The 57671-nt window shown below is 48.3% G+C and carries 48 protein-coding genes, 1 pseudogene and 1 riboswitch (2 of these 50 running past the window's edge); of the genes and pseudogenes, 8 read left to right on the plus strand and 41 right to left on the minus strand.

What is annotated here, in order from left to right:
* Both WKT10_RS04835 and WKT10_RS04840 read right to left on the minus strand, forming a co-directional pair.
* Positions 1 to 1712, minus strand: the 5' portion of a protein-coding gene (locus tag WKT10_RS04835) for a helicase-related protein (protein WP_340275847.1). Its footprint begins 280 nt before the window's first position; only the first 1712 of its 1992 coding nucleotides appear in the window; its start codon is at positions 1710 to 1712; its stop codon lies beyond the left edge, outside the window.
* Positions 1713 to 1735: 23 nt separating this feature from the next.
* Positions 1736 to 2131, minus strand: a complete 396-nt coding sequence (locus WKT10_RS04840; protein WP_066550426.1) for a DUF6483 family protein — start codon at positions 2129 to 2131, stop codon at positions 1736 to 1738.
* Between the two features lie 196 nt (positions 2132 to 2327).
* On the opposite strand from WKT10_RS04840, the gene WKT10_RS04845 reads away from it, so the two are divergent.
* On the plus strand, positions 2328 to 3419 hold the full coding sequence (locus WKT10_RS04845) for a DUF3810 domain-containing protein (protein ID WP_445292993.1): 1092 nt from the start codon (positions 2328 to 2330) through the stop codon (positions 3417 to 3419).
* Here WKT10_RS04845 and WKT10_RS04850 read toward each other — a convergent pair.
* The 12 genes from WKT10_RS04850 to WKT10_RS04905 form a co-directional block, all read right to left on the minus strand.
* Complete coding sequence (locus WKT10_RS04850) at positions 3391 to 4602, minus strand: cation:proton antiporter (protein WP_337434476.1); 1212 nt, start codon at positions 4600 to 4602, stop codon at positions 3391 to 3393. The two genes, WKT10_RS04845 and WKT10_RS04850, sit on opposite strands and share 29 nt — an antisense overlap.
* A gap of 37 nt (positions 4603 to 4639) precedes the next feature.
* Positions 4640 to 5851 carry a MalY/PatB family protein gene (locus WKT10_RS04855; protein ID WP_066550435.1) on the minus strand — a complete coding sequence of 404 codons (1212 nt, stop codon included), beginning with the start codon at positions 5849 to 5851 and terminating at the stop codon, positions 4640 to 4642.
* Positions 5848 to 6714: a TatD family hydrolase gene (locus tag WKT10_RS04860; RefSeq protein ID WP_340275853.1), complete on the minus strand. Its 867-nt coding sequence runs from the start codon at positions 6712 to 6714 to the stop codon at positions 5848 to 5850. Before WKT10_RS04860 ends, WKT10_RS04855 begins: the two co-directional genes overlap by 4 nt.
* Positions 6711 to 7445: an ABC transporter ATP-binding protein gene (locus tag WKT10_RS04865; protein WP_340275855.1), complete on the minus strand. Its 735-nt coding sequence runs from the start codon at positions 7443 to 7445 to the stop codon at positions 6711 to 6713. Before WKT10_RS04865 ends, WKT10_RS04860 begins: the two co-directional genes overlap by 4 nt.
* Before the next feature lie 69 nt (positions 7446 to 7514).
* Positions 7515 to 8534 carry an ABC transporter substrate-binding protein gene (locus tag WKT10_RS04870; protein WP_340275857.1) on the minus strand — a complete coding sequence of 340 codons (1020 nt, stop codon included), beginning with the start codon at positions 8532 to 8534 and terminating at the stop codon, positions 7515 to 7517.
* A gap of 3 nt (positions 8535 to 8537) precedes the next feature.
* Positions 8538 to 9296, minus strand: coding sequence for an ABC transporter permease (locus tag WKT10_RS04875; RefSeq protein WP_340276026.1), 759 nt, complete (start codon positions 9294 to 9296; stop codon positions 8538 to 8540).
* A gap of 63 nt (positions 9297 to 9359) precedes the next feature.
* Positions 9360 to 9463, minus strand: a riboswitch (TPP riboswitch).
* The gene (locus WKT10_RS04880; protein WP_337934238.1) at positions 9460 to 11013 is read right to left on the minus strand and encodes a metallophosphoesterase; all 1554 of its coding nucleotides are present in this window, start codon (positions 11011 to 11013) and stop codon (positions 9460 to 9462) included. Its footprint overlaps the riboswitch before it by 4 nt.
* Before the next feature lie 34 nt (positions 11014 to 11047).
* Positions 11048 to 11854, minus strand: a complete 807-nt coding sequence (locus WKT10_RS04885) for an HAD family hydrolase (RefSeq protein ID WP_337934239.1) — start codon at positions 11852 to 11854, stop codon at positions 11048 to 11050.
* Positions 11832 to 12416 carry a xanthine phosphoribosyltransferase gene (locus tag WKT10_RS04890; RefSeq protein WP_066550462.1) on the minus strand — a complete coding sequence of 195 codons (585 nt, stop codon included), beginning with the start codon at positions 12414 to 12416 and terminating at the stop codon, positions 11832 to 11834. Before WKT10_RS04890 ends, WKT10_RS04885 begins: the two co-directional genes overlap by 23 nt.
* Before the next feature lie 64 nt (positions 12417 to 12480).
* Positions 12481 to 13572, minus strand: coding sequence for a trigger factor (gene tig / locus WKT10_RS04895; RefSeq protein ID WP_340275860.1), 1092 nt, complete (start codon positions 13570 to 13572; stop codon positions 12481 to 12483).
* Between the two features lie 93 nt (positions 13573 to 13665).
* Positions 13666 to 15060 carry an aminopeptidase gene (locus WKT10_RS04900; RefSeq protein ID WP_296034593.1) on the minus strand — a complete coding sequence of 465 codons (1395 nt, stop codon included), beginning with the start codon at positions 15058 to 15060 and terminating at the stop codon, positions 13666 to 13668.
* 26 nt (positions 15061 to 15086) lie between these two features.
* Positions 15087 to 15998: a leucine-rich repeat protein gene (locus tag WKT10_RS04905; RefSeq protein WP_340275862.1), complete on the minus strand. Its 912-nt coding sequence runs from the start codon at positions 15996 to 15998 to the stop codon at positions 15087 to 15089.
* 188 nt (positions 15999 to 16186) lie between these two features.
* On the opposite strand from WKT10_RS04905, the gene WKT10_RS04910 reads away from it, so the two are divergent.
* On the plus strand, positions 16187 to 17743 hold the full coding sequence (locus tag WKT10_RS04910; RefSeq protein WP_066550475.1) for an ABC-F family ATP-binding cassette domain-containing protein: 1557 nt from the start codon (positions 16187 to 16189) through the stop codon (positions 17741 to 17743).
* 131 nt (positions 17744 to 17874) lie between these two features.
* Here WKT10_RS04910 and WKT10_RS04915 read toward each other — a convergent pair whose 3' ends face one another.
* Positions 17875 to 18603, minus strand: coding sequence for a YoaK family protein (locus WKT10_RS04915; protein ID WP_340275864.1), 729 nt, complete (start codon positions 18601 to 18603; stop codon positions 17875 to 17877).
* Positions 18604 to 18695: 92 nt separating this feature from the next.
* Positions 18696 to 19451 carry an RluA family pseudouridine synthase gene (locus tag WKT10_RS04920; RefSeq protein WP_317438097.1) on the minus strand — a complete coding sequence of 252 codons (756 nt, stop codon included), beginning with the start codon at positions 19449 to 19451 and terminating at the stop codon, positions 18696 to 18698.
* A 168-nt stretch (positions 19452 to 19619) separates the two neighbouring features.
* Between WKT10_RS04920 and trhA the strand changes: the two genes are divergently transcribed.
* Positions 19620 to 20291, plus strand: a complete 672-nt coding sequence (gene trhA / locus WKT10_RS04925) for a PAQR family membrane homeostasis protein TrhA (RefSeq protein WP_066550482.1) — start codon at positions 19620 to 19622, stop codon at positions 20289 to 20291.
* On the opposite strand, the gene WKT10_RS04930 is transcribed toward trhA, so the two are convergent.
* From WKT10_RS04930 to WKT10_RS05020, 19 genes are all read right to left on the minus strand, one after another.
* On the minus strand, positions 20239 to 20529 hold the full coding sequence (locus WKT10_RS04930) for a GIY-YIG nuclease family protein (RefSeq protein ID WP_081422994.1): 291 nt from the start codon (positions 20527 to 20529) through the stop codon (positions 20239 to 20241). The genes trhA and WKT10_RS04930 overlap by 53 nt on opposite strands.
* Positions 20530 to 20691: 162 nt before the next feature.
* Positions 20692 to 21606 (minus strand): ABC transporter permease, encoded by a 915-nt coding sequence (locus WKT10_RS04935; protein ID WP_066550485.1) that lies wholly within the window; start codon positions 21604 to 21606, stop codon positions 20692 to 20694.
* Positions 21578 to 22546, minus strand: a complete 969-nt coding sequence (locus WKT10_RS04940) for an ABC transporter ATP-binding protein (RefSeq protein WP_317438096.1) — start codon at positions 22544 to 22546, stop codon at positions 21578 to 21580. The genes WKT10_RS04935 and WKT10_RS04940 overlap by 29 nt, the downstream gene beginning before the upstream one ends.
* Positions 22546 to 25113 (minus strand): hypothetical protein, encoded by a 2568-nt coding sequence (locus WKT10_RS04945; RefSeq protein ID WP_337434464.1) that lies wholly within the window; start codon positions 25111 to 25113, stop codon positions 22546 to 22548. The genes WKT10_RS04940 and WKT10_RS04945 overlap by 1 nt, the downstream gene beginning before the upstream one ends.
* Before the next feature lie 35 nt (positions 25114 to 25148).
* Positions 25149 to 26267, minus strand: a complete 1119-nt coding sequence (locus WKT10_RS04950; RefSeq protein WP_066550492.1) for a sensor histidine kinase — start codon at positions 26265 to 26267, stop codon at positions 25149 to 25151.
* 1 nt (position 26268) lies between these two features.
* Positions 26269 to 26973 carry a response regulator transcription factor gene (locus WKT10_RS04955; RefSeq protein ID WP_066550494.1) on the minus strand — a complete coding sequence of 235 codons (705 nt, stop codon included), beginning with the start codon at positions 26971 to 26973 and terminating at the stop codon, positions 26269 to 26271.
* A gap of 167 nt (positions 26974 to 27140) precedes the next feature.
* The gene (locus WKT10_RS04960) at positions 27141 to 29309 is read right to left on the minus strand and encodes an RNA degradosome polyphosphate kinase (protein ID WP_340275869.1); all 2169 of its coding nucleotides are present in this window, start codon (positions 29307 to 29309) and stop codon (positions 27141 to 27143) included.
* 1 nt (position 29310) lies between these two features.
* The gene (locus tag WKT10_RS04965) at positions 29311 to 30876 is read right to left on the minus strand and encodes a Ppx/GppA phosphatase family protein (RefSeq protein ID WP_340275871.1); all 1566 of its coding nucleotides are present in this window, start codon (positions 30874 to 30876) and stop codon (positions 29311 to 29313) included.
* Positions 30877 to 31001: 125 nt separating this feature from the next.
* Entirely contained in the window at positions 31002 to 32276 is a 1275-nt protein-coding gene (locus WKT10_RS04970) for an ATP-binding protein (RefSeq protein ID WP_340275873.1), read from the minus strand.
* An 82-nt stretch (positions 32277 to 32358) separates the two neighbouring features.
* Positions 32359 to 33495, minus strand: coding sequence for a prephenate dehydratase (gene pheA, locus WKT10_RS04975; RefSeq protein WP_066550504.1), 1137 nt, complete (start codon positions 33493 to 33495; stop codon positions 32359 to 32361).
* Positions 33492 to 34232, minus strand: coding sequence for a lysophospholipid acyltransferase family protein (locus tag WKT10_RS04980; protein WP_066550507.1), 741 nt, complete (start codon positions 34230 to 34232; stop codon positions 33492 to 33494). Before WKT10_RS04980 ends, pheA begins: the two co-directional genes overlap by 4 nt.
* A gap of 115 nt (positions 34233 to 34347) precedes the next feature.
* Entirely contained in the window at positions 34348 to 34839 is a 492-nt protein-coding gene (locus WKT10_RS04985) for a putative ABC transporter permease (protein ID WP_340275876.1), read from the minus strand.
* A 38-nt stretch (positions 34840 to 34877) separates the two neighbouring features.
* Positions 34878 to 36410, minus strand: a complete 1533-nt coding sequence (gene cls / locus WKT10_RS04990; protein WP_066550513.1) for a cardiolipin synthase — start codon at positions 36408 to 36410, stop codon at positions 34878 to 34880.
* Positions 36411 to 36625: 215 nt separating this feature from the next.
* Positions 36626 to 36805: a DUF4250 domain-containing protein gene (locus WKT10_RS04995; RefSeq protein WP_066550516.1), complete on the minus strand. Its 180-nt coding sequence runs from the start codon at positions 36803 to 36805 to the stop codon at positions 36626 to 36628.
* Positions 36806 to 36825: 20 nt separating this feature from the next.
* Complete coding sequence (clpB, locus tag WKT10_RS05000) at positions 36826 to 39417, minus strand: ATP-dependent chaperone ClpB (protein WP_066550519.1); 2592 nt, start codon at positions 39415 to 39417, stop codon at positions 36826 to 36828.
* 173 nt (positions 39418 to 39590) lie between these two features.
* Positions 39591 to 40439 (minus strand): hypothetical protein, encoded by an 849-nt coding sequence (locus WKT10_RS05005; protein WP_066550526.1) that lies wholly within the window; start codon positions 40437 to 40439, stop codon positions 39591 to 39593.
* A gap of 121 nt (positions 40440 to 40560) precedes the next feature.
* Entirely contained in the window at positions 40561 to 41556 is a 996-nt protein-coding gene (locus WKT10_RS05010) for a hypothetical protein (protein WP_340275879.1), read from the minus strand.
* A 267-nt stretch (positions 41557 to 41823) separates the two neighbouring features.
* On the minus strand, positions 41824 to 43206 hold the full coding sequence (locus WKT10_RS05015) for a polysaccharide deacetylase family protein (protein ID WP_340275881.1): 1383 nt from the start codon (positions 43204 to 43206) through the stop codon (positions 41824 to 41826).
* Between the two features lie 80 nt (positions 43207 to 43286).
* Positions 43287 to 43826, minus strand: a complete 540-nt coding sequence (locus WKT10_RS05020) for an HD domain-containing protein (protein WP_066550535.1) — start codon at positions 43824 to 43826, stop codon at positions 43287 to 43289.
* A gap of 239 nt (positions 43827 to 44065) precedes the next feature.
* Between WKT10_RS05020 and WKT10_RS05025 the strand changes: the two genes are divergently transcribed.
* On the plus strand, positions 44066 to 45298 hold the full coding sequence (locus WKT10_RS05025; protein WP_340275883.1) for a hypothetical protein: 1233 nt from the start codon (positions 44066 to 44068) through the stop codon (positions 45296 to 45298).
* Positions 45299 to 45507: 209 nt separating this feature from the next.
* On the opposite strand, the pseudogene WKT10_RS05030 reads toward WKT10_RS05025, so the two are convergent.
* The 5 genes and pseudogenes from WKT10_RS05030 to WKT10_RS05050 all read right to left on the minus strand — a co-directional run.
* Positions 45508 to 45666, minus strand: a pseudogene (locus WKT10_RS05030) (transposase); the annotation flags it as partial.
* A gap of 67 nt (positions 45667 to 45733) precedes the next feature.
* A complete protein-coding gene (locus tag WKT10_RS05035) occupies positions 45734 to 46792 on the minus strand; it encodes a PDDEXK nuclease domain-containing protein (protein WP_066550544.1) in 1059 nt (352 codons plus the stop codon).
* A gap of 39 nt (positions 46793 to 46831) precedes the next feature.
* Entirely contained in the window at positions 46832 to 48202 is a 1371-nt protein-coding gene (rlmD, locus tag WKT10_RS05040) for a 23S rRNA (uracil(1939)-C(5))-methyltransferase RlmD (protein ID WP_340275885.1), read from the minus strand.
* Between the two features lie 5 nt (positions 48203 to 48207).
* Positions 48208 to 49152 carry a 3'-5' exoribonuclease YhaM family protein gene (locus WKT10_RS05045; RefSeq protein ID WP_066550998.1) on the minus strand — a complete coding sequence of 315 codons (945 nt, stop codon included), beginning with the start codon at positions 49150 to 49152 and terminating at the stop codon, positions 48208 to 48210.
* 64 nt (positions 49153 to 49216) lie between these two features.
* Positions 49217 to 50539 carry a S1C family serine protease gene (locus WKT10_RS05050; protein ID WP_340275887.1) on the minus strand — a complete coding sequence of 441 codons (1323 nt, stop codon included), beginning with the start codon at positions 50537 to 50539 and terminating at the stop codon, positions 49217 to 49219.
* A gap of 170 nt (positions 50540 to 50709) precedes the next feature.
* On the opposite strand from WKT10_RS05050, the gene WKT10_RS05055 reads away from it, so the two are divergent.
* The 4 genes from WKT10_RS05055 (at position 50710) to WKT10_RS05070 (ending at position 56473) form a co-directional block, all read left to right on the plus strand.
* Positions 50710 to 53217 (plus strand): endonuclease MutS2, encoded by a 2508-nt coding sequence (locus tag WKT10_RS05055; protein WP_340275889.1) that lies wholly within the window; start codon positions 50710 to 50712, stop codon positions 53215 to 53217.
* 23 nt (positions 53218 to 53240) lie between these two features.
* On the plus strand, positions 53241 to 53951 hold the full coding sequence (locus WKT10_RS05060; protein WP_337934255.1) for a response regulator transcription factor: 711 nt from the start codon (positions 53241 to 53243) through the stop codon (positions 53949 to 53951).
* Between the two features lie 4 nt (positions 53952 to 53955).
* Positions 53956 to 55362: a sensor histidine kinase gene (locus WKT10_RS05065; protein ID WP_317438082.1), complete on the plus strand. Its 1407-nt coding sequence runs from the start codon at positions 53956 to 53958 to the stop codon at positions 55360 to 55362.
* Positions 55363 to 55462: 100 nt separating this feature from the next.
* The gene (locus WKT10_RS05070) at positions 55463 to 56473 is read left to right on the plus strand and encodes a hypothetical protein (RefSeq protein ID WP_340275892.1); all 1011 of its coding nucleotides are present in this window, start codon (positions 55463 to 55465) and stop codon (positions 56471 to 56473) included.
* Between the two features lie 88 nt (positions 56474 to 56561).
* Here WKT10_RS05070 and WKT10_RS05075 read toward each other — a convergent pair whose 3' ends face one another.
* Positions 56562 to 57671 carry the final stretch of a S8 family peptidase gene (locus tag WKT10_RS05075; protein ID WP_340275894.1) on the minus strand. It continues 1158 nt past the right edge of the window, so only the last 1110 of its 2268 coding nucleotides appear in the window; the start codon falls outside the window, past its right edge — the gene reads right to left on this strand; the stop codon is at positions 56562 to 56564.

The following is a 57671-nucleotide window of genomic DNA, read 5'->3' on the forward strand; positions in this document are numbered from 1 at the left end:
TCGTAAAGATCCGTTCCCGGACTGTAGGGAAATTCTAGTTCATCCACTTCTCTGTATTCCCGGCAGTAATCCTTCCACAGATCCATCACCAGACGGTTATCAATGTCTACTGAGCAGGTAATAAGCTTATAGATCTCCTGTTTGGTAAATTCTTCCAGATGATCTCCGTGGATCCGCTCAAAGCTCATGTAGAGAGATAACAGCTCATCCACCTCCATTTTTTCATAAATAGCAGGCGCCTCCATACCGGCCCAGATCTTTACCAAAGTGTCAATCTCTGCAGGCAGGTTCAAAAGCTGCTCAGGAAAACCCACATAGGCTTTCATAATGGGAAGAGGGCGGGCGGATAAGCCGTCCTCAATGGTTTCTATATCGTCAATGGCCGTCACAAAGCCCTCGTCATAAAGGCCAAAGCGGCCCGCCCGTCCTGCGATCTGACGGATTTCCTCCGGCAGAAGACTGCGTCTGGTCGTGCCGTCAAATTTTCTTGTTTCCACAAACACGATCCGGCGGATGGGAAGATTTAATCCCATCCCAATGGCGTCTGTGCTTACCACCACCTCCGTCTCACGCTCCAGAAAACGGCGCACCTGCTCCCTCCGGGTAGCAGGCGGCAGGCTTCCGTAGATCACACTGCAGCGCACCCCCTGATTTTCCAGATGGGCGGCCAGAGCCAGAACGGACTTCTTTGAAAATACGATCAGAGCGTCTCCCTTTTTCAGATCCCGCTTCAGGGAGTAGGGCTTCTTCTCAAGGGTAAGGCGCGTACTTCTTTTGTGGCGCACGATCTGAAAGGAATCCCCGCAGCGCTTGATCATCTGCACCATGATATCTTCTGCCTCAGGAGCCATGCACAGGTGGATCTCCTCCGCACGCAGCCCCAGCACAGCACGGGTCCAGTTATGGCCCCGGTAAGGATCTGCTGCCATCTGACATTCATCTACCACGGCTACGTCAAAGTATTCGTGATCATTTAACATTTCCACCGTACAGGCCTGACAGACCGCTCCGGGAACCTCCAGCGTCTCCTCTCCGGTAATCATGGAGCAGGGTACATGTTCACTGTTTAAACGGTCGTAAACCTCCAGCGCCAAAAGGCGAAGGGGACCGAAATAGGCTCCGTGCTCTGCCTGTTTTAACCGCTCCAGTGCGTCATGTGTTTTTCCGCTGTTAGTAGGGCCGATATGAAGGATAAAACGGCGCTTCATGGCCCGTGTCTCCGGGTATTCATCCTCCGGACGGCGCTTGACCGACTCCCTAATCCCCTTTTTAATGGTTTTGGGGATATAGAAAAGCTGATAAGCCCGTTCCAGTGAATTCGTTAGAAGATATCTGCGGATCCCCTGCATTTTTAATACGTGCTCCAGCTCCTCCTGCGTAAGTTCCGGCAGAAATTCCAGATCCTTTTTTGCCAGATGCTCACAGAATTTCTCCATACACCGGCAATTCTCCTCCCACCGGGTAAGCTGAGGACCGGGCTTTATGCGTCCCTCTTTATGCATCAGGAACGCACAGACTTTTGCCAGCATGGCGTGTATATCGCTTAATTCGTTTGGTTTTATAATTTTTTCCAGACACGCATCATTTAACCGGGACAGACGATTTCGCAGCTCTGCCCCTGTCATGGCCCGGCAGCGTCTGTTGGACGGACCAAAAAACAGTTCCTTATAGCAGTCGGCCAGACAGACGGCGCATTCATTTCTTATTTCCATTAACCGCTCTCTTTCAGACATGCTTATACCATAGTAGTGTCTACGAAATTCTCAAAACCGGAGATGCCAAACTGAGCGCTGACACTGTTAATCCCTTCTGCAATTTCCTCTCTGGAAAAATTGGCGGTATAAAGAGCATCATCATCCAGCTGGTTTAAATACATATAAAATGCCAGAGCCATTTCCAAATACGCCCTGTCACTGGTATCCAGACATTCATACAGCTCATTCTCAGCCCCGTTAATGTCTCCTGCATCTGCCAGATCCTTTAAACGGCGGTAAGCCCGATCCACGGGCGTGTAAGCCGCCTCTGAGAGAGGAAGGTCATAATCAATTTCATTTTTTCCCAGTGCCAGTCCGGCAATGGCCCGCACAAGGTCGGTAATCGTACGCATTACATAATCATCCTGATATGCCATAGTTGTTCACTCCTGATTGTTTGCTGCCCATTCCAGTCCCAGAGAGCAGACCTTTGGGGACTTATTTTCTACTAAGTATAGGGGATACCGCCAGCTGAGTCAAGATGCTTCATTCCCCCTTTGCCTTTCCCTCCCCTTGACTCCCATTTTCCCAGCAATTATAATGGAAAAAATACGAAAGAGAACAAATGTGTATATGAAACTAAATGATAGGAATACAACCCCATTTTCCTTTATAAAAAAAACGGACAAAAAAATGACATCAAGTCTCATTCTGGCCGTTTTATCTGTTCTGCTCCTGGGCTGTGCCAGAACATTTCCTGTATTTGCCCAGTGGTACTCCGTAACCATTTATGCCGGTCTTAAAAATACCATCGCACGGTTTTCCGGCCTTTTTCCATTTTCACTGTCTGAGGCAGGACTTTACCTTCTTCTGGCTTTCTGCCTGTATTGGATACTCCACAGCTTAAAACGCCCTCTCCTGCTTTTTAAAAATGCCTTTTTTCTTGCCTCGCTTTTATTTTTTATCTATACAATAAACTGCGGAATCAATTATTACAGAAAGCCCTTTTCCGAAGAGGCCGGATTTTCTGAAGAATTAAAAAAAGGCAGTACGACTGCGGAGCTTTATTCGCTCTGCGAATATCTGGTAAAGCAGGTAAATGAAACTGTGCCAGGGGAAGACTCTCCCAAACGCAATGCTTTCTTTTTCCGGTCTATGGGGGAATTGGGACAGGAGGCTATGGCAAATTTGGGGGCTGATTTTCCCCAGCTTGGGGGCTGGTATCCTTACCCCAAACCGTTACTGAATCCCCGGCTTCTATCTGTACAACAGCTTACAGGAATCTACTCTCCCTTTACCATTGAAGCAAATTACAACAGCGAGATGCCATTTTACAATATTCCCCATACGATCTGCCATGAACTTTCTCATCTAAAAGGGTATATGAGAGAAGATGAGGCAAATTTTATCGGATATCTGGCCTGTATCGGATCCGATGCAGAGGCGTTTCAATACAGCGGATATCTGACCGGATGGGTTTATGCGGGAAATGCCCTGGCAAAAGCGGATTTTGAGGGCTACTGCCGCCTGTATGAACAATTAGATCCTCAAGCAATAGAGGACTTAGGAGAAAACAACCGGTTCTGGGACCAGTTTGAAGGAACGGTGGCAGAGGTATCCACGAAAGTAAATGACACCTATTTAAAAGCCCACAGCCAGACCGACGGGGTCAAAAGCTATGGGCGGATGGTGGATCTTATGCTGGTATACTACCGTTCTTTTTGAGAAACTTCTTATAGGTAAGATCCATTCCCAATGCTCCCAGAGGAGCTGTGATAACAATCGCCAGAACTGCTACGGACAGCACCAGTGCTCCGCAGGGAAGCCCCAGGGCCAGGGGCACGGAACCGATGGCAGCCTGAACCGTGGCCTTAGGCAGATAAGCGATGATGCAGAACAGGCGCTCCTTCAAATTCAAAGCGGTTCCGAACAGGCAGAACATGGTGCCCAGAGAACGGAACACAAGGGCTGCAGCAATCATGGCCAGTGCCGGAAGTCCGGCTTCAAGCGTATAGCGGATATCTACAGCGGCTCCAACCAGAACAAAAAGAATAACCTCTGCCGCGATCCACAGTTTTCCAAATTTTTCCGAAAGACGGGATGATACATCTGGAATACTCCTTATTTTCAGCACGCAAGCTGTACTTACTACAGCCAGAAGACCGGATATGGATACGATTTCCTTCAGCCATGTTTCCACTGCCATCAGCAGAAAGGATACTCCCAGAAGAATAATAACCTTTGTGCTGTTTCTCACATAACGGCCGCAGACATAGGCTTTTTCAAAAAACAGGCTTAAGGCGTACCCGGTTCCCACACCCAAAGCAACCCCAAGGATAATCGAAACAGGCACATTCAGCAGATCCGTTCCATGAACCGCTCCGCCCTGGGCCATGGTGACAAAGGTGGAGAAAAGAACAATGACGAAAATATCATCACAGGATGCTCCTGCCATGATCATCTGAGGGATGCTTTTATCTGTACCGTACCTCTCCTCCATGAGCTGAACCATCCTTGGGATTACCACCGCAGGCGAAACAGCGCTCAGTACAGCGCCCATGACAGCGGCTTCTACCCTTGTAACTCCCAAAATATGGGGTGCAAAAATAAGAAATCCCAAAATCTCAAAGCTGGCGGGAACGCAGGCCATCATAACGGCCGGACGGCCCACCCGTTTTAAATCTGCCAAATTAAGCGACAATCCGGCCTTTAGCAAAATAATGATCAGAGCCATCTGGCGCAGGTCTGCCGATACAGCCAATATGGAAGGATCCAGCAGATTCAGCGCATAAGGCCCCAAAAGGATGCCCGTTAAGAGCATACCGATGATGCGGGGCAGCTTAAGCCGCTGACACACAGCCGCCATAGCCAGCCCCAGCAGAAAAATAAATGACAGGGATGTGAGCATGTTGGTTTCTCCTTAATAAATATGTACCGTCCCGGACTTACCCCTGAAATACATACCTTCTCAGCCGTTCAAAGGCTTCCTTTACACGGCTTAAGGGAAGGGCCAGGTTCATGCGGATGCTCCAGGGACCGAAAAACATCTTTCCGTCCTGCCATGCCACGCCCACATCCCAGCCGGCTTTTTCCACTTCCTCTAGTGTCTTTCCATGTTTCCTGCACCATTCCTCCACATCAATAAACAGCATATAGGTGCCTTCCGGGCGTGAAACCTTTACTCCTTCAAAATGAGTTTCGATATAATCTGCCGCATAATCAATATTTCCCGTAATGGTCGCGCACAGCTCGTCCACCCACTCATATCCCTCCGGCCTGTAAGCGCCGATCAGGGCGTGCATGGACAGCACATTCATCTCATTGTAGTGGGACAGGGAGGACTCCTTCTCTACACGGTCGCGGATCCAGTCATTGTAAATAATATGGTAGCTTCCGACCAGGCCTGCCAGATTAAAAGTCTTGCTGGGCGCATAGAGAGCCACGGTCCGCTGGCGGGCATCCTCGCTGACGCTCTGTGTGGGGATATGCTTATGGCCCAGAGTGATGATATCCGACCAGATTTCATCTGATACAACAAATACATTGTGCCTCTTAAAAATCTCCATAGCACGTTCGATCTCATCCCGTGTCCACACCCGTCCGACCGGATTATAGGGGGAACAGAAAACAGCTGCATGGATCTTATATTCCACAATCTTTTTCTCCATGTCCTCATAATCCATGCGCCATACATTTTCCTCATCCAGATACAGGGGAGAGTGGACAGCGCGGTATCCGTTATTGGCAAGAGATTTAGTAAAGCCGATATAGGTAGGAGAATTTAAAAGCACATGATCCCCTTTGGAGCAAAATACATTTAAGGCGCTGAGAAGACCGCCCAGCACACCGTTTTCATATCCAATATGCTTCTTTTCCAGATCCCTTACCCCGTTTCTCCTTTCCTGCCACCGGATAATTGCATTAAAATAATCATCGGACGGAGAAAAGTATCCAAACGCCGGATGTCCGATGCGTTCAGCCATAGCCTCCTGGACTGTAGGTACAGTAGGAAAATTCATATCCGCTACCCACATGGGGATGATATCAAAGCCTTCTTTTGGAGGATCCGGTGCGAACCCCGGCATTGTGCCAAGTCCGTCAACTGCAATGGCATCTTTTCCATGACGTTCCATAATGCTTGTAAAATCGTACTTCATCTGTTCTCCTCCTTTTGTCCGGTATTGTCTCCCCATACAAATCTGCGGAAATTCCGCTTAATTGCTTTTGCAAGCACATTCATCTCCACTCCCCGGAGCCGGGATACTTCCCGTAAGGTCTGCTCCAGAGAACTGCGGACTGTAAGTTCAGGCAGAGCTGTATGGAACTGTGACTCCATTATACCATGCTTTTCTCCTTCCTCCCAGGCCCATTTCACAGCCCCAAGACCATCTGTTTCTATGAGAAGCCGATCCTCAGGCACCTGTCTGGCTGCCTCCTGAACCGCCGGATTCCACACCACATCCGGCCCGATAGAGACATAGCAGTCCTGATCCAGATACTCCTCCAGATGCTGTCCGCAGGAATACCAGTGAACCAGATAACGGTTAGGATATCTTCGCAGGATCCCGGCAATCTCAGCCTCCTGCTCCTTGGTGTGAAGAACCGCTGGTTTACGCTTTTTGACGGCAAAATCCAGCTGACATTCAAACGCCTCTTTCTGTACGTTAAGAGGTACGTCACACCACAACGTGTCCAGACCGATTTCCCCCATGACCGGCCATTCTTCCATAAAGGGAAACATTTCCTCTGCCCGATACTTATCGCTGTTCCACGGATGAAGCCCTGCGGCAGGAATGATGACCGGATGCACCTCAAAACGATTAAACAGCCGTTTTAATTGCTCCGCCTCTTTTGGGCTTCCCGCACATATCACAGAAGGGATTCCATCCCGAATGCGTTCCCGGATCTCCTCTTCTGTCCCTATATGAGCGTGGGCATCGATCAGACCATCCCCTTCTTCCCAAAACCTGCCTGCCTCTGTCACATATTGTTCTGCTGTGCTGTTTTCTCCTATTTTCACGTTCTGTCTCCCATAATCTCTCTGTAAATCCTGCGGCGCAGTTCCCCCTGACTGTAAAGCCAGTCCCGGCTCCGGTTCTTTTCTGCAATCTCTATCTCGCTTCCGATCCTGCCGCTGCCGGGATCTAAGATCAGGATCCGATCGGATAGATAGATGGCCTCGTCCATATCGTGAGTCACCAGAAGAACGGTGCGGTTTAATCTGGCTCGGACTCCCAGAAGCCAGTCCTGCATCTCTCCTCTGGTGATCACATCCAGCGCCCCAAATGGTTCGTCCAGAAGCAGGATATCCGCACGGCACAAAAGAGTTCTTAAAAATGCGGCTCTCTGGCGCATTCCCCCGGACAAGGCAGAAGGGTATTCATTTTCATAGCCTTCCAGACCAAAAGCCCCCATCTGTGACAGGGCCTCTTTTTTTACCTGCTCCTGCCCTCCATGGATCCTGCCGTAAAGACACACATTTTCCAAAATGGTTTTCCATGGAAATAAAAGGTCGTTCTGGGGCATATATGCAAAATGCTCCGTAATCCCCCGGATTTCCTGTCCATCTGTCAGGATATGGCCTTTTTCAGGAGCGATCACCCCGGTAAGAAGCTTTAAAAGGGTAGATTTGCCGCAGCCGGAGGGCCCTAAAAGGCTTACAAACTCTCCTTCCCGGATGGAAAATTCCAGACCGTCAAATATCTTTTTGTTTTCATAGCTGAATGTAAGACCGGAAATCTCTAATTTCATTGTATCTGCAGGGAAATGCTCCTGCCCCTCCTTTTTATGGTCTGTCCTGTTTTATCATCCGCCGCATTTTTATTGGGGAAGAAATTCATTGGTATAACACTGATCTGCCGGGATATCCTCTTCAATTACGCCATATTCCACCAGAAAATCCGTGTAATTATCCCATACAGAATCCTTCATTTCGCCCCAGCGTTTTGTATCCTCCATGTATTTGCCTGCCAGATATTCCTGTGACATGGTAAGCATTTCCAGAGAATAATCCGGTGCATATTTATGAAGGATCTCTGCGCTTTCCTTCGGATGTTCGATTGCATACCGATATCCCTTTGCAGTAGCCTCCAGGAATTTCTTCGTCATTTCCGGCTTATTTTTCAGCGTATCCTCACTGGCGATAATAACAGGGGTATAGTAATCCAGACGCTTGTCCAGCTGACGCAGCTCCATATAGTTGATAGGAAAATCATTCAGCCGGCATTTTATATTGTCCCATCCCTCAAAAAACCACATAACGTCAACCTTATCCTTCAGCGCCTCAAAGCCGGAGCCGTCTGAAATCACCATATCCAGCTTTGAAAAATCCCCTCCGTCCTTTGCCATCACTGCCTTTAACACGGCCTCCTCTCCCGGACCGCCCCAGCCTGCATAGGTTTTTCCCTCAAAATCCTTCGGAGAATGGATATCCTTATCCCCATAGGTCACAAAGCCTGAGGTATTGTGCTGGATCAAAGCTGCAACCGCTTTAACCGGAAGAGGATCGGCCGAGGTTCGGGCTATGGTCACATCCTCCTGATAGCTGATGCCGAAATCTCCCTTTCCCACAGCAATCAGCGTAGCTGTGGCTCCCTCTGTAGGCTCCACGATACTCACATCCATTCCGGCCTCTTTGTAATACCCCTGATCCAGAGCCACATACATTCCTGTGTGGTTGGTATTGGCAACATAATCCAGAATTACCGTAACATTCTCGGGGCTCTCTCCTTCTGCCGCCTTCTCAGAAGCAGTGTCTGCACAGCCGGACAATCCTGCTGCAACTGCTGCAGCCAAAATCCCTACCGCTATCTTTCTCACAAATATTCCATAGTTTCCCATCTCTTATTTCCTCCTCTTTCTTTCATAGGGAAGGCAGATCCGCCCAAGCAGACGCACAGCCCCATTCACGCACAGGCTGAGACCAATGATCACAGCCACACAGGCAAAAACCTTGTCCAGCATATATCCGTTTTTTACCCGCAGCAGATAATATCCAAGTCCCTGCTGGGAACCAATCCACTCTCCTACCACAGCCCCGCTGATACTGTAAGTTGCAGCCACCTTAAGACCGGACAACAGCGCAGGAAGGGCAGCAGGAATTTTTACCAGACGGTACGCTCCCCATTTTCCCGCACCATAGGAACGTACCAGGTGAACGTATTCCTCATCCACACGGGACAGGCCGTCTGAAAAGCTCACCGCCACAGGAAAAAAGCACATCAAAACCACGGTAAGAATCTTCGGGCCGGAACCAAAGCCCATGTAGATGATCAAAATCGGGGCAAGTACGATCATGGGTACGGTCTGAGTAACGACCAAAAGAGGGTATATGCCTCTTTGCACTGCCGGAAACCGGTCCATAAGGATTCCCAGGGCCAGTGCCAAAATCAGAGAGATCAGAATACCAGCCAGTGCCTCCAATACCGTCACGGCCCCATGGGAAGCCAGAACCGGCCATTCTTCTCCCAAAGCAGCAGCTATGGCTGTAGGTGCGGGAAGAATATAGAGAGGGATATGAAACAGCCTTACCGCCAGCTCCCACAGGAGTAAAATCACCAGAATATAACCCGCCGGAGCCATCCGGCTGCTTACCTGCTTCATGTTCAATCTTATCCTCCTTATATGTTAAAAGGCCTCCATCCCGCAGGACAGAGGCCAAAAGCATTCATATACTCTGTATTTCCCTACGTTGGCATTATCCAAATCAGGTTATGGGTCGAAATTACAATTTCCTCTCAGCCTGTATACAGGCTCCCCTGTTGTCTTATTCCTCTGCCGCGGCATTTACCTCCGGCAGCAGCATGTAATTGTTGTCGCGGTCCGAGTCGTCGATCATGGCGTCCAGCTCCTTTAACAGATAACTGTCCGGCATATTTCTCTCCCACCAGCGGTAGCCCTTGGAACTTCTTATACCCTTTGCATCGATGCGGCGTCCGGCATAATAATCAATATAAACGGAAGCATACACCTCTGCCATGGAATGCTCCACGTCATTTCCCAGATTCTTTACAACACCCCGGATCTGGTCAATGATCAGCTTCTGGATATAGCGCTCCGACCAACCCTCAAAATCCAGAAGATCCGGATTCTGGCTTCCGGTACGCGCCGCCCAGGCCGATACATCCACTGCCTTTGTGCTGTATTCCATACTGCCGTCCCGCTTCCATTCCAGAAGCGCATACTGACAGGGCGGTATGCTGAGTGCGTCCGTGACAATCTCCATGATTCCGTATGAATCATCTGCCGCTCCCGGTTCTGCCTTATGCTTGCGGATCCGCTGAACATGAAGGTGGCCGCTTAAGTACAGCGGCAGTTCATACTTCTGGAACAGCTCGATCACATCGCCATTGTTGTTCATGGCACACTGGGTCGTGTACATCCGGCTCTGAGCCAGAAGATTGTGGTGGCCGATGGGAAGAACGTTCATCCCATCTTCCTTTGCCTTTTTAAGCTGTTCATCTGCCCACCGGAGCGTTTCCACCTTAAGCTGCCCTTCTACCATATTCTTAGGCTCATACTGGCAGGTATCCAGCATCAGGAGACGATTTCTCTCATCCAGCTGATAGACATAGCTCAAAGAAGCATCATCCCGGCTGATAGCCTGGTCGTAGCCGTACATATGGTAAATATTGTAAAATTCTTCCGGCGTCACCGGATCTGTCTCTGCCTTTTCCTCACCGAAATACACGGCTGCATGGGGATTGTTGATATCATGGTTTCCGGGAACAATAAGTACCGGAATCCCGGCGTCCTGTACCCGCATAAGCCCTCTGGCCAGCTCCTCATGGTTTATCTTTTCCCCATTCATGGTGATATCGCCGCTTAAAACCAGAGCCGAGGGATGTTCCTCTATGACCTGATCCATAAATGCTTCTAAAAGCTCCGGCAGATATTCCACCACCTTGCCGTCTCCCCGCTCCACAAAAAGCTGAAAGGCGGCTCCGCCGTCATCTGCCTGGGCGCTCTGATAGTGAAGATCGGTCGCAAGGATCAGCCTGGGCGGCTCATAGGGAACCTCCTCCGGAACAGAAGGAAAAATCTGGGGAAGCTCCTGCTTCCATCCATAGTATCCTTCTTCCCTCTCTACGGGAACATCGCTTTCCTCTTCCTCCGAACCCGTCTCTGCTATGTCCTCTTTCGTTTCCTCTTCCTCTGCAAAATCGATTTCCGGTTCTGTATGGTCTGTGCTTTCCTCAGCCACAGTCCCTGAGGGTGCATTGTTTTCTGTCATTTCCTTTAAAAGGTGCAGTACCCCGAGGCATACCATGATAACCATGGCACACATCAGGGCACTTATGATCCAGGTTTTCTGTTTCATCCGTTATATCCTGCTTTCCATTTCCGAACCGGGGCTAAATAATCCCCAGCTCCTTCATGGCATACGCAATCCCGTCCTCCTCTACTGTCTTTGTAACAAAGGAAGCATAGGGCTCCAGCACCGGGCTGTGATGGCCCATAAGGACACAGTTGGAAGCATATCGGAACATGGACAGGTCATTGCTGCTGTCTCCGAACACATAGGCGTCTTCCAGGGAAATGCCGCAGTGCTTTAACACCTGGTCAATAGCGGTTGCCTTTGAATGACCTCTTGGCACACATTCATAAAAGCCATTTCCCCGGTCAATGATCTCCATGTCCTTCATTCGTCCAAAAAGTTCTTTGGGACGGCTGTTTTCATCGGATCCAAGATAAATCTTGTCAAACACATAGCCTTCATCCTCCCAGTCATGGGGAATGACACAGCCGCCCGCCCGGATCGCATTCTTAAGCTCCTCAACTCTTGGGATGCGGGAAGGCGTTTTATGCATATAGCACCCTTCTGTTCCCTCCAGGATGCCGTCCAGGCCGCACGCATCAATATCGCGCTTCATCTGAAGCCCCCGTTCATAGGGAATCGCGTGGCGGTAGAGAATCTGATCTTGAACTACCACACAGGTGCCGCAGCCGCAGAGAAAGCCGTCTGCCTCTACCTCAGAGCGGATCTGAGACAGGTGGCAGTACACGCGGCCCGTATTGATAAATACAAGATGGCCTCTGCGTCTGGCTTCCTTAAGGGCTTCCTTTGCGCTCTCAGGAATCTGCCGCGTCTTTTCAGAAAGAAGGGTTCCGTCTATGTCAAAAAATAATGCCTTCATTTTATTCATCATCCCTGAATACAATGGTATTTGTTTCCTCGTCCATGCTGTCTACAATCGCAAGAGACTCCAGACGGATCCCCTCGGAACGGATCAGATCTCCGCCTACCTGGAAGCCCTTTTCGATTACAATACCGGCTCCTACCAACTCGGCTCCGGAATCTCTTACCAGTGCGATCAGTCCCTCCAGCGCCTTGCCATTTGCCAGGAAATCATCGATAATAAGAACCTTATCGCCTTTTCCTAAAAATTCCTTTGCCACAATGATATCGTACACCCTGCCATGGGTAAAAGATTCTACCTTGGTGGTGTGAACCTCTCCTGCGATATTTTTGGTCTGGTTTTTCTTTGCAAATACCACCGGCACATCAAAATACTGGGCTACGATACATGCAATTCCAATACCGGATGCCTCGATGGTGAGGATCTTATTTACCTCAGCATCCGCAAATCTGCGCTTAAATTCCTTTCCAATTTCGCCAAAAAGCTTGATATCCATCTGATGATTTAAAAAACTGTCTACCTTCAGAACATTACCGCCCTTGATTTTTCCGTCTTTACGGATCCTGTCTTTTAAGATCTGCATGCATAGTCCTCCTTTTTCTGTGGTATAACCTATGAAACGCTCCCGACGCTTCTCTTATTCCTTTTTATTCTGCCTCTGGGGAAGCCTCAGTCTTCTCCAGAACCCGCTCAGAAACCTTTGCCGGATTTTCTGCTTCATTGACAGCATTGGAAGCCAGATAGTAGAGTACCTTATCCTGAAGCACATACTCGTCTGCCTGCTCCTGTCCGTACATATTGATCAGGGTATCCTTTGACATACCGTTTTCCTGAGCAAAGAGCTCTCTGTCCTCATCTGTGATCTGATCCATTCCCTCGTTTGCTGCGATGGCTTCTACAGTCAGTTCTCTCTTGGCAGCTTCCTCTACGGAATCGTAGATATACTCCTTCATGGCCGGCTCGTTCATGCCGTTGGCCTGAGCCATCTGTGAAAAGCTCATTCCGTACATCTTAGCCTGATTGGTGTATTCTTTTACCATCTGATTGTAGCGGACAGAAAGGCCGTTTCTGGAAAGCTTAAATTCTGAACTGTTGATTACGCTCTGAAGGGCTCCCTCTTCCATATCCTGTTCTGCTGCGGACTGCTTCTGATCCAGCAGATCCTCACGGATGCTTTCCTTATAAGCGTCTACGGTCTGATACTCTTCCTTTGACACCCTCTTTACGAAATCATCGTTCAGCTCTGCCTCCTGCTCCTCCTTTACGGAGTTTACAGTTACCTCAAATACAACCGGCTGTCCTGCCAGGGATTCCTCTCTGTAGTCCTCCGGGAAGGTAAGATTTAATGTCTTTGTCTCACCCTTCTTTGCACCGATCAGGCCGCTTTCAAAGCCCTCGATCATCTTACCGGAACCCAGCTCCAGATCCTGATCCTCTGCAGAACCGCCTTCAAAGGCTTCTCCGTCCTTTGTTCCCTTGAAGTCGATATTTACAATATCGCCCTCCTTGGCGGCCCGGTCTACCTCTACCTCGTTGGGGTTCTGTGCCAGGATAGTCTCTACCTTTGTATCCACTTCCTCATCCGTAACCTCAGGAGCCTCAATATTAACAGTAACTCCCTTGTACTCGGAAAGTGTAACGGTTCCCAAATTTACGTTGCCGTCTGCACTGCCGGAGCAGCCAGTCAGAATAGAAGCTGCCGTAAGGCCGCACAGACAAAATAATGCGATTTTTCTCATAATGGTTTCCCTTTTCTATCATACTATTTTCGCCTGCTCTCAGGCAGGCGCTGTACATAGTTATACCATACAAGACGTTGAAAAAAAAGCCTTTTATGCATAAAATGCCTTAAATGCCTTGTAGGTATTGTACACATCCAGCTTGGAAGCCAGCTCAAAGGGTGAATGCATGGAAAGGATCGGCACACCCAAGTCTACGGTATCCACATCCATATGGGCTACATACTTTGCAATGGTGCCGCCGCCTCCCACATCAACGGCTCCTAACTCTCCTGCCTGCCAGAATACGCCTGCCTCCTCCATAATAGCGATCACTTTTGCCATAGTCTCTGCACTTGCGTCATTGGAAGCGGATTTGCCTCTTGCACCTGTATATTTTGTCAAAACACAGCCTTTGTTGATGTAGCTTGCATTGCGGCTTTCAAATACATCTGCAAAGGTTGGGTCATAAGCGGCATTTACATCAGAAGAAAGGCACAGGGAGGCTCTTAAAATATCCCGTACCGGCGTATGCTCCAGCTCTGCCAGATCTTCGATATAGTGAAGCACATAGTCGGAATTAAGACCCGTATTTCCCTCAGAGCCGATTTCTTCCTTATCTGTAAGAATGGTTACTGTGGTATGGGCCGGTTTCTTTGTCTCAATCTCTGCGGTAAGGGCTGTATAAGCGCATACCCGGTCATCCTGTCCATAGGCGCCCACAAGGCTTCTGTCCAGTCCGATATCTCTTGCCTTTGCGGCAGGAACCAATTCAAACTCTGCGCGGAAGAAGTCTTTTTCCTTAATGCCGTATTTCTCATGGAGAAGAGATAAAACCATCAGCTTTACGGCTTCCTTAATCTCCTCGCCCTCGTAGGGGATGGATCCAATGATCACATTCAGTTCTTCTCCCTTAAGACCTTCTCTTAAAGGACGCTCATTCTGCTTTCCGGCCAGATGAGGCAGAAGATCTGTAATGCAGAATGCAGGCTCATCCTCTTTTTCACCGATGCAGACCTCGATCAGCTCTCCGTTCTTTTTTGCTACAACGCCGTGGATCGCCAGAGGCACGGTTCCCCACTGATATTTGCGGATGCCGCCGTAGTAATGGGTCTTAAAATAAGCGATATCTTCCTTTTCATAGAGCGGATTCGGCTTTAAATCCAGTCTGGGCGCGTCGATATGGGCTCCGTTGATGCGCAGTCCATCCTTTAAAGGCTTCTTTCCAAAGGTTGTGGCGATCACTGCCTTTTCCCGATTTACAACGTATACCTTATCGCCGGGTACATAAGAAGCCTTGCGGTCAAAGGGCTTATAGCCTGCTTTTTTAAGCATCTTTACCGCTTCCTTTACGCACTCTCTTTCGGTCTTTCCTTTGTTCAGAAATTCCTTATAGCCCTCGCAGTACTTAAATGCCTTTTCCTTCTGCTCCGGCGCTTCCTTGGCAATATGGGGTGCGGACCAGGTCAGCTCCTCCTGTAATTTCTGTGCTTCATTTTTCTTTGACATCTTATATATTCCTCCTGTAAGTTAATCTACAATTTAAAGGTGCGGGTGGTCTTTTTTTCTTTTACCTGCCCGCCAAACCGGCTGTGTACCGCATCCAGCAAAACAGACGCAGCCTGGGGATCTCTCTGATCTTCAATCCCATTTAACAGCCCCTCCAGAAAGGCCTGATCTGCCTCTGTCTGCCAGGACAGCCATTTCAAAATCGCTGTTTCCCGCCTGTCCGTCAGCCCTGATGCCGTTTCTCTTGGATGCTGCTTTAAAAATCCCCAGTATTGGTCTTTAAATTCATCGGTGAGACCCCAGGGCCAGTACAGACGGTACACTGCCATCTGAGCTGCCAGACCGGGCCGTTCCTGGATCACGGTATTAGGAAACAGATGGTCATACTCCCGGAACTGAAACTGCGTATCCTCAAAGCAATACCGGTACATATGGCCGCAACCGTGCATTTCTCTCATAATGATCCGAGCCGGGGTATTTTCCACCGATTCCTCAAAAAACTCAGGAAATACCAGTCTGGCAAGAAGCCTTCCCTCCGGGTCCAGATAATCAGCCATAAGTTCCTGGCGCAGCTCGGAAAGAACCTCCTTAAAACAGGACTTTCTGCCCGGTACCACCCGGATCTTCAGATGCTTTATCCCTGTGCAACCGGTAAATACACCGGCTCCCCAATCCTCCACCGTACTCCAGAAGGACAGGGTTTTCAAATGAAAGCAGTTGTAAAAGGCATAAGGGCCTATTTTTCTAAGATACTCCGGAAGAGTCAGCTCATCAAGCCCTGATCCGCAAAGCTCAGGCTCTCCATTAAGCTCTTCCGGAGGAACCTCCCGTCCTCTTACAGTCTGCGAAAAAAAATACCGATCCAGTTCTGTCACCGGCATTCCATCCATACGCTCCGGAAGAACGGGAGCGCCGTCCAGGGTATAACAGCGCTCCAAACAGATTCCTTCCGGTGTTTTTCTATATAATAAGTCCATAGTACCAGTTTAATCAGTTTGAAGAATTTTTTCAAGATGATTTTTGACAGAAAGCCTTCAAACCTCTTGCCACAGCCCCGGTTCTCATGTACAATCGACTGGAATATACAGGACACTCAGCAAGCAGATATAAGGAGTTTAAAGGAAATATGAGTATTTTAAACGTAGAGCATTTAAGCCATGGCTTTGGAGACAGAGCTATTTTTCAGGACGTATCTTTCCGTCTCTTAAAAGGCGAGCATATCGGCCTGGTAGGAGCAAACGGCGAGGGAAAGTCCACCTTTATGAACATTATCACCGGAAAGCTGATGCCTGACGAAGGCAAGGTAGAATGGGCGAAAAATGTAAATGTGGGCTATCTGGACCAGCACACGGTATTGGAAAAGGGAATGACGATCCGGGAAGTCTTAAAAAGCGCCTTTGGGCCCCTCTTTGAAATGGAAGCAAACATGAATGCCATCTGTGACCGCATGGGCGAGGCAAGTGAAGAGGAAATGAATGAGATGATGGAAGAACTGGGAACCATACAGGATCTGCTGATGGCCCATGATTTCTATATTATTGATTCCAAGGTAGACGAGGTAGGCCGCGCCCTGGGCTTAGATGAGATCGGCATGGAGCGGGATGTAACAGAGCTTTCCGGAGGCCAGAGAACCAAGGTGCTGTTGGGAAAGCTGCTGCTGCAAAAGCCCGATATCCTGCTTTTGGACGAACCTACCAACTATCTGGATGTACAGCATATCGAATGGCTGAAGCGGTATCTTCTGGATTATGAAAATGCATTTATCCTCATTTCCCATGATATCCCGTTTTTAAACAGCGTTATCAATCTGGTGTACCATATGGAAAACCAGAGACTGGACCGTTATGTGGGCGATTACGACAAATTCCAGGAGGTCTATGCGGTAAAGAAGGCACAGCTGGAGGCTGCCTACAAGCGCCAGCAGCAGGAAATCGCAGAGCTGGAAGACTTTGTGGCCCGCAACAAGGCCCGTGTGGCAACCCGGAATATGGCCATGTCCCGGCAGAAGAAGCTGGATAAAATGGAAGTCATTGAGCTGGCAAAGGAGAAGCCAAAGCCTGAATTCCATTTCCTGGAAGCCCGTACCGCAGGAAAATACATTTTTGAAACAAAGGATCTTGTGATCGGCTATGATGAGCCTCTTTCCCGGCCTTTAAACCTGGTGATGGAGCGGGGACAGAAGGCTGTGCTGGTAGGTGCCAACGGCATCGGAAAGACAACCCTTTTAAAGAGCATCCTGGGACTGACTCCTGCCTTGTCCGGTTCCGTAGAGCTGGGAGATTACCTGTCCATCGGATATTTTGAACAGGAAATGGCTCCCGGCAATACCAACACCTGTCTGGATGAGATCTGGAAGGAATTTCCTTCCTATACCCAGTATCAGGTTCGGTCTGCCCTGGCAAAATGCGGCCTCACAACCAAGCATATCGAAAGCCAGGTGCGTGTTTTAAGCGGAGGCGAGCAGGCCAAGGTGCGTCTGTGCAAACTGATCAACCGTGAATCCAATGTGCTGCTTTTAGACGAGCCTACCAACCATCTGGATGTGGATGCAAAGGCGGAGCTGAAACGTGCATTAAAGGAATACAAAGGAAGCATCCTTTTAATCTGCCATGAACCGGAGTTCTATGAGGGACTGGCTACGGATATCTGGGACTGCAGAGACTGGGCGCTTCGGCTGTCATAATTATAAAGCCGGCGGGACATCGTCCGGCATAACATCACGTTAAAAAACAGGCATATAAGCCCCAACCTGGTGTAAATGCACCTTGTCAGGGCTGATATGCCTGTTTTCTTGTTTTTGAGAACCCACAGTTTTTATACCGCTGGAGCATGAACCTTTTTATCTTTTGCCGGAGAAGCAGTCCTGTCTTTGGAACTCTCGCCTTTTTCAATCTGCCGCTTTTTCAGGAAGCTCAAAACTCCTGCCGCCAAAATAAGCCCCAGTCCCCACACAACGCCGCGACCACCCATCCTCAGCACAGCCATGCAGCCAATGAGCGCCCCCACGGTGAAGGCCCCTACGGTTATGGTATAAAACCAGGCACGGCGGCGCATGGTTTCCTCATGGTCTAAGAGATACTGAGTCCAGCTCAAAACACACTGCTTTAAATTATTGGTTGTAAAGATAGTGGAGCTGTTATAGCCGTCTGTTCCGGAAAATGTTCCCCACTGAAAGCTTGACGCAATAAAAATAGGGTAAAGCCGGACCAGATCGGGAAGTCCCTTTGGAAGAAGCAGGCACAAAAGGAACCCTCCCACATCCACGATCAGACAGAGCCGTTCCATGTCAGGCTTTACCATACGGTTTATCAGATAGGCTGCCGCAATGGAAAGACTGAATAAGACCAGAGCCCCCAGCCGGATTCCTGCCTGTATGAGATCGCACCCCACCAGATCCTTTGTAAGACTCATGATGTTTCCCGTATGGGCCGAGGCAAAATTCCCTCCAAACCCGCAGACTGCAAAGGTTCCCATAAAACCGCCTATACAAGTCATATTATAATGGAGGAGCCGTCCAAGCCCTGATTCTGATATCCGTTCCATTTTCCCCTTACCTGCCTTTTAATCGATCCAAACCATTATAACAAAAAATAGTTGCAGCGTCATTCTGCAAAAGTACCATTTTTTCTTCACTTTTAAGATGGATTTTCCTTAAACCACTCAAAAGCGCCTCCGGACGGCTCCATTTCAAACTCCATCCGCTTTCCCGTTACAGGATGAGGGAAGGACAGACGGAAGGCGCACAGAGCCAATAGGTCAGGTTGTCCGGGAGCTGTCTTTTCTCCGTATTTATCATCCCCATAAAGGGGTGTTCCATGGCCGGAAAATTGTACCCGGATCTGGTGGTGGCGGCCTGTAAGCAGACGTATCCTCACCAGACTGTATTCCCTGCTCTCCCCCGCGTCACAGCGCTCTGTCGATGCCTCTGCCGTATATGAAAGCTCTGCCCGTTTACTTCCTGCTGCCGATTTATCCACAATTTCAGACCGGTTCTCTCCCTGATTCTGTCTGAGATAATCCACATATACACCATGATTATCCACAGGTTTTCCACATACCACTGCCTTATACCATTTTTCCATTTTTCCCTGCTGCATCAGGGAACTAAGAGAAGCTGCAGCCTTTTGATTTCTGGCATACACCATAATTCCCGACACAGGCCGGTCCAATCTGTGGATAACTCCCACATAAGGCGGCTGATTTTTCCCCTGCCCTTTTGAGGATAATGTGGTTAATTTGTGGATATTTTGTGGATTTCTGGCCTGAATGGTGAGATATCTGCGGATCTCGCTGACCATATCCTTTGCAAAGCCCCTGGCTGACTGCGATTCCACTCCTGCAGGCTTTACCGCTACCAGAATATCCGAATCTTCATATAATACAGAAAGCATATCTTATCCCCTTTCTTCCCATTTACTTTGATAATCAAATAATTTTTTCAAATGTATTGCATATTCCGTCCATTCCGTGTATAGTATACATTACATCATAATATAGTTTTGAATACTATATATCATAGTTATATCAGCCTTGTCATATTTTTAAAGGAGGTATCATTCATGACACAGAAAATAAAACACAATTTACGAAAGATAAAGGATCCGGGCAGCGCCATGACCCATTTTATCGCCATGGTTCTGGCAGCAGCCGCAGCAGTTCCTCTTCTTATTAAGGGTTCCCGGTCTCCTGAACAGTTTCATCTGGCGGCTCTGGCTGTTTTTATTTTAAGCATGATCGGCCTCTATGGAGCCAGCACCATCTACCACACGCTGGATATTTCCCCAAAAATCAACCAGCTGCTGCGAAAGATCGACCACATGATGATCTTTGTGCTCATTGCAGGAACCTACACGCCCGTATGCCTGATCGTACTGGGAGATCAGACGGGATGGGCTCTTCTGGCACTGGTCTGGATCATCGCTGTCCTTGGGATCTTTATCAACGCCTTCTGGATCACCTGTCCCAAATGGTTTTCTTCCATGATCTACATTGCCATGGGCTGGGTCTGCATCCTGGCCTTTTCAAAGATACTGGCAGCGCTGCCAAAAGCAGGCTTTCTGTGGCTTCTGGCCGGAGGCATCATTTACACCCTGGGCGGCGTCATCTACGCCCTGAAACTGCCTATTTTCAATGCGAGACACCAATATTTCGGTTCCCATGAAATTTTCCATCTCTTTGTCATGGGCGGAAGTCTCTGCCATTACATGATGATGTATCAGTTTGTTGCTTAAAAATCAGCTCCTCCTTTTTCTTTCGGGGGAGCTGTTTTATTTCATATTCCCGTCTCATAGCCTCCTCTTTTGTGGAAAAGGCCTCATAATAGACAAGGGCCACCGGTCTTCGGGAACGTGTGTATTTGGCACCCTTCCCTTCATTGTGGGCCTTTAAACGCCTGTCCAGGTTATTAGTCCAGCCACAGTAATACGTTCCGTCCGCACACCGCAGGATATAGGTATAATTCTCATTCATATCGGTTCATCCGTTTTCTATGTAAACGGCGATTGCGCAAAACGCGCCGTCACCGCCCGGACCTAAAAAGGTCTGTATCTATGATAAAGCACCAGCTGGATGCGCCAGACATTCTTTATACGATCAGTATACGCCTGTTTTTAAAATGTGTGCCTCATCCTCTTATTTTTTTCTTTTTCCTTTCTTCTTCACAGGCTCCAGAAACTGCACTGCCTCCCAGAGAAGAAGCGCTCCTGCGGCAAGCTGTAGAAGAACGCTTAAAAGAACCCAGTGCTCCATCACAAAGCCTGTATTCTCCATTCCAAAATAGCTGCATACGCTGGCAAAGGAGGTGCTACGCCCGGCCTGATTTCCAATGACTGCCATAAAGGTAAAGGCCGGATTCATCAAAAAGAGATAAAAAGCGCCTCCGGAAGAAGCACGGATGGCAGGCGCCTCCATCGCATATGCCGCTATGGTCTGGTCTAGATTCGCAGCAGACATCGAGAGGGCAAAACGGTTGATAAAATACGTTCCTGCCACAAAAGCGATCAGAGTGCCGTATGTTACAGCCGTAGAAACCGTGGATCTTCGGAATACGGATGAAAAGAAGATCCCAAGACTTCCCGCCATAAAAGCCACTGCCACATAGCAGAAGATCAGTGACAGAGCATCCCACCAGGTAATGCCGCCATAGACAAACACCATGGCTACCGCAGGAAAACTGGACAGGATCAGCACAAACAGGGAGCTTAAAGCACCCATCAGCTTACCTGTCACAATCTGAGCCGCTGTCATCTGGGTGGTAAGCATCAGATCTAATGTCTGCCTCTCCCGTTCGCCGCTGATGCTGGCTGCCGTGACGGCAGGCACAATGAACATCAGAAGGATAAACTCAATGGCTGTGACAAATTCGTAGATATCCATAAAACTGCTGTACTGAATCGTGGCATTGGTACGGACCCGCAGAACCACCGAGTACATATTGATCAGAGCCGCCAGACACAGAATCCCGTTAAAAAGGGAAAGGATCAAAGGAAATCTAGGGCTTCTGGCGCTGACCTTCATCTCACGGCTGTAAACCGGATTCTGCCTCATAAGACGTCACCACCCTTTCTTCTTCATGATCTGTCAGCTGCATAAAGACGGACTCCAGACTGCCCTTCTCACGAACAAAGCCATTTACCAGGACGCCAGCATCGATCAGCTGCTGAAGGAGCATCGCCTCATCGGTGCCGTCTCCGGCAAAGCGGACGCAGATATCCTTTTCCCGCATGGAAATAGTCTGGACACAGGGATGGCGGCGCAGGACCGCCATGGCCTGCTCCATATTGCTGTATACGGAAATTACCAGAGGATTTGAGGCGTTGACCCGCGACAGGATCGCCGTTATGTTTCCCTCCAGCACCATCCGTCCCTGATCGATGATCCCGATATCCGTACACATCTCCGCCAGCTCTGACAGTACATGTGAACTGATAATAATGGTTTTTCCCGTACTCCTTAATTCACTGAGTATTTCTTTAAATTCAAACCTGGTTCTCGGATCCAGGCCTGAGGTCGGCTCATCCAGGATGAGGATCGCCGGATCGTGGATCAGAGCCCTTGCAAGACAGAGCCGCTGCTTCATTCCGCGTGAAAGTCCGTCCACATAGAAATCCAGCTTATCCTCCAGTCCTACCTGCTCCAGAAGAGCCGTATACCGTTTTCTTGCCATCAGGCCGTCAAGCTGATAACAGGAGGCAAAAAAACTCATGTATTCTGCCACAGTCAGGTTATCGTATACCCCAAAGAAATCCGGTACATAACCGATCATCCCCTTTAATTCCCCCAGGTCCCTGAGTGCATCCTTTCCATTAATGGTCACACTTCCTTCTTCTGCGCCCAAAAGCCCTGTCATAATTTTTAATGTCGTTGTCTTTCCTGCGCCGTTGGGTCCTACAAAGCCGTAAAGTGCGCCATCGCCTACATTCATATCCAGGCCGCTTAAGGCATGGTATTTTCCATATATTTTGTGAAGATTTCTTACTGTAAGCATCAGGGCTGTCTCCTTCCTGTAACTGTAAGAACCGGGAGCATGATATTCCATGTATACTCTCCGGCTGTATCATACACATATTTCACAGTGATCGTATTTCCAGGTGACAAATAGGAATCCAGTTCCTCCCTGTTATACTGGCTTACCGCACTGTCCATCCGATCATAAGAGCCTGTATTATAGTTGTAAAAATACATATTTCCTTCAAACGGTACGGTATAATAATATCTTAAATTTGCAACCACCCCTTCGCTGAGACGATGAAAATGAAGCGTATCTACTTCCAGCTCATTTCCAAGATAATATTCCAGAACCACCGGATTTATCCCGTAGATGGTGTTGCGCGCCGCATCGTACTCTCCTGCCAGCACATGCGGCTGCTTCTGCATCGCCGAACGGCTTACAAGGCCATCCTGTTCATAATTTACATCCAACTCCGAAGTTAAAAGCGTGCAGCCATAGGTTTCTGTTCCCGGATTTCTCAAAAATCCCGTTTCCTTCTGCTCCTGGCTGAAGGCTACCACCCGTGCCTGGGTATGATATCCGGAAAAATAATTTTCCACATAGAAGGAAAGGAGATTGGTCCGCTCCAGCGCCCTTACATAATCCGGATCCTCTATATTTACCTTCTGGCCGTACCGTGAAGCTCCGGTAATCTGAGCGGCCATAGCATATCCTAAATCCGTTGCGCAGTATATCAGCTCGCGTCCATCCAGGGAAATCGTCTGTCCAGGCTCTATGGTTCCGATCATTACCATCTGGTTATATAAAAGCAGCGCCGCATTTTCTACGGTCCACGGGTAATTATTCGTTATCGTCCCTGTGATCGTTCCCTCAAAGGCCCGTATCTCCCCGGAAAATCCCTGCCCTGTTTCATTTGGCAGGTTACGCTCCATCTGGAAATAACTGGGATTGAAAGCGCCTGTATCTCTCGCTTCAATATACGTTTCATCCTCCTTATACCGGATCACCATATCCGGATCCTCAGAATCCACCAGGGCCGGAACCGTACCCGGATTGTAGTACGAGGAATCGCAGACAGGGAACAGACGGTACGAAGGATCCAGAGATACCCCATAGCTGTGATTATAGGGAGAGCGCATATTGATAAACAACGTTTCTGATATATCCTCTTCTCCTGCGTCCTGAATGGAGGCATAGGTAAAAAACGGGCCGTTAAACCGCGTGGGTATCCCCATCAAAAGCACCATACCGGTACAGCACAGGGACAAAATGGCTACTGCAGGCTGATAATACTGGCGCAGCTCCCTCTGCTTTAAAAAGAAGTAAAGCCCCGGCCCCGCAAGAGCCACGTAGGCAACTGCCAGCGTAACGTAAAGCCCTACTTTGGGAAGACGGTTTACATTCCCCGTATTGATCAGGCTCTGTACCTCCCAGTAACGGCCTGCGGAGGAGCCTCCGTTTCCGCTGCTTAAAAGATTCAGACGGTTTTCTCCTATAAGCTCTGTAAACAGGCGGTCTACATAGGAGGGATTGTCAGTCCCGTATTCTTTCAGATCTCCAAAATCATAAATTGCCGCTGCCGCCATTCCTCTGCCCACCGGTGTGCTGGAAATAATTTCCATCGGCCCCTTTGTCATGACCTCCGTACTTCCCTTTAAGTCCACCTCTGTGCAGTTCAGAACAATCCGGCTGTCCCCATATTCCGAGGATTCCTGACTGCTTTCCATATCCAGTTCAAATTCTACGGCCTGAGGAAGTGGGCTGGCTAAGAGCGCCTTGGAAAAGGCTCCCAGCGTTTCATTTGCATGCTCCCCTGTTCCGAACAGAAGGGTACCTCCGCTCTGGGTCCACTCCCATACAGCCTCAAGCTGCCGGCTGTCCAGAGACCCAGTATCAAAATCATTGATCAAAAGCACATCCAGCTGATCCAGCTCCTGCCGGGATTCTGGCATCGTATCCTGATCCAGCTCAATAAGACGGGTGCGGAGTGTACTGTAATTGATCCCCATATGATCCATATAGGAAAGGCGTTCCGGATGGTCGCTCAAAACCCCCACATACAGCTCCGCTGTATCCAGGTTCAGATCCAGCCTGATCCGGCGTCCGGCTGTCTCCTTTCCTTCCTGATCTACTAAAGACAGCAGTACCTGATCTACCTGAATGCTGAGGGAAATCTGAATCTTTTTTTCAACCGTTTCCCCTGCCTTTACCTCAATGGGGTATTCATACCGGTAGGTACTGTACTCTGAAAGAGAACTATTTCCATAAGGACTGTATTCCGGTTCAAGAGTTGCAGCCCGAAGCGTTCCCGTAAAGTCCTCCTTTGTAGAATTTGTAACCCGGATGGTCATCGGAAGGATACGGCCGCTTCTGGCTGTGTTATCATAGCCGTACACCACTTCCATCTCCAATGGATGGGGTGAAGCCGGATCCTGCCAAAGCGCCTCTGTCTGTGCGCCTTCTTCCGGCACAGTCTCTCTGGGGCCTGCCACACCGCTTCCCGGACCGTCTGCCGTAATTGCAGCATAGGAAGGGAGCAGGGCGGAAAGAGAAAACAAAAGGGCAAAAAGGGCGCCTTTCAGCACCCGTGTATATCTGTACATCTGTATTTTCCTCTCTTTTTATGGCCGGATCACCGTCATGATCCGAACTGTTCTTTCTCAATATCAAAATGTACCTGAAGCTTTACCGTAAATACTGTACCATTTAAATCGCTGGCAACCCGGATGGTGCCTCCGTGCATATCTACAATTTCCTTTGCAATCGCAAGACCAAGGCCGGTGCCTCCGGTTGTGGCAGAACGCGACTGCTCCACCCGGTAAAACTTGTTAAATAAAAGAGGCAGCTCATCTGCAGGGATCACACGGCCAAAATTCGTCACGGAAACCGTAACCGTGTCCTCCTCTCCGTGGATCTTTACCAGAACCCGCTTTCCATCAGCTCCGTACTTAATGGCATTTCCAATCAGATTGTCAAACAGACGGGCCAGAAGGTTTCCGTCAGCACTTATGATCTTTGCAGGCACATTGCTCTGAAGGTCATAGGACAGATTTTTTTCCTCAAAGTTGGGGTAGGCTTCCTCTAAGAGCTGCTCTAAAAGCTTTACAATATCGATCTGTCCTATGTGCATGGCGATTTTTCCGTAATTCAGCTTCGTAAAACCGAAAAGGTCTTCAATCAGCTTTTCCAGCCGTCTGGATTTGCTGTAGGCAATTTCTATGTACTTGTGCTGCATTTCCTGAGGGATCTGCGTATTCCCGGCCAAAAGCTCCAGATAGCCGATGATGGAGGTAAGGGGCGTTCTTAAATCGTGAGCCACATTTGTAATCAGTTCATTTTTCGTGCGTTCCGCTTCTCTCTCCTTATCCATAAGCTTTCGGATATCTGAGGACATCTTGTTTAAATTTGCCGCCATGGCGGAAAATTCGTCGTCCCCGGTCACATCCACTTCCGTATTTAAATTGCCCTGGGAAATGCTCTGAACCGCATCCGAAATCCTTCCCAGATAGCGGATCCCAGGCTCCTCCAAAATCATAAAGGTCACGGAAAAGATCACGATCCCCAAAAGCACATACAAAATGACCACTGCCAGATGCTGTCCTAAAATAAAATGGACCAGAGCCGATACCTTCCCGCTCTGCTGTATGTAGCGCGCCACCATGGAAAGATTTGTAATGAGAAATACTTCTACCAGGCAGGTAATAATGGCGCTGTACACGATATGGGTCAGCACACGGAACCGGTAACTGCTTCCCATACTATTTTTCAATCTTGTAGCCTACTCCCCACACAGTTGTAATAATCTTGCTCTGCCTGGTATCTTCCTTCATCTTTCCTCTTAAACGTCTGATATGTACCATAACCGTATTATTGGCCTCATATACCTTTTCATTCCATACCCGCTCAAAAATCTCATCTGTACTGAATACCTTTCCCGGGTTGGAGGCCAGAAGATAAAGAATGTCAAATTCAATCGGCGTCAGCTTGATTTCCTCACCGTCTACCACTACCTTATGATTATCTTTGTTGATGCTCATTCCCTTGATGGTGATTTCGCTGCTTACCGCTTCCTTTGCCATGCTGTTGGGATTTAGCTGGGTATAGCGGCGAAGCTGGGATTTTACCCGTGCCGTCAGCTCTAATGGATTAAAGGGCTTTACCACATAGTCATCCGCTCCGGTACCCAGTCCCAGGATCTTGTCAAGGTCGGTTGACTTGGCGCTGAGCATAATGATCGGGATATTGTTAGTTTCACGAATCTTTTTACACATCTCAAGGCCGTTCATCCCCGGCATCATGATATCAAGGAGCACCAGATGGATCTCCTCTTTTTCCAGGATCTCAAGGCCCTTTAAGGCATTTTCCGCCTTAAAAACCTTATAGCCATCACTTACCAGATAAATCTCTATAAGATCTGCGATCTCCTTTTCATCGTCTACTACCAGAATGTTGATATCGGGCATATGATTCCCCTCCTCATACGTTATCATTTCTTTGTAAAGTATATTTATGATTATCATACCATATTAACCAATGGTTTTCCTTACTTTTTTCTTGAAAAATTATGGGAAAATATGTTACGGATAAAAAAAGCAGTCCTGCATCAGCAGAACCGCTCTTTTTATTGAATTTATATATTTCCGCTTTCTATGGGTTTAAAGATCCGGGTCACTGCCGGGTCGTCCTCTCCCCTGTATTCCTTTACCCGCTGCACCGCCTCCAGGCAGAACTGCTCCTGAGAATTTATTAAGACCTTTCCCCGCTTATCCTCCTTTTCGTAGGTGCCGTCCGGCTGCAGGATATGGGCCTTTACATTATCTTCCAGTTCTATCTTAAGGATATGAATGACCTGCTCCTTTAAAGCTTCATCCTCTACCGGGAACAGAATCTCCACCCGGCGGTCCAGATTCCGCGGCATCCAGTCTGCACTTCCCATATAAACCTCAGGACTTCCGTCATTGAGGAAATAAAAAATCCGGCTGTGCTCCAGGAAATTTCCCACAATGGAACGCACATGGATATGCTCGCTTAACCCCGACACTCCGGCACGCAGACAGCAGATCCCGCGGATCACAAGCTCAATTTCCACTCCGGCACAGGAGGCCTCATAGAGAGCTTTGATGATTTCTTTGTCGCAAAGGGAGTTCATCTTTGCCATAATATGGCCTCTGCGTCCTTCCTTTGCGTGGGCTGTCTCCCGGCGGATCATTCGCAGAAACCGGTTTCTCAGCCACAGAGGCGCGACAGAAAGCTTATTCCAGGCCTTTGGCTCCGAATATCCGGACAGCATGTTAAAGACTGCCGTGGCGTCCTCGCCGATCTGGGGATCGCAGGTTAAAATGCCGCAGTCCGTATAAAGCTTTGCAGTGGAATCATTGTAATTTCCCGTACCCAGATGGACGTAGCGGCGGATTCCGTCCTCCTCCATGCGGACTGCCAGAGTGATCTTGCTGTGGGTCTTAAGTCCCACCAGGCCGTAGATCACATGGCAGCCGGCCTTTTCCAGCATTTTTGCCCAGTTGATATTATTTTCCTCATCAAAACGGGCCTTTAATTCCACCAGTACGGATACCTGCTTTCCATTCTCCGCCGCCTCTGCCAAAGCCGCAATGATGGGGGAATTTCCGCTCACACGGTAAAGGGTCTGTTTGATGGCTAAAACCTCCGGATCTCTGGCTGCGCTGCGCACAAAGTCCACCACCGGATCAAAGCTCTGATATGGGTGATGGAGCAGGATATCGCCCTTTCGGATGTTGGTGAAAATATCATCCTCATTCATCAGGGCCGGTACCGGCTGCGGGATGTACTTGGGAGCCTTAAAGGCTTCAAAGCCTTCCAGACCATACATTTTCATAAGGAAGGTCAGATCTAATGGCCCAGGGATGCGGAAGATATCCTGACTGCTGATGGAAAGCTCCTTTTTCAGGATTTTAAGAAGCCGCTTATCTACATTGGATTCAATCTCCAGCCGGATTGCCTCGCCCCACTGGCGCTTTTTCAGCTGCTTCTGGATTTCCTCCAGAAGATCCACCGCCTCCTCCTCATCAATGGAAAGATCTGCATTCCGCATGATGCGGAAGGGATGAGAGGCCACAATATCATAATTTAAGAACAGGGAGGGCATATTCCGCTCAATGATCTCCTCTAAAAGGATCACCACCCTCTGCTCTGTGCCATCCTCCATTGTCTCTCTGGGAAGCTCTACGATTCTTGGCAGCACAGAAGGCACCTGCACCATGGCAAATTCCAGTTCTCCATCCCCGTTCTTTTTCTTTAACAGAGCCGCAATATTCAGGGTTTTGTTGCGGATCAGCGGGAAGGGCCGTGAGGAATCAAAGGCCATGGGGGTAAGCACCGGGTATACATTGGTCTGGAAATAGGAGTCCGCACAGGCCGCTTCCTCCTTTGTAAGATCCTCATGCTCCATGATGATCCGCAGGCCGTTCTGGCGCAAAGACGGCACCAGGGAACGGATATAGGTGGAATACTGCAGCTCCACCAGCTGATGGGTCTTTATGCTGATAGCGTCTAACTGCTCCTGAGCCGTCATTCCTGCAATATCCTGCTTCATATATTTCGCGTGTACCATATCCTTTAGGGAAGCCACACGGACCATATAAAATTCATCCAGATTGGAGGCTGTAATGCTTAAAAATTTCAGCCGCTCAAACAAGGGCAGGCTCTTATCTCTGGCTTCGCTGAGAACCCGGTAATTAAATTCCAGCCAGCTCAGTTCCCGATTAACAAAATTGGAGGGATCTGCTCCAAAATCTGTGGTATTTTTTTCTTTTTCTGCCATGTCATGCCCTCCTTTTCTGCTTTAACACCGGCCTTATTCCAAATATTTCCTCAAAAAAATCCGCCTTCTGTTCAAAGGACGCCCGCTCCAGAGCCAGATCTCCCGTGTATCCTGTGGTAATGACTAACTCTCCCTCCCGGATCGCCATCCGGCAGTCTGCCAGCTTGGACTTGTGGGTCTTGTCCATGGAATTTGCAAGGCGCAGGATTGCCGTCAGCTTGGCTATACGAATGGTAATGGCGCTTCGGTTTAGATTACCGCTTCCATCCTCTCCAATCTGCGTTTCCAGCTGAATGGTATCGTAATCAAAATCACGGATATTGTAGCGGACTACATTTGCGATAATCTCACGTTCCAGATGGCTCAGTCCGATAATCTCCGTAGACATGATCAGGTTATAACTGCTTTCATTGGAATTTCGGATGCTGATAAACTTACCGCAGCCATGCAGCGTCACTGCGATCTGGAGCAGGAGCCGCTCCCTTGCTCCCATACCATGAAATTTCCGCGCAGCGTCAAAGATAGATAACGCATACTGCTCCAGCATCTGATTATGGCCCGCATGGCATTTATACCGCTTTGCCATATTTCTGGCCGCTGCCAGAATATCATTCTCAAAGCTGTGGCTGAATCGGAACAGACGGCAGTCATCGGCATATTCTGCCGCAATGCCGTCACAAAGGCCGATATCAGGAATCCAGAACTGTCCCGCTCCCGTAACCTCCATCACTCTGCGGTATACAACCGCTGCCGGAAGGAGCAGGGATGCGTACTCACTGTTCACATTAAAACGCTCCTCAATCTGATCCAGGGTCATCTGAGAAAGGCGCTCATAAAAAAGCTCCATCTCTTTGTCATCCACACGGTCTGCCGCTGTGTTTAATCCAAGCTGGCGCATCAGATAGGTAATATTGGTTCCGATCCCGATCAGATTATCAATCTTTCTGTCTTTTAAATACATTTTCCGAAAGGTTATCAGCTCATTATCTACCAGCTCCTCAATGTGAAGACAATGCGACCTTACACTGGCCGGGATTTTAGCCAGCTGGCTGCGGATCCGCAGAGTACCAAGAGGCAGGCTCTGGGTCGTTACCAGAGTATCCTTATCAAACAGAGAAATCTGGGCGCTTCCAAAGCCCACATCTACAATCGCCGTTCCCTTCTGGATGATCCGGTTAAATTCTCCTGTCTTTGCCGCCACTGCCTTATAGCTGATAAAACGCTGCTCTGAATTGCTGATAATTCGCACCTTAAGTCCGGTTCTTACACAGATCTGATCCAGGATGATCTGGCTGTTTTTCGCCTCGCGCATGGCTGTGGTTCCGTAAGCCCGGTACTCCCGCACCCGGTAGGTTTTCATAATCCCCGTAAAATCCTCCAGAACAGAGCACATCTCATCCGCCAGACCGTAGCTGATTTTTCCTTCGCTGAAGGTATCGCTTCCCAGAGCGATCACATGGCGGATGTGATCTACACAACGGATCCCCGTCTTTTCAGAAATCTCATAAATTCCCAGTTCCAGAGCAAATGAGCCGATCTCTATCGCTGCAAACATTCTTACTGCCACGTTCTTCCTCCTTTTGGGGCGCGCTGCCCGATCCCCTGTATGGCCTAAGCCCGGGACTATATGACTGCTATTATAATCCCGGACTCATCTTCTTTCTTCCTTATGATGTAAAATTTCTGTATATTTTATGTAAAATCGCATCCCAGCAGATGGGTAATGAACTGGGAAGCCGTACGCCCGGAAAGTCCTCCGTGGCTCAATTCCCATTTATTGGCTTCCAAAAGCAGTTCCTCCTCCGGTATATCCAGCTGATGCCTCTTAGCCAGCGCTTTGACTATGGACTGAAACTGCCGTTTGTCCGGTGAACCGTAGTAAATCGTAACGCCGAACCGGGCTGCCAGAGAAAGTTTCTCCTGAACCGTATCATTATTGTGAAGATCGTCATCCAGCTCCCTCTTGTCGCTGAATTTCTCCCGGATGAGATGGCGGCGGTTGGAGGTCGCATAGATCAGCACATTATCCGGGCGTTTTCCCAGTCCTCCTTCCAAAATAGCCTTCAAATACTTATATTCCAGCTCGTAATCCTCAAAGGACAGATCATCCATGTAAATGATAAACTTGTAATTGCGGTCCTTGATCTGCTCCAGAACATCTGAAAGATCCTTAAACTGGTGCTTGTATACCTCAATCATACGCAGGCCCCTGCTGTAATATTCGTTCAAAACCGCCTTTACGCTGGAGGATTTTCCCGTTCCCGCATCACCGAATAAAAGTACGTTGTTGGCCTCTTTTCCATTTACAAAAGCCTCCGTATTTTCAATCAGCTTATGCTTCTGAAGCTCATATCCCACAATATCCTTAAAATAAATATGCTCCACATTTACAATGGGATCGATCACCGTCAGCCCTCCGGCCTCTTTTTCCAGAATCCGGAAAGCCTTATTCAGTCCAAAGGTTCCCGCCCCGTATCCCCTGTAAAATTCCACCATAGTCTGCTGAAATCCTTCCAGGTCAGATGCCTGCTCCAGGGCCTTTGCCAGCTCCACGATCCTGTCCTTGATCCTGCAGTTAAAAACCCGGCTCTCCTGAAGTGCCGGGCGGTAGTCCGCAAGCAGGCTCCACAAAGAAGAGGGCGCAAGAGAAGAAAGATCAAAATCAAACAGTGCCTTGAAAATGGCAAAGTCTTCTTTCGCCAGAAGATCCAGAGTACCGCCTGCAGGCCCTTTGACCTCACAGGCAGTTGTATATGCATTTTCATTATCTGCCAGGCAGAGCGCCAGAAAACAGTGCCACAGGTTTCCTTCAAAGCCGTACTTTGCAGCCAGTTCGATCAGCTGTCCCGCACAGGCAAAAGAATCTGTACTCTCCTTTTCTTCTGACATTCCCATAAATCCTGCCATCTGCTCAAACAGCGTTTGATGTTTTAAATTGCGGTAGATCACAAGTCCTCTGATATCCATATCTCTTTCCTCGTTTCTTCTTTGTATCCATATTTCCCTTACCATCAGCGGATAAGGGAATCCACGCTCCAACCGGTTCGGCTCAGTAGTTTCCCAGGATCCTTAAGGATACGGCTTCCTCAGAAATCCCCTTTAAAGCATTGCGGATCTTTGCATCGGATAAAGACCCTTCCACATCTACAAAAAAACGGTATTCCCAACTTCTCCCGGGAATGGGGCGCGATTCGATCATCAGCATATTGATGTCATTGTAAATCAGATTTCCAAGCATATTGTAAAGAGAGCCGCTTCTGTGGACGCCCTCAAAACAGATGCTCACCTTATTAGCGCCCTTTCTGTATACAGGATCCTTTGACAGGATAATAAAACGGGTCACATTATTTTTATTGTGGTTAATGGAGCGCTCCAGCACCTTTAAGCCATAAAGCTCTCCCGCAATCTCACTGGCTACCGCCGCCTGGGAACGATCGTTTTCCTCTGCCACTTTTTTAGCCGCTACCGCCGTATTGACCGTGCTGATCTGTTTCCAGTCCCTGTGGGCATTCAGATACTGGGAGGTCTGCATCAGAGCCTGCGGATGGGAATAAACTGTCCGGATATCCTTAATATCCGCATCTTCCCGGCCCAGCAGCGCATGGTTAATCGGAAGCTCCGTTTCCGCTGCGATGTACACATTATGCTTTACTAAGAGATCATAGTTGTCGCTTACTGCCCCAGCGGAGGAGTTTTCAATAGGGAGCACCGCATAATCTGCCCGGCCCTCCTCCACCTCTGTCATGGCATCCTCCATGGTCTTTACATGGTACATATCCGCATCCGGGCCGAAATACCGGCGGGCCGCACCGTGTCCATAGGAGCCCTCCACACCCTGATATACGATCCGCACATTTTCCCTTTTTAAATCCTCGATCATGGAAAACCCGGTGTCCATCTCCTGCCCGTGGGAAGCCAGAAGACCATACTGAAGCCTGCGGCTGATGGTCATGATCTGCGAAAACAGTTCATATGTACCTTTGCGCGTAAAATCACTGTGAGCCAGAGCCGTAACCGCCTTAAGCTTCTGCTGCTCCCGCTCCCTGTCATAAACAGGCTTTCCGGTCTGTATCTTATACTCAGCCACCTCTCTGCACAGCTCCATACGTGTCTCAAACAGCTCTGTCAGGCTGGCGTCAATCACATCCAGCTGCTGCCGGATCTCCTGTAAGTTCAGTTCCTTCATCTCTGTTCCTCCAGCTCTTTTATCATGGAGCAAATGATCTCTCTTGTGTAGGCTCCGGGGAACTTGCGGTTTTCTGCCGGAAGTTCCTTTAAATAAATGGGTTTTCCGTATTCGATGATCACATGGCTGGGCCGGATCCATGGGAAATGACGCTCAAATACCTCTGCCGTCCCCACCATGGCAACAGGGATCACCGGACAGCCGCTCTTTTCTGCAATCTTTAAACTTCCCTCATGGAACTCCATCAGTTTTTCCGGATTTTCACCGGGATTTCTGGTTCCTTCGGGGAAAATCCACATGGAAATTCCTCCCTTGATCTTTTCAATTCCTGCCAAAATAGTTTTTAAACCTTCTTTAATATTCGAACGATCCAAAAATAAGCAGTTCATCCGATCCATCCAGCGGTTTAGCAGCGGGATCTTTATCATTTCCTTTTTGGCAATAAAACCGGTCAGTCCAGGAACGGTCATATAGCCCATGACAATATCAAAATAACTTCTGTGGTTTCCCACATAAAGCACCGCCCGGTCGGTGGGAATATTTTCCAGCCCCCGCACCTCGTATGTGATCCCGGCGATCCGGCTGATTTTTTTAAAAATCCACCGCACCATGGAAAAGCTCTTCCAGCCTGCCTCCTCCGGGTTCTTTTTTGCCTTTTTCTCCAGAAAACACAAAACCGGAAAAGTAAGTACCAAATACAGCACAATGGCGATGGCTGCCAGCAATAAGCGTATCATATGTAACTCTCCTTCTGTTCAAAATATTTACTGCCATCAGCGGATAAAGGGATGCTCTCCTGCCCGCTGATGGTATCCATTATATACCAGAAAACATCGGAAATACAACTCTTTGTTAGTTTGAGTTTTCAAGTCTGCCGGGGGTCTGAAGCATCTCAAAGAGAAGCCCGGTGCAAAACCACAGGGGCCCAAAAGCCAGCCGGATCACCCCGCCGATATGATCGGGCCACATGGAATAATCCCATGGGCACACATTAAAATGCTTTAAAATCGTTCCTGTCACATACTCTGCCGTAAAAATCAGAACCATATCCATAAGTCCGTGGCGCACCAGTCTGGCTGGTGGTGAAATACGATCGGTTCCCGCCTCCGGGAATGCAGACAGGCCGGTGAGCCAACGGTCTGCCGTATTTACGATCCCCGGCAGAAGGACTCCCATGCCATAGATGGGAAACATCCAGAGCGAGGTGCGCCCCATGAGCCGCATATCTCCCCGCATCCAGGATTCCGATGAAGTGAAAATGACCTCCAGACACCAGCCCGCAATCCCGCAACGGCAGAAATTGCAGAGCGATTCTTTTAATTTTCCATTATACTGTCTCTTCATAGGGCTAGTATGGACAGCAGAACTGAAAATTATTCTTCCTATAAAAGCGGAGACAAAAGACGGCTTCCCTGCTCCCTGATCCTGGTCAGAAGGCCTCTTTTTTTATAATCCTCTCTTGTTATCTGGCGGCAGTGAGGCAGGTCATTCATAAATGCCTGCTCCAGTTCTGCCGTGACCGCCTCATCATAAATCGTAGCGTTTACCTCAAAATTCAGTTCAAAGCTCCGGATATCCATATTGGCAGTGCCATAGCAGCAGACCCGGCCGTCAACCATAATCCCCTTGGAATGGAGAAAACCATTAGTATAGATATAGACCTTTGCACCATAATCCAAAAGTTCTCCTGCATAAGAACAGGTTGCCCGGTACACAAACGGATGATCCGGCTTACAGGGAATCATCAGACGCACATCGACCCCGGACAAAGCAGCCATCTTAAGCGCCGAAAAAATGGCGTCGTCCGGCACAAAATAAGGCGTCTGAATATAAATATGGTGCTTTGCCTTGTGAAACAGTTCCAGATAGTTGTTTCGGATATGGGGTTCTCTGGTATCCGGACCGCTGGCAATGATCTGCATTCCCACCTGGCTTCCCTCCAGTTCAGGATCAGGCCAGGCCGGTCTTTCTTTATCCCTTCGGACGTCCGTCTTCTTTTTCAGATCTGTCCGGAAATAGGCCTCATTTTTAAAGAGATTCTCTCCCGTAGCATAATTCCAGTCCAGTGCAAAGCGGATCTGCAGGCTCATCACTGCTTCACCGGTGATCCGCAGATGGGTATCTCTCCAATAACCGAATCCGGGATCCTTTGAAATATATTCACGTCCAATATTAAAACCGCCTACAAATCCCACATTCCCGTCTATCACAACGATTTTTCTATGATTTCTGTAATTTACACGCAGGTTCAGCCAGCCTAAAATAGGAGGGAAAAATACACCGACTAAAATCCCGGCGCGGCGCAGTTCCTCCCACCGGCGTTTCGGCATAAAGCGACCCCCCATGCCGTCATAAAGAATCCGCACCTCTACGCCTTCACGCACCTTATCCTCCAGAATCGGCACGATCGAATCAAATACCTCGTCATTTTTAATAATATAATACTGAATGTGGATAAATCGGCTGGCACGGCGCAGAGCGGTCCGAAGGCCTTCAAATTTCGCCTGGCCGTCTGTGTAGATCTTCACCTGATTGTCGGTCGTAAGCACAGCTCCGGAAGTTTCCAGGTTATAGAGGATCAGGCTGCGGAAATCCCTTATGAGGGGATCCATCATTTCCTCCGGAATATCGCTTGAGCGGATAATCTCTTCCTGGCTTTTAACCGGCATATTCAGCCGATCGCTGATTCCCTTTACCTTAAACATCCGGCTCTTTTTTAAATCCTGGCCGAAAAGAAGATAAAATATAATTCCGAACACCGGAATAAAGTTCAGAGCAAACAGCCAGGTCCATACCGATCTGGGATCTCTGCGCTGGAAAAAAATAATAATAATGGAAAACAAGAGATTGATTACGATAAGATGCGTCATAAGCCATTCCCAGACAGCCTCTGCCTCATTGAATATCACTCCCATATATCTCCTCCTGCTTTGTTCATCCTCTATCGGGTATTCCTACTATAGCTTAACAGATCCCCCATCACAATATACATCCCTATTCCGTGAATGATCTTTTGTCCAGTCTACCACATCCTGTTATTTATTTCCAGCCTTCGCCCTTTCGCACCACCTCAAAAAAGCCGGCCCTATCTGACCAGACATCAGATAAAGCCGGCTTTTGCTGCCAACCATCAGCGGAAGCAGTTCCGTTTGGGATCATAGGAAAACCCTGCACCTTCCAGAGTTTCTTCTATATAAGACTGATCCAGCTCCATTTCTCTGCACATCTCTTCCAATGAACTGAAACGGTCTCTAAGCTGTGTATTCACAAAGCTGAACAGGATCATGGGATCCTTTGGAATCTTATTCACCTTATGACCTTCCTTTCTTTTTATTCCGTATAAGCGATAAGCCTGCTTCCATCCTCCGATACATCGATCACGATTACAGCGCCTTCCCGCAGCCCTCCTCCTAAAATCAGCTTTGCTGCCAGGGTTTCTACATTCTTTTGCAGATACCGCTTTAAAGGACGGGCGCCATATACGGGATCATAGCCGTTTTCTGTGATAAAGGCCTTCGCTGTCTCTGTAAGCTCCAGCTTTAACTCCCGGTCTGCCAGACGGCGGTTTAAGTCCGCAATGCATAAATCCACAATACTTCCAATATTTTCCTTTGTCAGAGGCTTAAAGAGAATCATTTCATCCAGACGGTTCAAAAATTCCGGACGGAAATGAGTTCTCAGGTCATTCATCACAGCCTCTTTAGCCTCCGGGCGGATGGAGCCATTCTCATCAATCCCCTCTAAAAGATACTGGGAGCCGATGTTGGAAGTAAGAATGATAATGGTGTTTTTAAAATCCACCGTGCGTCCCTGAGAATCTGTGATCCGTCCGTCATCCAGTACCTGCAGCAGCACATTAAATACATCCGGATGGGCCTTTTCCACCTCATCAAACAGCACTACGCTGTAGGGCTTGCGGCGCACAGCCTCTGTAAGCTGTCCGCCCTCATCATAGCCCACATATCCTGGAGGCGCTCCAATGAGACGTGCCACAGAATGCTTCTCCATATATTCGCTCATATCAATGCGCACCATATTGGATTCATCATCAAACAGTGACTCTGCAAGAGCCTTGGCAAGCTCTGTTTTACCTACGCCGGTGGGGCCTAAAAACAGGAAGGAACCAATGGGCTTCGTAGGATCTTTAATTCCTGCCTTTGACCGGATAATGGCCTCTGTGACCTTCTCAACGCCCTCGTCCTGTCCTACGACTCTCTTATGGAGCACCTGATCCAGATGAAGGGTCTTGCTGCGCTCGCTCTCTGTAAGCTTTGCCACAGGAATGCCGGTCCATTTGGACACAATTCTTGCAATCTCATCCTCTGTCACACTCTCATGAACCAGGCTCAGATCTTCCTTTTTAACCTTCTCTTCCTCTGCCTCCAGCTCCTTCTGCAGCTGGGGCAGCTTTCCATACTGAAGCTCTGCCGCCTTGTTCAGATCGTATTTCTGCTGGGCATCCTGGATCTGGCGGTTTACAGCCTCAATCTCTTCACGGAGAGCAGAGAGGCGGTCTACGCTGGATTTTTCATTTTCCCACTGAGCCTTTTTTGCTGTAAATTCATCATGCAGCTCTGCCAGCTCCTTCTGTAAATCTGCCAGACGATCCTGGCTTAAGCGGTCTGTTTCCTTTTTTAATGCTGCTTCCTCGATTTCCATCTGCATCAGCCTGCGGGACAGCTCGTCTAATTCTGCGGGCATACTGTCCATTTCAGTTTTGATCATTGCACAGGCCTCATCTACCAGGTCAATGGCCTTATCGGGCAGAAAACGGTCGGAAATATAGCGGTCGGACAGCATGGCTGCGCTTACCAGAGCGGAATCTGTGATCTTTACGCCATGGTAAACCTCATACCGCTCCTTCAGTCCTCTGAGAATGGAAATGGTGTCCTCAACCGTAGGCTCTGCCACCATAACCGGCTGGAACCGGCGCTCTAAGGCCGCATCCTTTTCAATGTACTGGCGGTATTCATTTAAGGTAGTAGCGCCGATGCAGTGCAGCTCGCCTCTTGCCAGCATGGGCTTTAACATATTGCCCGCATCCATGGATCCCTCTGTCTTTCCTGCTCCCACAATGGTATGAAGCTCATCAATAAAGAGGATGATCTGGCCTTCGCTCTTTTTTACCTCTTCCAGAACTGCTTTTAAACGCTCCTCAAATTCGCCTCTATACTTGGCTCCTGCCACTAAGGCTCCCATATCAAGGGCAAAGAGCTTTTTATCCTTTAAGCCCTCCGGCACATCGCCCCGGACGATTCTCTGAGCCAGACCTTCTACAACGGCTGTCTTACCTACGCCGGGCTCACCAATCAGCACCGGATTATTTTTTGTCTTTCTGGACAGAATACGGACTACGTTGCGGATTTCACTGTCGCGGCCGATCACCGGATCCAGCTTCTGGTTTCTGGCCCGCTCTACCAGGTCATAACCATATTTTTCCAGTGTATCATAGGTCGCCTCCGGGTTGTCGCTGACTACCCTCTGATTGCCCCGGACGGTGGACAACGCCTGCAAAAACCGTTCTCTGGTGATTCCATAAGTCTTAAACAGCTCCTTCATTTCCCGTCCGGGCTGCTTTAAAAGTGCTAAAAACAAATGCTCCACCGAAACGTACTCGTCTCCCATAGCCTTTGCTTCATCCTCAGCGTTAATCAGTACCTTGTTTAAATCATTGCTGATGTAAAGCTGGCCGCCGCCGCTTACCTTTGTAAGCTTCTCAATGGCCTGTTTGGCCTCATTTTTAAACATATCTCCCTGGATTCCCATTTTCGTAACCAGCTTCATGATCAGGCTGTCATCCAAGGTCAGGAGACTGTAAAGCAGATGCGGCTGATCGATCTGCTGATTGCCGTACTCATACGCCAGCTTTTCACAGCCCTGCACCGCCTCCATGGACTTTTGTGTAAATTTATTGATATTCATACGCCATTCCCCTTTCTGCTGCGGAATCGTGTTTCTGTTCTTTGTTCTATGCGTACTATAACACACATTATTAGCAGTGTCAAGAGTCGAGTGCTAATTTTTTTACAGAATCCTTTATATGCAGACACCCGCCGGCCGGAACGATTCCAACAGGCGGGTGCAAAAGAAATTATTTACTTTTTAAGTCCTAATGCTTTAATGGTCTTGGCTGTTAATGTACCCTCATAGATCACAGTAGCCGTATCTCCGGTCTTTAAGCCGTCAAACATCCCATCTTCTCCCACAAATGAAAAGAAGGTATTTTCCGGATCCTCTGTATCCAGAACCACATGATTGCTCTCTGCCTCTGCTACGGTACCGGTAAGGGTCTTAATTCCCGCGTCCTCTGTATCTCTGGCGTCTGCAGTCACAATTTTTGTGGCGACTGCGGGAACTTCCTCATCTTCCAGATCTCCATAATATGTAATATCTGCCTCTGTTCCGGCCTTGACGCCGTCCTTTGTGACCGTCTGGGCAATGAGGGTATTTAAGGTATAGGAACCGTCCTCCGTCTTTAAAACAAGGCTTCCATCTTCTGTGCTTTCAATGGTTCCCGTGATTGTCAGATCATCCTCCTCAGCAGCTTCCTCCTCGGCTTCCTCTGCTGCGGAAATCACAATATCAACCTCTACGGCCTTTGCCGGCGTTTCTCCCAGCGCTCCTGTGTAGTAAACATCTACCTCATCGCCTTCACCGATGGCCTCTGCTCCGGTAAGCTCTGCTCCGGACACGTCAAATCCGGCTTCTGTTCCGGCATCGTCTGTTACTGTAATAACCGTATCCTCTACTGTCTTTACAATACCGTAAAAGTTCTCCGTCTCTGCCTCCTCTTCCTCGGAAGAAGCCTCTGCCGTGGTTGTCTCTGCTGCCGAAGACGCGGCTGTCGTAGCCGTTGCTGCCTCAGTCTCTGTTTTCTGAGATGAACAGGCAGTCATTCCAAGGGCAGCTGCCATCACTGCGATCATAAAATATTTTCTTTTCATAAATGAACTCTCCTCTCCATACATTTCTGTATACACGATACATATTACTACGCAATCTGTGTTTTTACTATGTATTTTCTTTGAAATTTTCTTTAGAATTCTATAAAAAAATCATTAAGCCCTAATTATATTTCAGCTCCTCTTCCTGGCTTTTACACCTGTTTTTCCCTGTAAAATACAGAACAATCCCCAACAATATGCCTGAAACTCCCAATGCAGCCGTAACAGTCACTCCGGTTCGGATCCAGCGTAAAAATGGATCCGGCTCTTCTGCCGCTTCCGGCTCTAAAACCAATGCCTCTTCCTGCTCTTTTTCTGAATTAGAAATATTCCCCAGTTCCGCAGGTTCATACACAGCGGACACCTCATAGGAAACCGGCTCCACAACCTGAACCTGTCCTCTGTATACAGCCTCGTAATCACGCAGCAGCCTCTCTCCCCTTGCCGACGCCCTGCGGCAGACCTGGCCCGTTTCATCCATAAAGCTTTCCCCATCCCAATCCATAGATGTGATATGGTAAGCCTCGGACGAAAGCCCCATTTCTCCTAAAAGAAGCTCCTGTTCTGCCAAAGCTGAATCCAGGATATCTTCCCCGGAAATTTTTATTCCACCCAATTCATATTCATCTGCTCCATAGGAATAAAATGTCACAGGCGCCTGAAAATCCTCTCTCCACTCCTCCCCCAGTACCCGACTCTCCTGCATATACAGCCGTCCTGATATCCTTGTGCCATTTTCCTCCTGTCTGCTGTCCACATAGGGTGGAAGCGTCTCTGCTCCTTCTACCTCCCGGTACACTTCCGTTTTTTCAAGCACACGGCTCCGGGAAGCTTCCGGCAGCTCACGCACCTCCCAGTCCGCCAGGCGGTAATGAATCCCATTTTCATCTGTATAGGAAGCTTCCGGCTGTTTCAACGACGGTAAGTCTTCCTCCTTCAAATTCTGTTTTAAAATAATGGAGCCCGGATGTGTCTTTTCCTCCTGATTCGGATCATACTCGATCACCTGCTCTGCAGCGGCCCAGACCGTTTTGGATGATACATTGACAGCAGTAAACATCATTCCCGCCGTGACCGCCAGACATAAAAGCTGCCTTCTGTTTTTGTATTCGTTCATATTTGTTCCCCCGTTTTGGTTTATCTGATTTACATAAAATACCTGTTTGGCTTTCCGCCTTTTGCAGTGTATTCTGCTTTTATCTAATTGCCAATGTGCGGTTCTGTTTTCAAATCAAATATCCTGGTGTGGGAGACCTTTGGAAATTTAAGAAATGAATGAATCTGATGTATAAAACCCTGAAGACTTTAGAAAATAGATCCGGACGGAGGGAACTCCGCCCGGTAAAGACATTATAAATATGTATGCTTCAAATTGCAAGTATTTTTAACGGAACTGGCTGTATTTATGTCCGGGCTGGATACCGCCCCTAAACGAAGCCAGTTCGCTGACTGTTACCAGCTGATAACCTCTGGCTGTCAGTTCAGGAATCAGAACTTCTGCCGCCTGTGCCGTTGGCTCATAAATATCATGCATCAAAATGATGTCTCCATCCTTTACCTGATCCAGAACCGTATCAATGGTTCTTTGAGCATTACGGTGCTGCCAGTCTCTCGTATCAATAGACCACATAATTGCCGGCATACCCATAGAGCCTAATACAGACAGTGATGCGCCGTCCACATATCCTCCTGGCGGACGCATCAGTACCGGAGACACACCGCAGGCAGAAGCAATCTTCTGATTCACAGAACCTACCTGGCTGCGAATGCCTTCCGCCCCAATTTTTGTAAGATATTTATGGTCATTGGTGTGGTTTGCGACCTCACAGCCCTGTTCGGCCATACGGCGGATCACTGCGGCATTGGAGTCCACATTGGTACCTACCATAAAGAATGTAGCCCGTCCCCCATTCTGCTGCAAGCTGTCAAGGATCCGGCTGGTAACCGAAGTCCGCGGGCCGTCATCAAAGGTCAGGGCGATCATAGGTCTGGAGGGATCGACTGCGTTCATGGCTGCCTGAGGCGCTCCGGCGTCCTTTGCCGTGATCGCAGCCCTGATTCCATCGATCCTCAGGCCAGCTCCCTCCGTACCTGCCACAGCTCCATTTAATGCCCAATCCGTCCATGTACCATTCTGATAAACCTTATAATACAGATCATATGATGCTGCAGACGCTCCATACAGCTCCATGCAGATCGCTTCCAGCGGCGCCTCAGCAGACGCATTTCCCGCCTCCGCTCCATCCTCTGCCGGATCCAGCCAGCCGGTCCCGCTTAAATTTACCTGATAGCGGATGCCTACCTGGGCATCTGCCGGAATATTGATCAGATTCGCCCTCATATCTGCCACCCAGCTTCCATAAGGAGCCTGCAATGCCTGATTATCCGCAGCCGTACCGCTCCATCCCTGGATCGGGGAGTAAATACTGTAGTTTACCTGAAGAGGGAGGTCAGATGAGGCTGTTGAATGATCCGCTGTATCCTGAATTTCGGATCCGGCAGCGGACTGTCCGGATTCCCCCTGGGCTTCGGATCCGCCTGCCGGCTGACCTTCCGCGCTCTGTACCCCATCTGTTTCAGACGGCTTTTCCTGCTCATCGTTCTGATCTGATGGGCCCACTGCTTCCATGCCCGGCCCGCCGGCCGGACCTGCTGCCGCCCCTACTCCCATGGTTCCTGCAAGTGCCGTCATTCCCTGGGTTCCAAACAGGATTCCCATTATGACAAGCAGCGCCAAAATCCTGCCGTTTCGTTTTAAATTGCTCATTCTTTCATTCTCCTTACTGTCTGCCGCTTCCAGTAGACCGTCCATCGCCTAAAGCCAATGGACTTCCTGCTTCATTGACCTCATGTCCCCGCTCCGAATACAGTCCGGCAGAGCATAATATATTCTTTGTAATAAAGATGTTCCTTTAAATCATCCAATGCATCTGCAATCCCCCAGTAATACCAGGCGTGCATGGCCTTATCCTTTTCATTAAACCGCTGCCAGATTTCATCCCCAAGAACCAGATAATCCTTTGCCGTACAACGCATATTGCTGAGCTTATCCCCAAGAGCCAGGATCTTAATCTCTCTTGGAGCACTTTTCAGATGCTGTATGGTAGCTCCCTTCCGTTCCCTCCAGCATTTTGTTTTATCCTCTGTCTCATTTGCCACCAGACAGGCTACTCTTGAACCGAAGCGCTCCCTAATCTCCTCTTCTGTCACGCCCGTATCCTCGACCACATCATGCAAAAGCGCTGCCGCGATCATCTCCGGATCATCTGTAAACCCGGATACGATCAGAGCTGCCTCCATCGGGTGTGTAATATACGGAATCTGTGTTCCTTTTCTGAATGTTCCATGGTGCGCCTGCGCCGCAAATGCTGCTGCTTCTTCTATCATGGCTCTGCCCCTTTTCTCGCTGGACCCCTGAGGATCATCCTGTGCCCTTCCCGTTCCGGGAATATTCTGGCGTATGTAGTATCATTTTCATCATATCATATTCTGCTCCTGTTTTCATCCCTTTTCCCCACAGACTTTCTTACAACACTCTTACAAGAGCAATTTTTCCTTGTAAGACCAGACAATTTCTGCTATGCTATAGTGGTATTTTGACCAAACTTCAAAGGAGGACAAAGGCAATGGACCGCCATTCATCCTATACAGCGCCCCGCAGCGACCGTTCACCGGCCTCACGCGGCTCACGGCGCAGCCCCAAAACCAGCAATAACGGCCGTTCCGGAAATGAAAACCGGTTCCTTCACAATCTTTTATGGTATGTGCTGCCGTTTATTGTTTTCAATCTTCTTCTGCTCTTTCTGGTGACCGCTTCCCCCCGAATCGAGCTGACTGTAGGGGACACCACTGATTACAAAACCGTAGATGTTTCCCTTAAGGTAAAGTCACTGATTCCTATCCGGAAACTTACCACAACCCTGGAATCCCAGGATATTGAATTCAAAAAAGAAGGCGGCGTTTACCATGCTACCTTAACAAATAACGGCGCTCTGGAAATCTATGTGGAGGGCTGGAACGGTATGCCTGCCCGTCAAAACGAGCATATCGCAGTCTTAGATGACACAGCTCCCTCGATCGATGAAGAAACTGTAGTCATGGAAGACGGTAAACTGGAGCTGATCGCAGAGGACAATATTTCCGGAATCAATTATGAGGCTGTTTATGCTACGGATGATGCTGGAAAACGGACAGCTCCTGTCAGCTATGACAAGGAAACCGGCCGCATTACCTTTGATCTGGAGAAAGGTTCCCTGACCGTATATCTGGAAGATATGGCCGGAAATGCAAATCAGGCCGCTTTTTCCTTAAGCACCTCCGGCATTGACACAGACAGTCGGGAAACAGATTTCCCGGAAGACGGAGAAAACGGAACAAACGGAAATAAAAAAGAGGAGGACAAGAAAACCTCCAATTCCGATAAGGAAAAGACGTCCAAGAGCACGGAAGCCGCAAAGTCTTCCAAAACTTCCAAGAATACAGAGGCGTCTAAGTCTACCAAGGCGTCTAAGAGTACGGAAACCGCTAAGGATGCAAAGGCCGCAAAGAGCACGGAAGCTACAAAATCCACGAAGGCTCCTAAGAGTACAGAGGCCACAAAATCTACCAAAGCTGCAAAGAACACAGAAACCTCAAAAACTGCTCAGACGTCCAAGAGCTCGGAAGCTGCAAAATCTGAGACAAAAGCTTCCAAAAATACAGAAACCTCCAAAGCTACATCTGCTGCGAAAGCAACAGAAGCTTCCAAACCCGCAGAGGCCACCAAAGCGGCAGAGGCTTCCAAAGCCACTCAGGAATCCAAACCGGCAGAATCCGCTCCCGCTTCGGAAACAATACCTGTGATTGAGCCGTTGAATTGAAAGGGAGGAACTTCTCAATAATTAAAAGCTATTTATTATGAGGGTGTCGCAAAATCATCAAATTAGATGATTGAGCGATGCCCTCGCTCTATATATGAAAAAATCCGGAAAGAATTCTTTTCATTTGGAAATTCTTCCGGATTTTTGGCGTACTTTAAAAAAGCCTCCATTTTTTTGGCTGTTCAGGCTGTTTCTTTTACTGGGAAAAGCTAACTTTCTGTGCGTTCTTTTTGGATTTTTGCATGCAGTTTATTAATGTTATACCCCCTACAGAGCAAAAGAATCTCCTGTTTTACCTTGGTTTTTCCTCGAAGTAAAAAGCATTGAAATTCATAATCGTTTTTCAAAACTCCAAATGCCCCTTCATTCTTTTCGAACCTGTCGAAATTTCCGGATAGTTACATCATCCAAATTATGCAACAACCTGTTGCACAATTACGCCAGTTCCCTTTCGATTTCTGCAATAGACGGTAAACTACTCTTTAATTCTTCCGGTAATTCCTTTTCTATTTGATTTTGCCATTCTGCAACACCGATCGGATTTTGATATCCTGTCAAAGAATACTCAACAACCGTCTTATTCTTCCCTTTCACCAATAACAAACCAATCGTTGGCTTATCATCTGGATGGCATAAAATATCATTTACGATATTCTGATACATATTAAGCTGACTGATAAATCCTGGTTCAAAATCACAGGCCTTTAATTCAATCACAACATAACAACGAAGTTTCAAATGATAAAACAGCAAATCAATATAAAAATCCTGTCCTCCCACTTCCAAATGTACCTGTCTGCCTACAAACGCAAAACCCTGCCCCAGTTCCAATAAAAATTTCTGAATATGTTCTACCAATTGACGCTCAATTTCAACTTCACGTCTTGGCATATCGGTACCTAAAAAATCAAATAAATATGGATCTTTGAAAATCTGGTTTGCCATATCCGAATCTGCCGGCGGTAATGCGGCCGGAAAGTTGTTCACACTTTTCCCAGTACGCTCAAGTAATCTGTTCTGTATCTGAAAATCCAATACATTACTGCTCCAACCGTTTTCAATAGTCTTATGAGCATACCAAATTCGTTCTTCCTGTGTACTCAGTTTATCAAGCAATTTTAAATTTGTTCGCCATGGTATTTGTGCAACAACCTGCTGCACCTTTTCAAAATCAGGCCAACAGGCCGCAAATTTTCTCATATACTTGATATTTCTTGGCGAAAAACCGGACATATCTGGAAATGCTTCTTTCAAATCTTTTGACATACGGTCTATAATTTTCGCTCCCCAGCCTTCCTTTTCCTGTTTTTGCAGAATTTCTTTTCCTATGTGCCAATAAAGACAAATCATACTTGAATTCGCATTCAATACAACAGTTAGTCGCTGATGTTGAATCTCTTTTTTAATTTCTTCTATAAATTCCAAATAGGCACCACTCATGTCAGAAAGATTTGGAGCAACAGGGAAAATTACACCCTCTTTATTCTTTCCCATCCGATTTCGATTTTCCAATTTTCTCGCCTCACAATTCTCCTATTTTCTTTTTACCCGCTCCAATTTTACAACCGTTTCGCAGTGTCCCCCCTGCGGAAACATATCACACCCTCTAACCTTCTTCACCTCATACCCCCCATCCACAAGGTATCTCAGATCTCTTGCCAGGGTAGCGGAATCGCAGCTGACATAAACGACCCGTTCGGGCCGCATTTTCAGGATCGTATCCAGGCACATCTGGTCGCAGCCCTTTCTTGGGGGATCTACCACGATCACATCGGCATAGATCTGGTTCTTTTCATACTGCTCCGGCAGCACCTCCTCTGCCTTTCCTACAAAGAACTCCACATTTTCCATTCCATTCAACCGGGCATTTCTTCTGGCATCTTCAATGGCCTGGGGGACAATCTCCACGCCATATACCTTTTTCGCCTTCTGGGCCAGGAACAGGGAAATAGTTCCAATGCCGCAGTACAGATCCCATACCGTTTCTTTTCCCGTAAGACCCGCATATTCCAGGGCTGTTCCATACAGCTTTTCTGTCTGCACCGGATTAACCTGATAAAAAGACAGGGGGGAGATCTGATATGTTACATCCGAAATGGAATCTGTAATATACCCTGGACCATAGAGATTTACAATCTCTTTTCCCATGATCACATTGGTCTTTTCCTCATTGATACTGTAAGAAATGCTGGTCATTCCTGAAACAGCCGACAGCCGCTTTACCAGCTCTTCCCCGTGGGGCAGGCGCTTTCCGTTGATCACCAGACAGACCATGATCTCACTGCTCTTAAACCCTTTTCGGATCAAGGCATGGCGAACCAGCCCCTGATGGCTTTTCTCATCATAGGGCCTGATCCTATATTCCTTCATAAATGCCTTGATAATTTCCAGTATTCCCCTGTTTTCCTGTACCCCCAGCAGGCAGTCCTCATTTTCAATGATATCATGGGTGCGGCCCGCATAAAATCCGGTTATAATTTCTCCGTTTTTATTCATTCCAAAAGGAAACTGAGCCTTGTTGCGGTACCGCCAGGGATCCTCCATTCCAATAATTGGAAACATGGGAATTTCTTCCTCTTTAAAACCACCGATCCGCATAAGGTTATTTTTAATCTTTCGCTCTTTAAACGCCAGCTGCTCCTCATATTTCATGGCCTGAAGCTGGCAGCCCCCGCAGGGACGGGCCGCAGGGCATCTTGGCTCTGTCCGAAAGGCAGAAGAAGTGATCACCTCCATCAGACGGGCAAAACCATAGGATTTTTTCATCTTCATGGCTTTCGCCCGCACCTGGTCGCCGATGACCGTATCCTTGATAAACCAGATGTAGCCGTCAAGCTTTCCGATACCGGAGCCGTCCTCGCTCATATCTTCAATGGTAACTGTAAATTCCTGATTTTTTTCCACTTTCCTTACTCCGTTGTCTTTCTGATGTTGGTTTCTAAAAGCCTGTTGTAGCCCAGCCAGCCCTTATTCGTTCCGCCTGCTGCCAGAGCCTCGATCATTGTCTCCATCTTGGCGTCTGTGTTATCTGCAAAATTCAGTGCCAGCGCTTCCAAAAGAGCCGGTTTCTTGGGTGAACCATATTCCAGCTCTCCGTGATGGGCCAGAATACAGTGTTTTAACTCAGACGCCAGTCTGGGCGGGAAATCCGGAATCTGGCGGATCCGCTCGGAAATCATCTCCGTGCCGATCATAATATGGCCCAGAAGCTGGCCGTCGTCGGTATAATCATTTTCAGGGAAACGTGACAGCTCCTGCATCTTTCCGATATCGTGGAACATAGCTGCGGTAAGAAGCAGATCCCTGTTTAATGTCTTATAATACCCTGCATAGTAGTCACAGAGCTTTACCACACTTAAGGTATGCTCTAAGAGTCCTCCTACGAATCCATGATGAACGGTCTTTGCTGCGGAATGGAACTGGAACGCCTTGGCAAATTCCTTATCTTCCACAAAATACCCTGACAAAAGCTGATTCAGCCATGGATTCTTCACACTGCGCACAAATCCCAGCAGCTCCTCATACATCTTTCCAATCTCTTTTTTAGAAACAGGCAGATAATCCGCCTCCACATACTCTCCCTCTCTGGCTGTGCGGATCCGGCGCACATTCAGCTGGTTTGCATTCTGAAACAGCGTCACATCTGCCTCAATATGCACATAGTCCATTGCGTCAAATTCCCCTACCCCCGGAGAAGAAAGATCCCAGATCTTTGCCTCAATGGTGCCTGTCTTATCCTGAAGGATCAGATTTCCATATTCTTTTCCTGTTTTTGTAAGCTGAATCTGTTTTGTCTTGCATAAATAAATATCGGAAATATGATTTCCTTCATGGAATGTCTCAATATATCTCATTTTCATACCTCATCTCTCTTTTACTGAAAAGGGAGTCCGCTTCGTTCGGACTCCCACACCGCACTTATCTGGTTCCAACGGTTATCTCAAAGGGGATTTCCCTGTATTCGTCTTTGCCATTGCTGCGCTGTACGTTTACAATGATCTTCGTTCCTGCCTGGAGCTTTTCCACCTGCCCCTGAAATTCCTTCAGATTTGTCACCGGCATATCTCCCAGCTTTGTGAGAATATCCCCCGGCTGAAGGCCTGCATTATAAGCCGGACTGTCCATAACGGCTTCTGAAATATAGATGCCCTTAGGCATTCCCTTCTGGGCCATGGCTACCGTGATCTCCTGTCCCAGTATACCAAAGTAAGGCACAGGAAGACCGTTGCTCATAAGTTCCAAGGCCCCCTTATAATCCGATACGGACATAACGGCTGTCATGGAAGAATGATCCTCCTGCCCATAATCATCCACCGCCCAGCCGATCAGTTCTCCATCCGTATTAATAAGGAAAGTTCCCGCCTGGGAATCTGCCGCTGTATCCGTATAAAAGATCCTGGTACTTCCGTCTACTGCTTTTGTGCTGCGCACTACATAGGAAATAGCGCCGTATCCACTGGAACCGGTCACACCGGCCGGGGAACCGATGGCAACCACCAGATCTCCCTGCCTGACACCGTAAGAATTTCCCAGCGGAAGCTCTTTTATGCGCTCATACTGCCTGTCCTCCAGCTCTGCGGCATTTACGCTTACAAGAGCCATATCTGCCACAGAATCCTTTTGTTTTACAGTACCCGGAAGAATGGTTCCGCCTGAAAATGATACTTCAATGGAATCCGCCGTATCTACCGCCTCATCCGGCACCAGAACAAGGATTTCTCCTCTTGTGCAGGAAATCACCACGCCTGAATACTGGCCTGTAGTTTCAATGGGATTATCAAACCAGTCCGTTTCCCTCTGAATCGAGTGAACAGAAACCACACAGCCCTCATTCTCTTCAACCAGCGTATTCAAATTTCCGTAGAGACGGTTCAGATCATCCATAGAATACGGATACTTCTCCATCTCTGACCGCACCATATCCTCCACCGGCTCTGTTTCCTCAGGCACTGGCGCACACTCTGTCTGTACAGGCTGCTGCGCTTCCGGCTCATCCTTTGCAATGGTGATCGGCTCCTGCTCTGTCTCCTCCGGGCCGAAGGCTCTGTCTGCGATCGGCTTTACAGCCGAAAAGCATACCGCAGCTGCTGTTCCGAACACAACTGCGCAGACTCCTACCAGCAAAATTTTTCTCATGATCTGCCGCCCGGAAGGTGGCTGGCGAACGATCTTCTCCCTGATAAACGGTTTCTGTTTTTCCTGGCCTTCGTCCGTTCCCTTGTCTTCACGCTTATCCGCCATTTCGCTCCTCCTTACGAAGAATCTCACCTCTTATTATACGGTTCTCACGCTTAATATGCAAGTTTTTGTTCGTCCGGAATTTTCCCCTATCGTAAATATCGGGGGATGTGGTATACTTGTCCGTGTAAACAGGATATTTTGTACCACTCTCAGGAGGTTATTGATAAAAAATGAACCAAAAAGCATTAAAAACCCTGGAATATACGAAGATAATCACCCAACTGGAAAGCCATGCGGCCTCTCCTCTAGGGAAGTCCCTGTGCCGGGAACTGTCCCCTTCTTCTGATCTGGAAGAAATCCGCACCCGCCAGGCCCAGACCACAGACGCTGTGAACCGTGTGCGTTTAAAGGGCTCTGTTTCCTTTTCCGGCCTTCGGGAAATCGGCGGTTCCTTAAAGCGCCTGGAAATCGGAAGCTCTCTTAGCATCCCTGAGCTTCTCTCTATCAGCTCGGTTCTTACCGTGGCTTCAAGAGCCAAGGCTTACGGACGCAGAGATACAGAGGACCCCCCCGTTTTCACCCCCCGTTTTCCCGGACAGAAGCCGCCGAAGCAGGCTGAAGTGGCTGAATATGTGCCTGACTCCCTGGATCCCTTATTTCAGTCCATCGAGCCTTTAACCCCTTTAAATAATGAAATCAAACGCTGTATCCTCTCAGAAGATGAAATTGCAGATGAAGCCAGCCCCGGTCTTTCCCGGGTACGCCGTTCCATCAAGGCTGCGGCGGATCGCATCCATACCCAGTTAAATTCCATTTTAAATTCTCACCGCACCTATCTTCAGGATGCGGTGATCACCATGAGGGACGGACGCTACTGCCTCCCTGTAAAGGCTGAATATAAAAACCAGGTTTCCGGTATGGTCCACGATCAGTCCGCCACCGGCTCCACCCTTTTCATCGAGCCTATGGCCATCGTGAAGCTGAACAATGAAATCCGGGAACTGGAAATTCAGGAACAGAAGGAAATCGAGGCGGTTTTAGCCGCTTTAAGCAATGAGGCAGCTCCCCATATAGAAGAACTGCGCCTGAATATGGAGCTTTTGGCCCAGCTTGACTTTATCTTTGCCAAAGCTGCCCTGTCCCGCCAGTACCGGTGCAGTGCGCCTGTATTTAATGACAAAGGCCGCATTCACATCAAAGACGGACGCCACCCGCTCTTAGATCCCCAGAAAGTAGTCCCTATCAACATCTGGCTGGGAAAGAATTTTGATCTCTTGATCGTCACCGGCCCCAATACCGGAGGCAAGACCGTTTCCTTAAAAACCGTGGGACTGTTTACCCTGATGGGACAGGCCGGCCTTCATATCCCTGCATGGGAAGGCTCGGAGCTGGCTGTTTTTGACGAAGTATTCGCAGATATCGGGGACGAACAGAGCATTGAGCAGAGCCTCAGTACCTTCTCCGCCCACATGACAAATATCGTATCTATTTTACAGCAGGCAGACTCCCGTTCCTTATGCCTCTTTGACGAGCTTGGAGCAGGAACAGATCCCACCGAGGGCGCGGCTCTTGCCATTGCTGTGCTGTCCTTCCTCCACAACATGAAGTGCCGCACCATGGCAACTACCCACTACAGCGAATTAAAGGTCTTTGCCCTCACCACTCCCGGTGTGGAAAATGCCTGCTGCGAATTCAGCGTGGAAACGCTCCAGCCCACCTACCGCCTGTTAATCGGCATTCCCGGCAAAAGTAACGCCTTTGCCATTTCCAAAAAGCTGGGCCTTCCCGATTTCATTATCGAAGATGCAAAAAGCCATCTGGAAGCCAAGGACGAATCCTTTGAAGATCTTCTTGCCAGCCTGGAAACCAGCCGCGTCACCATTGAAAAGGAGCAGGAGGAAATCCGCTCCTATAAGGAGGAGATTGCCCAGCTAAAATCCCGCCTGACCCAGAAGGAAGAACGTCTGGACGAGCGCAAGGATAAGCTGATCCGCAATGCCTCTGAGGAAGCCCAGAGGATTTTAAGAGAAGCCAAGGAGACGGCAGACCAGACCATCCGCGAGATCAACCGCCTGGCTTCTGAATCCGGCGTAGGAAAAGAACTGGAGGCTCAGAGAGCCAAACTGCGGGAGCAGATTAAAAAGACCGACGATAAGCTGGCAGTAAAGGCCAAAGGCCCCAGCCAACCCATTTCCCCAAAGAAACTAAAAATCGGAGACGGCGTAAAGGTGCTTTCCATGAACCTGAAGGGCACCGTCAGCACCCTGCCGGATGCAAAGGGCGATCTCTTTGTCCAGATGGGCATTCTCCGTTCCAGAGTTAATATCCGTGATCTGGAGCTGATCCGTGAAGACGACATAAGCGCTACTCTTGGAGACGGTTCCTCACGCACCTACGGCGGAACGGCGGCAGGCTCCAAGGCAAAGAAAACATTTTCACAGGCAAAGGGAAATGGCAGCGGAAGTGGCCAGATCCGGATGTCTAAATCATTTTCCGTGGGAACAGAGGTCAATCTCATCGGCATGACTACAGACGAGGCCGTGCCTGCTATGGAAAAATATCTGGACGATGCATATCTGGCCCATATGCCGAGTGTGCGGGTTGTTCACGGACGCGGTACGGGAGCGCTGAAAAATGCCTGTCACAAGCGGCTGCGTCAATTAAAGTATGTAAAGGATTTCCGCCTGGGTGAGTTTGGAGAAGGCGGAACCGGCGTTACCATCGTGACTTTTAAGTAATGACATAAGGAGGATTTTCACCAATGGCTGAAAAACAGAAGATTCTGATCGTAGATGATGATGCAAATATTGCAGAACTTATTTCCCTGTATTTAATGAAAGAATGTTATGAAACAATGATCGTAGGAGACGGCGAGGAAGCCCTTAAGGTATTCCCCGAATTTAAACCCAACCTGATCCTTCTTGACCTGATGCTTCCGGGCATAGACGGCTATCAGGTCTGCCGGGAGCTGCGCACCTCATCTCAGGTTCCCATCATCATGCTGTCAGCCAAGGGTGAAATCTTTGACAAGGTTCTGGGGCTGGAGCTGGGAGCAGATGACTATATGATCAAACCCTTTGATTCCAAAGAGCTGGTCGCCCGTGTAAAAGCAGTTCTCCGCCGTTATCAGGCAGCCCCTGCCGCCATTTCTACAGAACCAAAGCAGCAGGGAGAATATGTGGAGTACCCGGATCTGATCGTAAACCTGACAAACTACTCTGTACTCTACAAAGGCCATTCGGTGGAAATGCCTCCCAAAGAGCTGGAGCTTCTCTACTTTCTGGCCTCCTCGCCGAATCAGGTCTTTACAAGAGAGCAGCTCCTGGATCACATCTGGGGCTACGAATACATCGGAGATACCCGGACCGTAGACGTACATATCAAGCGTCTGCGGGAAAAAATCAAGGATCACGCCAACTGGTCCATTACCACGGTATGGGGCATCGGCTACAAATTCGAGGTAAAGAGGTAATACCATGACCCGTTCACTCTACTCCAAATTTATCCTGGGCTATCTGATCTTCGGCCTCCTGGGCTTCATCACCATTGCCACCTTTTCCTCCCGCATGACCAGAGACTATCTGATGCGGGAGCGGTCGGAGGCTCTTTATGATGAGGCAAATGATATTGCAGCCTCCTGCAGTCAGATGTACGACGGAAAGCGGCCGGATCTGGCTGCCTTTTCCTCCCAGTTAAAAAGTCTGGGCGCCTATCTGCGCGCAGAAATATGGGTGGCGGACAATCAAGGGGCCATTTTTATGGACAGCCGGGACGGCAGCCGGACACAGACTGTAATCCCGGATTTCGACCCCACTGCCTCAGGAAGCCGCTCCTACACCATTGGGAATTATTATGGCCTTTTTAATGAGGACGTTCTCACCGTATCTGCTCCGGTGATTGGAAATTACACTACCTACGGTTATGTGATCCTTCATCTGCCGGTCAGCCAGATTGCCCATTCCCAGAGTGAAATTCTGGACATTCTCTACATCACCTCTGCGGCCATTTTCGGACTGTCCCTCATTATCCTTCTGGTCTTTACCCAGACCGTATATCTTCCCCTGCGAAAAATCACAGTAGGAGCCAAGGAATATGCTGCCGGCCATCTGGATTACCGGATCCAGGTAAAGACCCATGATGAAATGGGATACCTGTCCGATACCTTAAACTATATGTCAGATGAACTGGATAAAATGGAGGAATATCAAAGGAATTTTATCGCAAATGTTTCCCACGATTTCCGTTCCCCCTTAACCTCCATCAAAGGCTATCTGGAAGCAATCCTGGACGGAACCATTCCGCCGGAGCTGTATGAAAAATATATTTCCAGAGTTATTTCCGAGACAGAACGGCTTCACAAGCTGACGGAAAGTATGCTGACCTTAAATTCACTGGATGCCAGAGGATACCTGACGCGGACGAACTTTGATATTAACCGTGTCATCAAGGATACCGCAGCCTCCTTTGAAGGTACCTGCGGCAAAAAAAATATCAGCTTTGATCTGACTTTTTCCGATAATATCCAGATGGTCTATGCTGATATGGAAAAAATACAGCAGGTAATGTACAACCTGATCGACAATGCCATCAAATTCAGCCACAATGATTCTGTGATCTATATCCAGGCGGCAGGACAGTATGAAAAGATTTTCGTTTCCGTAAAGGATACCGGTATCGGTATTCCAAAGGACAGCCTGAAAAAAATATGGGAACGCTTTTACAAAACCGATCTTTCCCGCGGAAAAGACAAAAAAGGGACCGGACTTGGTCTTTCCATTGTAAAGGAAATCCTCCAGTCACATGGAGAAAATATTGATGTGATCAGCACCGAAGGCGTGGGGACAGAATTTATCTTCTCACTGCCCCGGTCAACGGTTCTGTAGACTTTCCAGACCACCCATTTTATGGTATACTGATGGTATCATTATTTGTAAATACCAGAGTTTTAAATGCATAAACTCTGACAGGAAAGGATGGATGACTATGACCCGAATCAAACAGGCAGCCGCTTTTTTTATGACCGCAGCCCTTCTCTCTTCTGCCTTTGCTCCCGCAGCCCTGGCTGACAACAAAACAAAGGTAGGAAAGATCTGCCTGACCGTCGACAGCGATATCCGAGCCGGCAGCAGTGGCGGTGAAGTAGATGTAACACCCACAGGAGACAACACGGATCTGTACTATGTAGATGCCGTTGAAGTTGTCAATGATGAAGGGGACGACTGGTCCAAATCCAATCCTCCTGAGGTAGATATTACCCTTGGTCTGGAGGACGAGGAAGAATACGCCTTTTCCGGAACCTCCTCCAGCAGCTTCAAGCTCACTCTGGACAGCTCCATCAAATCCCGCTTTGACAAGATCAAATTCGTAGACGCCCGAAAAACAGACGGCGGAGCTACTGTCATCCTGACTGTAAAGCTGGTTTTTGACGAAGACGCCGATATGAGCGACGCGCCTGCCCCCGGAAACCTGTCCTGGGATTCTGACAATCCAAAGGTCGCTGTATGGGATGACGTTGAATCTTCTAAATATTTCCAGGTTCAGTTATATCGGAATGGCTCCCTCGTAACGCCTCCTGACGGCGGAAACTCCACTTTGTCCGTATATAATACCTTCTATGACTTTACGGACTGGATGACGGAAAATGGAACCTACACATTTAAAGTGCGTTCTGTAAAAGCCAGCAACAATGCCAAGAGCAGCTGGAAAACTTCCCCTGAACAGACAGCCGGAAATTCTGTCTCCGAAGGCTGGAAACAGGCAGCCGACCATGTGCGCTGGTGGTGGCAGAACGCAGACGGAACCTATCCTGCATCCCAGTGGAAGGATGTAAACGGCCAGTGGTATTATTTTGACGCAGACGGCTACATGGCAACCGGCTGGGTACAGGTAAACGGCCTGTACTACTATCTGGATTCCTCCTCCGGCGCAATGTATGCAAACTGCTATACGCCGGATAACTTCTGGGTGGATGCAAATGGAGTTTGGATTCCATAATTCTCCAGCCGAAAAATCAAAAAAGACAATTTTATAATCAAAATCAGTCGAAAAGGGGCTGTCGGTTAATACCGACAGCCCCCTTGTTTTAATTAAATATAATCTCTTCCTCTGCCTTTTCATAAATATCTATCTGATTTTCAATATCCAGCTTATTAACCAGCCAGCCACGCGCCATACACATCTTGATAAAATCATCAATACGATTTACGCCATTCATTTCCTTTAATGTTACAACAACTCCAAATGGAAGGGGTTCTTTTCTTTTCTTCAGGCGTTCCTTCGTATTGATCTTAAGTCCCCAGAGGCCAGACTCATATGCCTTTCTCGGTATTCTTTTTTCTTTAATCTCTTCACTAATGTGTTTGATATTATCCCATTTTCGATACATTTTTCTTGCATCTTCTTCATAAAGAGTAATCAGTTTATCTTCCGACTGCTGATTGTTATCAATCGGCCTTATTTTCACTTTTCCTTTTTCAATAACAACCCTGCCAAAATGTATATCCATTTCTGTACTTGTGTAATCAACCCCCTGATTACGATCACATTGCGGAAAATATACCAAAGTTGCCCTTGCATAGAATGGATGTGCATGATCTACGACAGGTACCGGCAGATTATATGTATATGTCTCATATTCCTCTGACGCTCCGGTCATAATAAAACGTATCTCATCATTCTGTGATTTTATAATATCGTCAATATGTTTTGGAACAACTCCATAGCCAATACTATGTGAAATATCATCTCTCCTGTTCCATCCGGCGGCAGAATCAATCAATAATGCTTTTGCAACTTCTCTGCTTAATCCCATAACGTGGATCAGATATGCCAGTTTTCTCGAAATCCATGGTGCTGCAAATGAAGTTCCACTTACATAGGCTGCTCCCATATCATCACGGCATACAACCATTTTGTCCATATAACCGGGGCCATCACCGCCATAATAGCTGATATCCGGCTTATGAAAAAAGGATAATACAGGGCCAACTCTTGTATAGGATGCCGACTTCCCTCTGAAATCTACAGCGTTGACTACCAGAGAATTAAGCGAATCTGCCGGTGAACCAATTTTCATATTCTTTTTTGTTTCACCATCCGGAACATTTGTCCCTGCAACTACAAAAATAACATCATATTCACTCTGTATACGGTCGAGTTCTGCAGCTTCCGGAGAAATAAAGTTGGGCTTGAT

The sequence above is a fragment of the Enterocloster sp. HCN-30185 genome (genome assembly GCF_037890305.1).
Lineage (GTDB): Bacteria > Bacillota > Clostridia > Lachnospirales > Lachnospiraceae > Enterocloster.

What these genes read in the sequence shown, in the direction of transcription:
- WKT10_RS04840 (WP_066550426.1), bottom strand. Translation starts at nt 2,131, where the DNA reads ATGGCATATCAGGATGATTATGTAATGCGTACGATTACCGACCTTGTG.
- WKT10_RS04845 (WP_445292993.1), top strand. Translation starts at nt 2,328, where the DNA reads ATGAAACTAAATGATAGGAATACAACCCCATTTTCCTTTATAAAAAAA.
- WKT10_RS04850 (WP_337434476.1), bottom strand. Translation starts at nt 4,602, where the DNA reads ATGCTCACATCCCTGTCATTTATTTTTCTGCTGGGGCTGGCTATGGCG.
- WKT10_RS04855 (WP_066550435.1), bottom strand. Translation starts at nt 5,851, where the DNA reads ATGAAGTACGATTTTACAAGCATTATGGAACGTCATGGAAAAGATGCC.
- WKT10_RS04865 (WP_340275855.1), bottom strand. Translation starts at nt 7,445, where the DNA reads ATGAAATTAGAGATTTCCGGTCTTACATTCAGCTATGAAAACAAAAAG.
- WKT10_RS04870 (WP_340275857.1), bottom strand. Translation starts at nt 8,534, where the DNA reads ATGGGAAACTATGGAATATTTGTGAGAAAGATAGCGGTAGGGATTTTG.
- WKT10_RS04875 (WP_340276026.1), bottom strand. Translation starts at nt 9,296, where the DNA reads ATGAAGCAGGTAAGCAGCCGGATGGCTCCGGCGGGTTATATTCTGGTG.
- WKT10_RS04880 (WP_337934238.1), bottom strand. Translation starts at nt 11,013, where the DNA reads ATGAAACAGAAAACCTGGATCATAAGTGCCCTGATGTGTGCCATGGTT.
- WKT10_RS04890 (WP_066550462.1), bottom strand. Translation starts at nt 12,416, where the DNA reads ATGCAGATCTTAAAAGACAGGATCCGTAAAGACGGAAAAATCAAGGGC.
- tig (WP_340275860.1), bottom strand. Translation starts at nt 13,572, where the DNA reads ATGAGAAAAATCGCATTATTTTGTCTGTGCGGCCTTACGGCAGCTTCT.
- WKT10_RS04900 (WP_296034593.1), bottom strand. Translation starts at nt 15,060, where the DNA reads ATGTCAAAGAAAAATGAAGCACAGAAATTACAGGAGGAGCTGACCTGG.
- WKT10_RS04910 (WP_066550475.1), top strand. Translation starts at nt 16,187, where the DNA reads ATGAGTATTTTAAACGTAGAGCATTTAAGCCATGGCTTTGGAGACAGA.
- WKT10_RS04915 (WP_340275864.1), bottom strand. Translation starts at nt 18,603, where the DNA reads ATGGAACGGATATCAGAATCAGGGCTTGGACGGCTCCTCCATTATAAT.
- WKT10_RS04920 (WP_317438097.1), bottom strand. Translation starts at nt 19,451, where the DNA reads ATGCTTTCTGTATTATATGAAGATTCGGATATTCTGGTAGCGGTAAAG.
- trhA (WP_066550482.1), top strand. Translation starts at nt 19,620, where the DNA reads ATGACACAGAAAATAAAACACAATTTACGAAAGATAAAGGATCCGGGC.
- WKT10_RS04930 (WP_081422994.1), bottom strand. Translation starts at nt 20,529, where the DNA reads ATGAATGAGAATTATACCTATATCCTGCGGTGTGCGGACGGAACGTAT.
- WKT10_RS04935 (WP_066550485.1), bottom strand. Translation starts at nt 21,606, where the DNA reads ATGAGGCAGAATCCGGTTTACAGCCGTGAGATGAAGGTCAGCGCCAGA.
- WKT10_RS04940 (WP_317438096.1), bottom strand. Translation starts at nt 22,546, where the DNA reads ATGCTTACAGTAAGAAATCTTCACAAAATATATGGAAAATACCATGCC.
- WKT10_RS04945 (WP_337434464.1), bottom strand. Translation starts at nt 25,113, where the DNA reads ATGTACAGATATACACGGGTGCTGAAAGGCGCCCTTTTTGCCCTTTTG.
- WKT10_RS04950 (WP_066550492.1), bottom strand. Translation starts at nt 26,267, where the DNA reads ATGGGAAGCAGTTACCGGTTCCGTGTGCTGACCCATATCGTGTACAGC.
- WKT10_RS04955 (WP_066550494.1), bottom strand. Translation starts at nt 26,973, where the DNA reads ATGCCCGATATCAACATTCTGGTAGTAGACGATGAAAAGGAGATCGCA.
- WKT10_RS04960 (WP_340275869.1), bottom strand. Translation starts at nt 29,309, where the DNA reads ATGGCAGAAAAAGAAAAAAATACCACAGATTTTGGAGCAGATCCCTCC.
- WKT10_RS04970 (WP_340275873.1), bottom strand. Translation starts at nt 32,276, where the DNA reads ATGGATATCAGAGGACTTGTGATCTACCGCAATTTAAAACATCAAACG.
- pheA (WP_066550504.1), bottom strand. Translation starts at nt 33,495, where the DNA reads ATGAAGGAACTGAACTTACAGGAGATCCGGCAGCAGCTGGATGTGATT.
- WKT10_RS04980 (WP_066550507.1), bottom strand. Translation starts at nt 34,232, where the DNA reads ATGATACGCTTATTGCTGGCAGCCATCGCCATTGTGCTGTATTTGGTA.
- WKT10_RS04985 (WP_340275876.1), bottom strand. Translation starts at nt 34,839, where the DNA reads ATGAAGAGACAGTATAATGGAAAATTAAAAGAATCGCTCTGCAATTTC.
- cls (WP_066550513.1), bottom strand. Translation starts at nt 36,410, where the DNA reads ATGGGAGTGATATTCAATGAGGCAGAGGCTGTCTGGGAATGGCTTATG.
- clpB (WP_066550519.1), bottom strand. Translation starts at nt 39,417, where the DNA reads ATGAATATCAATAAATTTACACAAAAGTCCATGGAGGCGGTGCAGGGC.
- WKT10_RS05005 (WP_066550526.1), bottom strand. Translation starts at nt 40,439, where the DNA reads ATGAAAAGAAAATATTTTATGATCGCAGTGATGGCAGCTGCCCTTGGA.
- WKT10_RS05010 (WP_340275879.1), bottom strand. Translation starts at nt 41,556, where the DNA reads ATGAACGAATACAAAAACAGAAGGCAGCTTTTATGTCTGGCGGTCACG.
- WKT10_RS05015 (WP_340275881.1), bottom strand. Translation starts at nt 43,206, where the DNA reads ATGAGCAATTTAAAACGAAACGGCAGGATTTTGGCGCTGCTTGTCATA.
- WKT10_RS05020 (WP_066550535.1), bottom strand. Translation starts at nt 43,826, where the DNA reads ATGATAGAAGAAGCAGCAGCATTTGCGGCGCAGGCGCACCATGGAACA.
- WKT10_RS05025 (WP_340275883.1), top strand. Translation starts at nt 44,066, where the DNA reads ATGGACCGCCATTCATCCTATACAGCGCCCCGCAGCGACCGTTCACCG.
- WKT10_RS05035 (WP_066550544.1), bottom strand. Translation starts at nt 46,792, where the DNA reads ATGGGAAAGAATAAAGAGGGTGTAATTTTCCCTGTTGCTCCAAATCTT.
- WKT10_RS05045 (WP_066550998.1), bottom strand. Translation starts at nt 49,152, where the DNA reads ATGAGATATATTGAGACATTCCATGAAGGAAATCATATTTCCGATATT.
- WKT10_RS05050 (WP_340275887.1), bottom strand. Translation starts at nt 50,539, where the DNA reads ATGGCGGATAAGCGTGAAGACAAGGGAACGGACGAAGGCCAGGAAAAA.
- WKT10_RS05055 (WP_340275889.1), top strand. Translation starts at nt 50,710, where the DNA reads ATGAACCAAAAAGCATTAAAAACCCTGGAATATACGAAGATAATCACC.
- WKT10_RS05060 (WP_337934255.1), top strand. Translation starts at nt 53,241, where the DNA reads ATGGCTGAAAAACAGAAGATTCTGATCGTAGATGATGATGCAAATATT.
- WKT10_RS05065 (WP_317438082.1), top strand. Translation starts at nt 53,956, where the DNA reads ATGACCCGTTCACTCTACTCCAAATTTATCCTGGGCTATCTGATCTTC.
- WKT10_RS05070 (WP_340275892.1), top strand. Translation starts at nt 55,463, where the DNA reads ATGACCCGAATCAAACAGGCAGCCGCTTTTTTTATGACCGCAGCCCTT.